Annotated in this window: 50 protein-coding genes and 1 tRNA gene (2 of these 51 only partly in view); 29 read left to right on the top strand and 22 right to left on the bottom strand. The window is 53.2% G+C overall.

Annotated elements, in window-relative coordinates:
* The 5 genes from murC to QET93_RS12600 all read left to right on the top strand — a co-directional run.
* Positions 1 to 1,807 carry the 3' portion of a UDP-N-acetylmuramate--L-alanine ligase gene (gene murC, locus QET93_RS12620; protein ID WP_280132466.1) on the top strand. Its footprint begins 497 nt before the window's first position, so the window shows 1,807 of its 2,304 coding nt (coding positions 498-2,304); the start codon falls outside the window, past its left edge; the stop codon is at positions 1,805 to 1,807.
* A gap of 18 nt (positions 1,808 to 1,825) precedes the next feature.
* Entirely contained in the window at positions 1,826 to 2,758 is a 933-nt protein-coding gene (locus tag QET93_RS12615) for a D-alanine--D-alanine ligase (protein WP_280127435.1), read from the top strand.
* 36 nt (positions 2,759 to 2,794) lie between these two features.
* A complete protein-coding gene (locus QET93_RS12610; RefSeq protein WP_280127434.1) occupies positions 2,795 to 3,718 on the top strand; it encodes an FtsQ-type POTRA domain-containing protein in 924 nt (307 codons plus the stop codon).
* A 62-nt stretch (positions 3,719 to 3,780) separates the two neighbouring features.
* Entirely contained in the window at positions 3,781 to 4,743 is a 963-nt protein-coding gene (fmt, locus tag QET93_RS12605; RefSeq protein ID WP_280132465.1) for a methionyl-tRNA formyltransferase, read from the top strand.
* A 10-nt stretch (positions 4,744 to 4,753) separates the two neighbouring features.
* Positions 4,754 to 6,760: a UvrD-helicase domain-containing protein gene (locus QET93_RS12600; protein WP_280127432.1), complete on the top strand. Its 2,007-nt coding sequence runs from the start codon at positions 4,754 to 4,756 to the stop codon at positions 6,758 to 6,760.
* 33 nt (positions 6,761 to 6,793) lie between these two features.
* On the opposite strand, the gene QET93_RS12595 is transcribed toward QET93_RS12600, so the two are convergent.
* The 4 genes from QET93_RS12595 to QET93_RS12580 all read right to left on the bottom strand — a co-directional run bounded on the left by QET93_RS12595 (position 6,794) and on the right by QET93_RS12580 (position 12,243).
* On the bottom strand, positions 6,794 to 7,639 hold the full coding sequence (locus QET93_RS12595; protein WP_280127431.1) for an endonuclease/exonuclease/phosphatase family protein: 846 nt from the start codon (positions 7,637 to 7,639) through the stop codon (positions 6,794 to 6,796).
* A gap of 215 nt (positions 7,640 to 7,854) precedes the next feature.
* On the bottom strand, positions 7,855 to 8,160 hold the full coding sequence (locus tag QET93_RS12590; RefSeq protein ID WP_322190011.1) for a YbaB/EbfC family nucleoid-associated protein: 306 nt from the start codon (positions 8,158 to 8,160) through the stop codon (positions 7,855 to 7,857).
* A 62-nt stretch (positions 8,161 to 8,222) separates the two neighbouring features.
* Positions 8,223 to 10,304 carry a DNA polymerase III subunit gamma/tau gene (gene dnaX, locus QET93_RS12585; RefSeq protein WP_280132463.1) on the bottom strand — a complete coding sequence of 694 codons (2,082 nt, stop codon included), beginning with the start codon at positions 10,302 to 10,304 and terminating at the stop codon, positions 8,223 to 8,225.
* A 205-nt stretch (positions 10,305 to 10,509) separates the two neighbouring features.
* Positions 10,510 to 12,243 carry an ABC transporter ATP-binding protein gene (locus tag QET93_RS12580; protein ID WP_280127514.1) on the bottom strand — a complete coding sequence of 578 codons (1,734 nt, stop codon included), beginning with the start codon at positions 12,241 to 12,243 and terminating at the stop codon, positions 10,510 to 10,512.
* A gap of 135 nt (positions 12,244 to 12,378) precedes the next feature.
* On the opposite strand from QET93_RS12580, the gene QET93_RS12575 reads away from it, so the two are divergent.
* The 3 genes from QET93_RS12575 (at position 12,379) to QET93_RS12565 (ending at position 14,624) form a co-directional block, all read left to right on the top strand.
* The gene (locus QET93_RS12575) at positions 12,379 to 13,152 is read left to right on the top strand and encodes a hypothetical protein (RefSeq protein ID WP_280127428.1); all 774 of its coding nucleotides are present in this window, start codon (positions 12,379 to 12,381) and stop codon (positions 13,150 to 13,152) included.
* A 35-nt stretch (positions 13,153 to 13,187) separates the two neighbouring features.
* Positions 13,188 to 13,970, top strand: a complete 783-nt coding sequence (locus QET93_RS12570; protein WP_280127427.1) for a hypothetical protein — start codon at positions 13,188 to 13,190, stop codon at positions 13,968 to 13,970.
* 435 nt (positions 13,971 to 14,405) lie between these two features.
* Positions 14,406 to 14,624: a hypothetical protein gene (locus tag QET93_RS12565; RefSeq protein WP_280127426.1), complete on the top strand. Its 219-nt coding sequence runs from the start codon at positions 14,406 to 14,408 to the stop codon at positions 14,622 to 14,624.
* 95 nt (positions 14,625 to 14,719) lie between these two features.
* On the opposite strand, the gene QET93_RS12560 is transcribed toward QET93_RS12565, so the two are convergent.
* Positions 14,720 to 16,939 (bottom strand): alpha-N-acetylglucosaminidase, encoded by a 2,220-nt coding sequence (locus tag QET93_RS12560; protein ID WP_280132461.1) that lies wholly within the window; start codon positions 16,937 to 16,939, stop codon positions 14,720 to 14,722.
* 208 nt (positions 16,940 to 17,147) lie between these two features.
* Between QET93_RS12560 and QET93_RS12555 the strand changes: the two genes are divergently transcribed.
* Together QET93_RS12555 and QET93_RS12550 are read left to right on the top strand one after the other, a co-directional pair.
* Positions 17,148 to 17,238: transfer RNA gene (locus QET93_RS12555), tRNA-Ser, on the top strand.
* Between the two features lie 125 nt (positions 17,239 to 17,363).
* Positions 17,364 to 17,615: a hypothetical protein gene (locus QET93_RS12550; protein ID WP_280132460.1), complete on the top strand. Its 252-nt coding sequence runs from the start codon at positions 17,364 to 17,366 to the stop codon at positions 17,613 to 17,615.
* A 99-nt stretch (positions 17,616 to 17,714) separates the two neighbouring features.
* Here QET93_RS12550 and radC read toward each other — a convergent pair whose 3' ends face one another.
* From radC to infA, 3 genes are all read right to left on the bottom strand, one after another.
* Entirely contained in the window at positions 17,715 to 18,434 is a 720-nt protein-coding gene (gene radC, locus QET93_RS12545) for a DNA repair protein RadC (RefSeq protein ID WP_280127423.1), read from the bottom strand.
* On the bottom strand, positions 18,431 to 19,930 hold the full coding sequence (locus tag QET93_RS12540) for an NAD(P)H-hydrate dehydratase (RefSeq protein WP_280132459.1): 1,500 nt from the start codon (positions 19,928 to 19,930) through the stop codon (positions 18,431 to 18,433). Before QET93_RS12540 ends, radC begins: the two co-directional genes overlap by 4 nt.
* Positions 19,931 to 20,034: 104 nt before the next feature.
* Complete coding sequence (gene infA / locus QET93_RS12535; RefSeq protein ID WP_280127513.1) at positions 20,035 to 20,235, bottom strand: translation initiation factor IF-1; 201 nt, start codon at positions 20,233 to 20,235, stop codon at positions 20,035 to 20,037.
* Between the two features lie 620 nt (positions 20,236 to 20,855).
* On the opposite strand from infA, the gene rplM reads away from it, so the two are divergent.
* Both rplM and rpsI read left to right on the top strand, forming a co-directional pair.
* Positions 20,856 to 21,287: a 50S ribosomal protein L13 gene (rplM, locus tag QET93_RS12530; RefSeq protein ID WP_280127421.1), complete on the top strand. Its 432-nt coding sequence runs from the start codon at positions 20,856 to 20,858 to the stop codon at positions 21,285 to 21,287.
* Positions 21,288 to 21,295: 8 nt separating this feature from the next.
* Positions 21,296 to 21,691, top strand: coding sequence for a 30S ribosomal protein S9 (rpsI, locus tag QET93_RS12525; protein ID WP_280127420.1), 396 nt, complete (start codon positions 21,296 to 21,298; stop codon positions 21,689 to 21,691).
* 126 nt (positions 21,692 to 21,817) lie between these two features.
* On the opposite strand, the gene QET93_RS12520 is transcribed toward rpsI, so the two are convergent.
* Both QET93_RS12520 and QET93_RS12515 read right to left on the bottom strand, forming a co-directional pair.
* Positions 21,818 to 22,255 carry a 23S rRNA (pseudouridine(1915)-N(3))-methyltransferase RlmH gene (locus tag QET93_RS12520; RefSeq protein WP_280127419.1) on the bottom strand — a complete coding sequence of 146 codons (438 nt, stop codon included), beginning with the start codon at positions 22,253 to 22,255 and terminating at the stop codon, positions 21,818 to 21,820.
* Positions 22,256 to 22,268: 13 nt separating this feature from the next.
* Positions 22,269 to 23,819: an excinuclease ABC subunit UvrC gene (locus QET93_RS12515; RefSeq protein WP_345783076.1), complete on the bottom strand. Its 1,551-nt coding sequence runs from the start codon at positions 23,817 to 23,819 to the stop codon at positions 22,269 to 22,271.
* Between the two features lie 123 nt (positions 23,820 to 23,942).
* Between QET93_RS12515 and QET93_RS12510 the strand changes: the two genes are divergently transcribed.
* The 6 genes from QET93_RS12510 to ispF are packed head-to-tail and all read left to right on the top strand — an operon-like array spanning position 23,943 to position 30,912.
* Complete coding sequence (locus QET93_RS12510) at positions 23,943 to 24,740, top strand: MotA/TolQ/ExbB proton channel family protein (protein WP_280127417.1); 798 nt, start codon at positions 23,943 to 23,945, stop codon at positions 24,738 to 24,740.
* A 37-nt stretch (positions 24,741 to 24,777) separates the two neighbouring features.
* Positions 24,778 to 25,230, top strand: a complete 453-nt coding sequence (locus QET93_RS12505; RefSeq protein ID WP_280127416.1) for a biopolymer transporter ExbD — start codon at positions 24,778 to 24,780, stop codon at positions 25,228 to 25,230.
* A complete protein-coding gene (locus QET93_RS12500) occupies positions 25,227 to 27,680 on the top strand; it encodes a tetratricopeptide repeat protein (protein ID WP_280132458.1) in 2,454 nt (817 codons plus the stop codon). The genes QET93_RS12505 and QET93_RS12500 overlap by 4 nt, the downstream gene beginning before the upstream one ends.
* A 28-nt stretch (positions 27,681 to 27,708) precedes the next feature.
* Positions 27,709 to 29,583, top strand: coding sequence for a transglycosylase domain-containing protein (locus QET93_RS12495; RefSeq protein WP_280127414.1), 1,875 nt, complete (start codon positions 27,709 to 27,711; stop codon positions 29,581 to 29,583).
* A gap of 21 nt (positions 29,584 to 29,604) precedes the next feature.
* Entirely contained in the window at positions 29,605 to 30,372 is a 768-nt protein-coding gene (locus QET93_RS12490) for an inositol monophosphatase family protein (RefSeq protein ID WP_280127413.1), read from the top strand.
* A 21-nt stretch (positions 30,373 to 30,393) separates the two neighbouring features.
* Positions 30,394 to 30,912: a 2-C-methyl-D-erythritol 2,4-cyclodiphosphate synthase gene (gene ispF, locus QET93_RS12485; RefSeq protein ID WP_280127412.1), complete on the top strand. Its 519-nt coding sequence runs from the start codon at positions 30,394 to 30,396 to the stop codon at positions 30,910 to 30,912.
* Between the two features lie 83 nt (positions 30,913 to 30,995).
* Here ispF and QET93_RS12480 read toward each other — a convergent pair whose 3' ends face one another.
* The 9 genes from QET93_RS12480 to QET93_RS12440 form a co-directional block, all read right to left on the bottom strand.
* Positions 30,996 to 32,369 carry a DEAD/DEAH box helicase gene (locus QET93_RS12480; protein WP_280132457.1) on the bottom strand — a complete coding sequence of 458 codons (1,374 nt, stop codon included), beginning with the start codon at positions 32,367 to 32,369 and terminating at the stop codon, positions 30,996 to 30,998.
* A gap of 105 nt (positions 32,370 to 32,474) precedes the next feature.
* A complete protein-coding gene (locus QET93_RS12475) occupies positions 32,475 to 32,987 on the bottom strand; it encodes a hypothetical protein (protein WP_280127410.1) in 513 nt (170 codons plus the stop codon).
* Positions 32,988 to 33,026: 39 nt separating this feature from the next.
* Positions 33,027 to 33,518 carry a transcriptional regulator NrdR gene (nrdR, locus tag QET93_RS12470; RefSeq protein WP_280127409.1) on the bottom strand — a complete coding sequence of 164 codons (492 nt, stop codon included), beginning with the start codon at positions 33,516 to 33,518 and terminating at the stop codon, positions 33,027 to 33,029.
* A 312-nt stretch (positions 33,519 to 33,830) separates the two neighbouring features.
* The gene (gene tpiA, locus QET93_RS12465) at positions 33,831 to 34,595 is read right to left on the bottom strand and encodes a triose-phosphate isomerase (protein WP_280127408.1); all 765 of its coding nucleotides are present in this window, start codon (positions 34,593 to 34,595) and stop codon (positions 33,831 to 33,833) included.
* A gap of 46 nt (positions 34,596 to 34,641) precedes the next feature.
* The gene (rsmB, locus tag QET93_RS12460) at positions 34,642 to 35,877 is read right to left on the bottom strand and encodes a 16S rRNA (cytosine(967)-C(5))-methyltransferase RsmB (protein WP_280132456.1); all 1,236 of its coding nucleotides are present in this window, start codon (positions 35,875 to 35,877) and stop codon (positions 34,642 to 34,644) included.
* A 101-nt stretch (positions 35,878 to 35,978) separates the two neighbouring features.
* On the bottom strand, positions 35,979 to 37,547 hold the full coding sequence (locus QET93_RS12455) for a sulfatase-like hydrolase/transferase (RefSeq protein ID WP_280132455.1): 1,569 nt from the start codon (positions 37,545 to 37,547) through the stop codon (positions 35,979 to 35,981).
* A gap of 132 nt (positions 37,548 to 37,679) precedes the next feature.
* Positions 37,680 to 38,972 (bottom strand): argininosuccinate synthase, encoded by a 1,293-nt coding sequence (locus tag QET93_RS12450; RefSeq protein WP_280127405.1) that lies wholly within the window; start codon positions 38,970 to 38,972, stop codon positions 37,680 to 37,682.
* A 141-nt stretch (positions 38,973 to 39,113) separates the two neighbouring features.
* Positions 39,114 to 45,353, bottom strand: coding sequence for an alpha-2-macroglobulin family protein (locus QET93_RS12445; RefSeq protein ID WP_280132454.1), 6,240 nt, complete (start codon positions 45,351 to 45,353; stop codon positions 39,114 to 39,116).
* 113 nt (positions 45,354 to 45,466) lie between these two features.
* Entirely contained in the window at positions 45,467 to 45,640 is a 174-nt protein-coding gene (locus QET93_RS12440) for a hypothetical protein (RefSeq protein WP_280132453.1), read from the bottom strand.
* A gap of 215 nt (positions 45,641 to 45,855) precedes the next feature.
* Here QET93_RS12440 and rpsN point away from each other — a divergent pair, with 215 nt between their 5' ends.
* The 5 genes from rpsN (at position 45,856) to QET93_RS12415 (ending at position 49,037) form a co-directional block, all read left to right on the top strand.
* Positions 45,856 to 46,125, top strand: a complete 270-nt coding sequence (gene rpsN / locus QET93_RS12435) for a 30S ribosomal protein S14 (protein ID WP_280127402.1) — start codon at positions 45,856 to 45,858, stop codon at positions 46,123 to 46,125.
* Between the two features lie 84 nt (positions 46,126 to 46,209).
* Positions 46,210 to 46,470 (top strand): zinc ribbon domain-containing protein, encoded by a 261-nt coding sequence (locus tag QET93_RS12430; RefSeq protein WP_280127401.1) that lies wholly within the window; start codon positions 46,210 to 46,212, stop codon positions 46,468 to 46,470.
* A gap of 78 nt (positions 46,471 to 46,548) precedes the next feature.
* Positions 46,549 to 47,961 carry a hemolysin family protein gene (locus QET93_RS12425; protein ID WP_280132452.1) on the top strand — a complete coding sequence of 471 codons (1,413 nt, stop codon included), beginning with the start codon at positions 46,549 to 46,551 and terminating at the stop codon, positions 47,959 to 47,961.
* A gap of 40 nt (positions 47,962 to 48,001) precedes the next feature.
* On the top strand, positions 48,002 to 48,643 hold the full coding sequence (locus QET93_RS12420; RefSeq protein ID WP_280132451.1) for a ribonuclease HII: 642 nt from the start codon (positions 48,002 to 48,004) through the stop codon (positions 48,641 to 48,643).
* 16 nt (positions 48,644 to 48,659) lie between these two features.
* Complete coding sequence (locus QET93_RS12415) at positions 48,660 to 49,037, top strand: YraN family protein (protein ID WP_280132450.1); 378 nt, start codon at positions 48,660 to 48,662, stop codon at positions 49,035 to 49,037.
* A 90-nt stretch (positions 49,038 to 49,127) separates the two neighbouring features.
* Here QET93_RS12415 and QET93_RS12410 read toward each other — a convergent pair whose 3' ends face one another.
* The 3 genes from QET93_RS12410 to QET93_RS12400 are packed head-to-tail and all read right to left on the bottom strand — an operon-like array spanning position 49,128 to position 52,389.
* Complete coding sequence (locus QET93_RS12410; RefSeq protein WP_280132449.1) at positions 49,128 to 50,543, bottom strand: sulfatase-like hydrolase/transferase; 1,416 nt, start codon at positions 50,541 to 50,543, stop codon at positions 49,128 to 49,130.
* A gap of 58 nt (positions 50,544 to 50,601) precedes the next feature.
* Entirely contained in the window at positions 50,602 to 51,411 is an 810-nt protein-coding gene (locus tag QET93_RS12405; RefSeq protein ID WP_280132448.1) for an indole-3-glycerol-phosphate synthase, read from the bottom strand.
* 12 nt (positions 51,412 to 51,423) lie between these two features.
* Complete coding sequence (locus QET93_RS12400; protein ID WP_280132447.1) at positions 51,424 to 52,389, bottom strand: uracil-DNA glycosylase; 966 nt, start codon at positions 52,387 to 52,389, stop codon at positions 51,424 to 51,426.
* A gap of 234 nt (positions 52,390 to 52,623) precedes the next feature.
* On the opposite strand from QET93_RS12400, the gene QET93_RS12395 reads away from it, so the two are divergent.
* The 6 genes from QET93_RS12395 to QET93_RS12370 form a co-directional block, all read left to right on the top strand.
* Positions 52,624 to 53,295: a 3D domain-containing protein gene (locus tag QET93_RS12395; RefSeq protein ID WP_280127394.1), complete on the top strand. Its 672-nt coding sequence runs from the start codon at positions 52,624 to 52,626 to the stop codon at positions 53,293 to 53,295.
* An 83-nt stretch (positions 53,296 to 53,378) separates the two neighbouring features.
* Positions 53,379 to 54,002: an endonuclease III gene (gene nth, locus QET93_RS12390; RefSeq protein WP_280127393.1), complete on the top strand. Its 624-nt coding sequence runs from the start codon at positions 53,379 to 53,381 to the stop codon at positions 54,000 to 54,002.
* Between the two features lie 106 nt (positions 54,003 to 54,108).
* Positions 54,109 to 54,909, top strand: coding sequence for a MotA/TolQ/ExbB proton channel family protein (locus tag QET93_RS12385; RefSeq protein WP_280132446.1), 801 nt, complete (start codon positions 54,109 to 54,111; stop codon positions 54,907 to 54,909).
* 83 nt (positions 54,910 to 54,992) lie between these two features.
* Complete coding sequence (locus QET93_RS12380; RefSeq protein ID WP_280127391.1) at positions 54,993 to 55,463, top strand: biopolymer transporter ExbD; 471 nt, start codon at positions 54,993 to 54,995, stop codon at positions 55,461 to 55,463.
* 49 nt (positions 55,464 to 55,512) lie between these two features.
* A complete protein-coding gene (locus tag QET93_RS12375; RefSeq protein WP_280127390.1) occupies positions 55,513 to 55,983 on the top strand; it encodes a biopolymer transporter ExbD in 471 nt (156 codons plus the stop codon).
* Between the two features lie 275 nt (positions 55,984 to 56,258).
* A protein-coding gene (locus QET93_RS12370) for a tetratricopeptide repeat protein (protein ID WP_280132445.1) crosses the window boundary here: on the top strand, positions 56,259 to 57,671 show its 5' portion. It continues 1,710 nt past the right edge of the window; only the first 1,413 of its 3,123 coding nucleotides appear in the window; its start codon is at positions 56,259 to 56,261; its stop codon lies beyond the right edge, outside the window.

Below are 57,671 nucleotides of genomic sequence, written 5' to 3'. Positions count from 1 at the left end.
ATACCTTGTCGCTGAAGGAGATGAAAGCGACGGAACTCTCGTCAATTACATTCCCGAACATTCTATCGTTTTGAATGTGGAAGCCGAGCACCTCGACTTTTACCGCGATTTGGATCACATTAAGAGCGTGTTTGATCGCTTGTGCCGACAAACGAGGGGATGTATTTTTTATTGTGCCGCAGATGCCGGCGCCCGCAGCGTATGTTCCAAGTATCCGAATGCGATCGGATATGGATGGTCGGATGCGGATTACATTGCGACCGATGTCCATGAAATGCGCGGACATACGGCCTTTACCGTCGAGTTCCGGGGTGAGGTAATCGGTCGTGTTGAGTTGGGCATTCCAGGAAGACATAATGTCCTCAATGCTTTGGCCGCGATTGCATTTGCACGTGAGGCCGGTGTGGATTTTGATTCGATCACGCGCGGTCTTGCCTCATTTGCAGGGGCTAAGAGAAGGTTTGAGACCAAGTATCTGTCCCCTTCCTACCGCATTGTGGACGATTACGGTCATCATCCCACGGAGATTGCCGCGACTTTGCAGACAGCCCGCTCTCTGAATCCCAAGCGTCTTGTCGTGTTGTTCCAGCCTCATCGTTATTCGCGTACGAAGATGCTTCATGATGATTTCGGGAAGGTGCTGCAGAATGCCGACCAAGTATTCGTAGCCGATGTCTACCCCGCGAGCGAACTTCCGATCGAAGGTATTAGCGGTCAGACGATCGTGGACGCTATCCACCGTAACGGGCCGACAGGTACGGAGTTCCTTCCAGATCTGGCGACGGCTCACCATGCCGTGGGCAACTTCCTCCGGCCCGGGGACCTTCTGATTACTTTGGGGGCCGGCAATGTCCATGAATGCGGTACGAGAATTGCTGCGGACCTGGCCATTCTGGAAGATATGTTACGTTTTGGAGGCCCGGATATCCATGGTTGTCTGTATGAGCCTATGCGTCGTCATACTACGATGGGAGTTGGCGGATGCGCCCAGTATTGGATGGAACCGGAGAGTGTGACTGCTATGCGCGAAGTCGTTAACTATTGCCGTGAACGGAGTATCCCTGTTCGCATGCTGGGGCGCGGCTCCAATGTCATTGTGCGCGAAGGAGGAATCCGTGGTGCCGTCATTCATCCCTTCGGGGGGGAATTCGATGCTATTGCTCTGAACCCGGACAAGACGATTACCGCCGGTGTCGGTGTGCGTTTGAAAAAGCTGGCGACCGTAGCCATCCAGGCCGGTATTTCCGGATTTGAGTGGATGGATGGCATTCCAGGTAGTGTCGGGGGTAGTCTTCGCATGAACGCTGGAGCTATGGGGGCCGACATGTGGAGCAGATTCGTGTCTGCCATCTGCCTGGATGACGACGGAGAAATCCGGGAGCACAGAAAGGAAGACATGGTGGCCGAGTACAGAATGATTCCCGAGTTTGTGACGAGCCTTGTTCTGCAAGCGACCTTCCGGGGAACGACAGGTCCGGATACGGAGGCCATGCAAAAGATGGTTGAAAAAAACCGTGAAAAGAGGAAAATCTCACAGCCTCTCGGTGCTAGCGCAGGGTGTGTGTTCAAGAACCCGGAGGGAATCCCGGCCGGTCGTCTGATTGAAGAACTCGGCCTCAAGGGGGCCTGCGTAGGTGATGCCTGCGTATCTGATGTCCATGCCAACTTTATCGTCAACCGGGGGCATGCCCTGGCGACTGATGTGACGGAACTGATTGATCTGATTCGTGCGAAAGCCAAAGAGGAACGTGGAATCGAATTGAAAAGCGAAGCCCAGGTCATCGGCGATAGAGAACCACAATTTTAGCGTATAAATACTACGGTTATGAATCTTTCGAAAGATACAAGAATTGCTGTCCTGATTGGCGGTCCGGGAGCTGAACGGGAAGTTTCCCTCGTTTCCGGACGGGCTGTGGCGGGTGCTTTGCGGGATGGCGGGTTTACGCACGTGACGGAAGTGGATGTCCGGACGCCGGACTTTGTCCTGCCCGAAGGGACGGAGCTGGCTTACAACGTGATCCACGGGACTTTCGGCGAAGACGGTTCGTTGCAAAGAACATTGGAAGCCAGAGGAATGCCTTACACGGGAGCGGGTGTCAGAACTAGTGAGATTGCCTTCGACAAGGTGAAATCCAAGGAGGTTTTCATGGAAGCGGGAGTTCCGACCCCCGCTTGTGAGATTCTGGATTGTTCCGATGGGCTTGTGTTGCCTACTCTTCCATTACCCCTGGTGATCAAGCCGGCTTGCGAAGGATCCAGCGTAGGTGTTCATATTGTCCATAAGCAGGAGGATTTGCTGCCGGCGATGGAAGAAGTCGTTCAGCATGGTACGGCCATCCTCGTGGAAGAATTTATCCAGGGCAAGGAACTGACGGTAGGTATCCTGGACGGCGTGGCTCTGCCTGTCGTCCACATCTGTCCGCGTTCCGGGTTTTATGATCTGAAGAACAAGTATCCGTGGATGAATATGGGAGGCGGTACGGATTACATTTGTCCGGCCGATATTTCCAAGGAGGCTACGCTTGCCGTACAGGAGGCCGCCCTGGCCGCATACAAAGCGGTAGGAGTGGAAGTTTATGGCAGGGTCGATGTGATGTTGCGCGATTCAGACCAGAAGCCTTTTGTGCTGGAAATCAACACGATTCCGGGGATGACTTCCTCCAGCCTTCTGCCTAAGGCCGCTGGTGAGATCGGATTGTCCTATGAGGCTCTTTGTGAGCGTATCGCAGAAATTTCACTGGCGACAAGCCGGGGGTGACCCGATCCGTTGCCTTATACCATCCTACTTTGATCCATGGCCCGCAAATCCACAACTTGTATCCAACCGGGAAGCAAGCGCGAGGAAATGCGGGCTTTGGAAAAGGAGTTGATTAAAAAAGGCTTTCGTCCGCGTTTTTGGAAGCGTTTTGGCCGTCGGCTCGTTTCCGTGCTGACGCTTCTGGTGATTTTCTTTGCCTTGGCATGGAGTATCAGGTTCCTGTGGTCCAATTATATCTCCAGGTATGATGGACTTTCCTTTAAGGAACTGGAACTCAAAACAAATGGGGTTATTCTTGAGGATCAAGTACTGCAGCTGATGGGGCTGCAGGGCAAGGAGGTGTTGCTATCGTTGGATGTGGATGCCTTGGAACAGAAACTGATGGCTTTTCCTGCCATCAGAAAGGCGACCGTCCGCCGGGAACTCCCGTCTACATTGTGTGTGGAGATCGATGCCCGGGTGCCTATTGCCTGGCTTGACTGCCCCAAGCTGGGCATCCGTTCCCATGATGTTGAACACGGTATGTTTGTGGATGCCGATGGTGTGGTGTTTCCTTGCCATAAGGAAATTCACAAAGACTATATGGATTGCCCGATACTGTCCGTGCCGACGCCGGACGAAGGTGAGATTTCTCCGGGAGAAAAGGTGGAAATTCTGGACCGTGCCGTGGATTTGATCGTGTTGATCCGTCGTGAAAAGTCCGAATTCATCTCCAAGCTCAGTAGAATCAGCATTCGTAACGAATGGTCTTATCTGGTTGAGTTCGAAGATGGATGTGAAGCGGTTTTCGGGGTGTATGATACGGAACGACAGGTGGAAAATTTCCTGATGATCCAGCAAAATGCCCGGAAGACGCACCGTAAGATAAGAAAAATCAACTTGATTCAGGAACGGAATGTTCCGGTCGAATACGACAGAAACTACGAGAATATCCCGATTGCCGAGCCGGTGACCGAGTAAAAATGACTGTCTTTGCGACTTAGCCGTTGACCAATGTTGGGTCACACGGCAATCTCACCCTCATGCGCATCGTATTCATGGGAACTGGCAATATCGCATTGCCTTCATTCCGCCGGTTATTGAACAAGTCCAATGTCGTTGGTCTCGTGACGCAGCCGGATCGTCCTGTCGGACGGCATCAGGTCATGACTCCGCCTGCACTCAAAGTGATGGCCGAGGATGCGGATGTTCCTGTCTTGCAACCAGAATCGCTTCGAAAGCCGGAGGCTGTCCAAGCGCTGGCGGAGTTGAAGCCGGACCTTATCGTTGTGATGGCTTATGGGCAGATTCTCTCCGAGGAAGTGATCTCCATGCCCCCTCTGGGCTGCATCAATGCCCATGCCTCGATCTTGCCGCGGCACCGTGGCGCGTCCTGTATCGCCGCCGCCATTAAGGAAGGAGACTCCTCCACGGGGGTGACGATTATGCATATGGTTCGCAAACTGGACGCCGGGGATATCATCAAGTCCGTGTCTCTTCCTCTGATGGGCAAGGAAACCTGCGGGATGATGCATGATGTTCTCGCGAATCTGGCCCCCGATGTGCTGATGGACGTGATCCATTCCATCGAATCCGGAACGGCTACGCGAACGCGCCAGAACGAATATCTGGCGACGTATGCTCCCAAGTTGCAGAGATCTGACGGATTGATTGACTGGAATCTGTCGGCCGTGGAAATTGAACGCGCCATGCGTGCATATGATCCCTGGCCGGGTACGTACACCTTGTTCAGGGATCGCAAGGGCAGGATCAAGACATTGAAACTTTTCCCCTGTGCAAAAGTCAAAAAGGAAAACCGTGGCGTGCCAGGTGAGATCCTCTCGATTGGAGAGCATGGTCTCCTCGTTGCTTGTGCGGAAGGGGCACTTTTGGTGCCTGCCGTCCAGCCGGATGGCGGCAAGCGTATGTCGGTGGCGCAATTTGCTGCAGGTCGCCCCCTTGATCCGGGAATGATTTTTAATCCTGTTGAAGACCGAAACGGATAATTGAAATACCATGGCATCGTCATTTTCTCTCGACAGCTTGAACCGGGCGCAAAGACAGGCCGTCGTTACGTTAAATGGCCCGGTGCTTATTCTTGCCGGAGCCGGTACCGGCAAGACGCGTACGGTGACGTGCCGTATCTCTCATATGGTGGAACATGGTATTCCGGGACGCAATATCCTGGCTGTTACGTTTACAAACAAGGCTGCCAATGAAATGCGTGAACGCATTGGTCAGATGGTCGCGCGCAAAGCCGCCCGAGCCATGATGATCAGCACGTTCCACTCCCTGTGTACGCGTATCCTGCGCGAGGATATCGGGAAACTGGGCTATAAGGAAAATTTTACGATTTATGCCGGTAGCGATCAGGTGGGGCTGTTGCGCCAGTTGATCGTGAGGCATGGCGGGAGAAAAGAAAAGGTGGAGCCCAAGGATGTACTGGCAGCCATGAGCTCAGTGAAGAATGCCGGTCTCAATATCGATTCTATCAAGGATGATTTGCTGGCGACGATTGCATCTTCGTACCAGCGGGAACTGATTGCCCAGAATGCGGTGGACTTTGACGACCTGTTGATTATGGCGGAGAAGATCCTGCGGGAATATCCCGATGTCCGTGAAGCCTGGAGGAGCAGGTTCCGCTACATTACGGTGGACGAATTCCAGGATACCAACAGCCTGCAAATGAGCCTTCTCAAGCAGCTTGTCGGACCGGAACATAACGTTTGCGTCGTGGGGGACGACGACCAATCCATCTACGGGTGGCGCGGTGCGCAGATCAGTAATATTCTGGATTTCGAACGTTTCTTCCCCAATCCTACCGTGATCAAGCTGGAGGAGAATTACCGTTGTACGGCGCCGATTCTTAATGCTGCAAATGCTTTGATCAAGCATAACCTCGGGCGCCGTGAGAAAACCTTGTACGCCCACAAGGGCAATGGTGAACCTGTCAGGCTCATTTCCATGCCGGGGGATGCGGAAGAAGCGGAATTTATTGTCACGGATCTCGAAACGATACGCCGTCGCGAGAACAGGAACTGGGAGGATTTTGCCATCCTTTTCAGGGCCAATACACAGAGCCGTATTATCGAGCAAACCCTTCGAGAACATAAAATCCCGTATAGAATGGTGGGCACCCAAAGCTTCTTCGACCGCAAAGAGGTGAAGGATTTGATTGCCTATCTGGGGTTGATGGACAATCCTAAGGCGGATTTGCACCTCCTGCGCGTTCTCAATACTCCGCCACGCGGCATCAGTGAAACGACGGCACATCTTGCAATCGACTGGAGCCGGGAACACGAACAGAGCGTCTGGGAAGCCTTGAATGATGAAGAACTGTTGTCGCAGTTTTCGACTCGCGTGCGTAACAGCGTCCAGGAATTCTGTCGTCTGGTTGATAAATATGCAACCTTGTTTGCCGCTAGCGAACAGGACTTTGGCGATCTTCTTGCGGAATTGATTGAGGAGACCGGCTATGAAGGTTATGTTTGCCGCAGTTGCAAGACGGAGAACGAGGAGCAGAAACGTCTCATAGGGATCGGGGACGTCAAGGCCGACCTCAGACGCTACTGGGAGCCCGGTAAAAACCTGACCGACTATCTGGCCAAGGTCTCTCTTGATCAGGACGATGATGATGACGATGTAGAAAACAAGGCCGGTGTATGCCTGATTACCATGCATGCCTCCAAGGGTCTCGAATTTCCGATTGTTTACCTTGTTGGTCTCGAAGAAGGGATTCTGCCTCACAAACGTTCTCTTGAAGACGGAAATTGCGATGAAGAGAGACGCCTTCTTTACGTCGGTATTACGCGTGCCCAGGAACGCCTGATGATGACTTTTTGTTCGACTCGCCTCCGGTATGGAGATCGCATGCCGTGTCGTCGTTCATCATTTATCGGAGAAATCCCGGAAGATCTCTACATTTACGAAACCTGGGAGGAGATCATGGAGCAAGAGATAACTCCCGAGGAAGAGTCCGACTTTATTTCCTCTCTCCGGAGCATGATTATCGACGAAGACTGAACGGTTGGTGACGGAAACCGCGTGTTATCCTTGTCAATGTTTGGAGATATCGGAAACAACGGCTTTGTGGATGGCTCCAGGGATGGTGACCGTGTCTGAATGGATAGGCAGCAGAGGGGACGTCGTGAAAATCCTGTTTTGGCGCAGGATGGGAAATTGTGCCGGAGTCGTTGCTCCGAACCCCGTTCCCGTTTCCCGGTAAACATCCAAAAAATTGCTGCCGATGGATTTGAATGTGGAAGATGAAGGGGCCGCATTGAAGTTTCCAGCCATAATGATGGGCATGTTGCCGACTTTGTTTCCCTGGTCTTTCAACGCATTTAAGATGTTGTCGATTTCAAGCCGGTGGAAAGAACGGAGTTTGGAATAGTATTTCCAGTGTTCGGGAAGAAGGAAGTTCATCTTCGTCTGACGATGGGCCAGGCTGATATTGACTAGACGGATAGGAAGGTTGGAATGGCGGGGAATCCAGTCAACCATCAGACTTTCCGTATCGGGGATAGGCGCTACTTGGGAGAGTTCCCCGTTGGAACAAATAATGGCGCATGTGCCGATTTGGCGGGCACGGGCGGAGTTGCCGAACAGGGTCAGGGCCATTTCGACTGTTTGATTCGGGTCTCTGGCCCCTTGGAGGAAAATGACATCGGCATTGAGCTTGGCCAGGGCGGCTGTGGGTATGTTTTTCATGCCTCGGCAATCAATGGTGACGATGCGCCACGATTGGAGGCCGGGGTGAGATGGCAGTTTGTACTGGTTCATTCCCGTTCTGGCGATGGAGGGAAGGGAATCCAGAGTGGTGATGCCGTACAATGTCCAGAGGAGGAAAACGACCAACCCGATTTTCGAACGGAAGAAGATCCAGGCGAGGACTGCGGGCATGCCCAGGACTGAGGCCCATATCCACTGGGGAATAGTGGATATGATTGCTGTTATGTCGGATCCTTTGTAAAAGGAAAAAGAGATAAGAAACAGCCCGCACAGAGAAAAAAAGGCCATAAGCCTGCCGCACTGGAGCCCCAGATTGCGGTAGGCTGAATTACTGTGCTTCTTGCGGGGTATGGAGGAGAGAGCTGGCACAGTAGGGAAACTGGTGCTTACATGCCGAAGCCGGGAGGCAATTCCATGCCGCCAGTCAGCTTTTTCATTTCCGATGCGGCCTTTTCCTTACCTTTGCTGATGGCGTTCTGGATGGTTGCAAGCAGAAGTTCTTGAAGGAATTCAGCATCGTTGGGATCCAGAATGGAAGGATCGATTGTGAGAGAGGTAATTGTGCCGTCGCAGGTGGCCGTTACTTTGATTTTACCGGCGGCTCCTTCCGATTCAACAGTTTCGGTGGCGAGCTTTTCTTGAGCGGCGGCAAGCCCGGCCTGCATTTCCTGGGCTTGTTTCATCAATTTCATGATATTCATGGTGGTCTGTTAGGATATGTATTGAGGAGGGAGAAAATGGTGGGCACACCATTTCAGGAGATGATACGTGCTTTGAAGATGGCCAGGGCTTTTTCAATAAAGGGATCTTTGTAGTAGTCCTCGGCCTGCTTTTCTTCGTCGACTGGCTTGGGTGCTTCAACGGGAGGTTCCGGAGCCGGGGGAAGCGGCTTGGGTTTGGGTTTTTGTTCCGGTTCGGGGATGGGTTCCGGTTCGGGAGGTTCCGGGACGAGGGAACTCATTTCAACGCGGAGAGTGATGGGACAGTGCAGCAATTCGGTCAGGATTGTTTCTGCCTGTTCTTTCAGGCTGGGGTGCTGCAGGGTGTCCCTTGCCTGGCTGTCGGTAGGGTGTACGCCGACGGTGTAGAAGCCGCTTTGGCGACTGAGGAAAGCCGAATACTGGATGAATCCCGCCTTGAGGGGAGAAGTGGAGGAAAGGCGGACAATGGTCTCTTTCCAGGCAGCTTCGTCCTCGTTCCGATCAGAGGTGTCTTCAATTTCCGGTTGAGTAGTCTCCTCTTTGGCGGGGAGAGGTTCCGGTTCTCCCGTGAACAGGTTGTTCATGAAGCATTCCGTCCCGGTATCTTCCTGCAAAAATTCTTCAGGCTCGTCCATCGAATCTGTTTCAGGAGGACGGACGGGGTCTGAGGACAAGGCCGAGAGAGGTTCGGGTATGGACGATGACTTCGGCATGGGTTCTGCCGATTCTTCTGGCTGAGAGTCGGGAGTGTTATCGGTTTCCCTTTCGGAAAGATTGGACTCGGGAGCGGAAATCTCCTGTTCCGGAATGGAAGGAGTCTGTTCTTCCGGAGTAGGTTTGACCGGGGATAGCTGGCTATCTATCGCTTGGGGAGTCTGGGGTATCCGGGAATCTTCATCCCGGTTCTCCGGAACAATCGGGGCGGGCTGAGACTGGGCGGGAGCCGGAATCTGGGTAGCGGAAAAGGAGGGGGGGGAGGATACTTCGATCGGAGTGTGGGGAATCGGCGCTCCTTCAATGGCTTTGATGATATCGCTGATGCTGGCTTCGGCCATGGCATGGACTGCCTTGATGAGACCCATTTCCAGATGCAAGCGTTTCTGAGTGGACCACCTCATCTTATCTTCCGTGTCAGAGAGGACCTCGACGAGACGAAGAATTTTGTCCGTCCTGGTTTTTACGACGATGGCGGAGATGCGCTCCTGAAGTTCCGGAGGAATAGAGGCGATGGAGGCGGAAGTATCGACCTTGCTGACAAGTACTTCGCGGACGGTAGAGATGATTTCCGAGAGGAGCTGTCCCATATCCCTGCCGGCTTCCGCCTGTTCCTGAACGAGGCGGAGCAGGGCAGGCAGGTTCTTTTCCAAAATCAAAGCCAGGCCCGTAGCGACGGTTTCGCGGGACGTGATCCCGAAAATGTTCAAAACTTGGGCTTCCTCAATGGAATTACCGCAGAATGAGACGAGCTGGTCGAGCATGGACTGGGCGTCGCGCATCCCCCCGTCGGCTACTTTCGCAATGGCGAATGCAGCTTCGCGAGAGAGTTTGACGTGCTCCAGGTCACAGATATGCAGGAGGTGTTCGGCGATAATTTCCGCCGGGATGGGACGTAGGTCGAAACGCTGACAACGGGACAGAATTGTTGGGAGAATTTTGTGCGGTTCGGTTGTTGCAAAGATAAATTTGACGTGGGGAGGAGGTTCTTCCAACGTTTTCAGCAGAGCATTGAAAGATTCTTTGGTGAGCATGTGGACTTCATCGATGTACACAATGCGGAATGTGCCGCGCGAAGGAGCAAAGCGTACATTGTCGCGCAAGTCGCGGATATGGTCGATCCCGCGATTGGATGCTCCGTCAATCTCCAATACATCCAGGCTGCGCCCTTCGGCTATTTCCCGGCAAATATCCTCGTTGGGATCAAAATCAACGCGGGGACCGCCGGTACAATTGAGCGCTTTGGCGAAGATGCGTGCAGTGGATGTTTTCCCCGTTCCGCGAGGGCCGACGAACAGGTAGGCATGCGCCAGGCGGTTCTGCTCAATGGCGTTGCGCAGGGTACGGACAACATGATCCTGACCCAAAACGTCGTCGAAGGTCAGGGGACGGTATTTTCTGGCAAAGACCTGATAGCTCACGGTGAGCAAGGTTAATGAAAAGCCCGGGAAGAGGAAAGCAAATTACAAATTATTTGGGTCTGCGAAGATATTTCGGATGCGTTGGTTTTTCTTCATGGGTTACTATTGCAGGCAATAGGAATGATTGAAACGGCGTTACGATCGTAAATCAGGCAGTTGAACCGGGCGAGTGTGTCGGCGGGGCTATCTGTCAGAAGATGCGTAATCATGTGTTGTGTTCGGAAAGGAATGACTTCCGCGACAGGGAGGCATATGTACCGTCGAGGGCAATAAGTTCGTCATGGGTTCCTTGTTCGACAATTTCACCCTGTTCCAGAACGCAGATGATGTCTGCATGGCGTATCGTGGAAAGTCTGTGGGCGATGACAAAGGAGGTTCTGCCTTTCATGAGGGTGTCCAGTGCCTGCTGGATTTGCTTTTCCGTATGGGTGTCGACGCTGGCTGTAGCCTCGTCCAGCAGAAGGATCGGGGGATTTTTCAGGAGCGCCCGGGCGATGGAAATACGTTGCTTTTCGCCGCCTGAAAGTTTGATTCCGCGTTCACCGACATTGGTATCCAATCCTTCGGGCAGAGCCTGGACGAATTCGTCTGCATGGGCGGCTGCAAGCGCTTGAAAAATCTCATCGTCGGTGGCATTCCGTTTTCCCAAGAGCATGTTTTCGCGTACCGTACCGTTGAAGAGGAAAGATTCCTGCGTGACGTATCCCAGGGCGGTGCGGAGGCTGGCTTTGGATAAAAGGGAGAGGGGTTGCCCGTCCAGATAGATCTCTCCGTCCGTGCATTCGTAAAAACGGGTGAGCAGGGAAAGCAGGGTTGATTTACCGGCTCCGGTAGCTCCGACCAGGGCCACCATTTGTCCCGGCCTGATGGAAAGATTGATATGGTGTAAAGTAGGGACTCCCGGCACATAATTGAAGGAAACGTTGTCGAAAAGAATTTCGCCGCGAACAGGCATTTGAAGATGGTTCCCTTCATTCGAGTTTTCCTCTTCCTTTTCATCCAGAATTTCAAAGACGCGGATGGCGGCTGCCCTGCCTCCGAGAAGGATGTGGTTAAGCTGGTGGAGCCTGGCAAGGGGTTCGTAGAGGAATCCCATCATCAGGAAGAATTGCAGCCATTCTCCCATGTCCAGATTTCCCTTCATGACAGCTTGTCCTCCGAAGGCAAGAACGGCGACGAAACCGAGGGAACTGATGAAACTCATACCCGGGTTGAACACGGCCCAGCAACGCATGATTCGTAGCGTGGCGGATTTGAGGACTGAAGAAAACTGGCGGAAGATACGGTGTTCTTCCTCTTCTGCGGCGTAGGCTTTTACCTGGCGTATTCCCGCTATATTATCGTGCAGCAGGGCATTGAGATTGCCTGTAGCTTCGCGTTCGGCACGGAATCTGCCGTGGCTGTCGCGGGAGTAGAACAGAGAACCGGCCAGAAGCAGAGGAAGAGGGAGCGTAGCCCAGACGGCAACCGACGGATTGATGTAAAACAGAGCCGCCGCCATGGCGATTACCTGAATGGATGCTACAAGCCCTTGTTCCACCCCGTCAATCAGGACTCGCTCCATCGAGGTGACGTCTTCCATGATGCGCGACATGATGTCCCCCGTCCTGCGGGAATCGAACCAGGAAAGAGGAAGCCTCTGTATTTTTCCGTGCAGATCGCTCCTGAGATCAAAGATGACTTTTTGCTCAAATGTATTGTTGAGAAGGATGCGGCACATGTTGCATGCGTCACGGATCAGGAAGCCTCCGAGTGCCAGACCGGACCAAAACCAGAGTTCGTCCCACTTTTTTCCAGGTACGATCGTGTTGGTGATGTAACGTGTCACTTCCGGGAAAATGACGAGAGCCAAAGTCATCATGATGGCGCAAAATAGCTGTAAACTCGCTAAAATAGGGTATTTGCGCAGATAGGAGAATACTCTGAGAAGGGGATGCATCACACTTTTTTTGTTACTGCCGAAAGGGACGGGAGGAAAGAAAAAATCGTTCCCCTGTATTTTGGTGTTGAAATCGTCCAATCAACATGACAGTTTGTAAGGAGTTTACGAAACCTATATACGCTCTTTCATCCTATGTGGACCAAAATCTCAATCGCAGCCGTTGTCGTTATGCTTGCTGGTGGCTTTTTCGCCTACAAGAATAATGAGGCCCTTAACGCAGAAATTCAGGCACGTGATACTGCCAAAGCAACCCTTGCTCAGACCAATGAGCTTCTTGCAGACGAAGAAGCTAAATTGGCTGATGCAACGCAGAAGAGGAATTCTTATGAAGCCGACTGCAAGGCTCTCCAGCAAAAACTGGACGAACTGATCGCTTCCAATGACGCCATGACCAAGGCCATGGGGCCCAAGGAAGAAGAACTCAAAAACATGACTGCCCAGCTTGACTCGATCAAGGCCAAGAGCAAGGATATGGCTAACGTTGCCGAGACAATGCGTGAGATTGACCGCATGAAGGAAGACAACGCTAAATTGAAGGCTCAGGTCGATGCTGCCTCTGCCAAACGTGATGCTCTCGTTGCCAGGATTGGTCAGATAGACAGCGGCATTGCCGCTCTTAACAAATTGGAGTCTGACCAGCGCGCTCATGTTTCTCCGGCTTCTTTGAAGACTTCTATCCGCAACGTCTATGATACATGGGGCTTTGTCGTACTGGATTCCGGTGCCAATGCCGGTATCGTTCTTGGTTCTCGTCTGGCAGTGCTTCGCGATGGTAACAAGATTGCCGAACTCTCCGTTAGCAATGTAGAAACCGGTAAGTCCTCTGCAGATATCATTCCCTCTTCTCTCACTGAAGGCATTCAGATTCGCCCCGGTGATCAGGTAGTGGCCGTTCGTCCCCAGTAATTTTTCCTAATACTATTTACCTTTATCATACTTCCATGAAACCCGCTCTCTTAATACTCTTGCTCCTTGTTGGAGGCGCCGGTACCTACTTCTCTCTGAATCAAAAGGCTGAACTCACGGCTACGATTGAGAATAAATTGGAACTTGTTAATGAAAACAAGACACAGTCCGCATTGCATATCCAAAGGGAAGGCCAGCGTGAAGCTGCTGAAAAAGAAAGAGATCAGTGGCTGAAGAGCCGCAGTGAAAGACAGGCTGAGGTCGCCAAACAGCAGGACATTGCCAACGAATTGACAACAAAGCAGGAAGCCATTGCCAAGGAATTGACCGAGAAAAAAGCTCTCTACAAGCAGGTAGAAGATGAGCTTGCCTCTTACGGTGTGAAAGATCCGCAGGAAGTGGTTACCATGATGGAAGAAGCCAAAAAGAAGACTGAAGAACTCAATGGCGCTCTTGAGGAAATGAACACCCTCATCGAAGCTTCCGGCAAGAAGGCTGCCCAAAAGGAACTCCAGCTTGCCAATCTGCAGAAATCTCAGGAACTTTACAAGGCCAAGTTTGCTACGAATTCCAAGGAGTACATGGTGACGGCGGTCGATCCCCAGTGGGGCTTTGTTGTTCTCAATGCGGGCGAAAGCAGCACGCTTGAACCCAACACGATCCTTCTGGTAACGCGGAATGGTAAAAACATTGCCAAACTGAAAGTTACTTCCAAGGAAAGAAGCCAGACTGTGGCTGACATCGTTCCCGGTACCTTGGCCAAAGGCAACCGTGTGGAAGAAGGAGATCGCGTGTTCCTTCTTGCCCCACAGAGCTGATATCTTTCTGCAAGGTTTTCGTAAATATTTTCTCCGGCCCGGCATTCGCAAAGAATGCCGGGTTTTTTGTTGGAAGCACGAGAGAGGAGGGCGAGATCCTCCTTGCAATATGCCGGGAGCGAATCATAATTGTTAATTATGAAGAATCTGATGATGTTGTTGAGCGTTGGGCTTGTCGGCATGGCCTTTTCATCGTGTACAGGTCAGGACAATCCTTTGGATAGAGATCGCGTTCCCCAACCTCCTTCCGGAACGACGGAGAGGATGAAACCGATTAATCAAATTCAGGATTTTGAACAAAAGGCTGCTTTTGGTCCCTTGGTTTCTCCTCGTCGTTAAACTTTCCGGAGTTCTGTTTGACTTACCGTCCCCAGGTTCATGGATTTGTCTTGCCGTCATGGGAAGGCGGTGGTAGGGAATATCAACAATTAAGTTATGACCCAAGCAATCAAACATCTAATGACGGCCCTGTGCCTGGGATTCCTTGCTGCGACGTTTTCCTCATGCACATATATTATGAACGATGCCGGAGAAAAAGGAGAACGCATTCCTCAGCCTCCTCCCGGTACGACCTCCAGGCAGAAACCTTGGAATGAATCTCAGCGATTTGAAGCGGAAGCTACTCTTGGCCCGCTAGCGAAACCTCGCCGTTGATACGCAAAAACTGCGTTGAATTTTGAAAGCCGTACCTCTTTTCCAGATGGAAAGGGTACGGCTTTTGCGTAAATGGAGTAAAAAACAGGAATAACTCAGTTTTGGACCGGATAATACTTATTCAGAATATCCGTAGCTATTTGCACGGAGTCCCCTTGCGGTACCGTCGGGTATCCGTTGCCGTTTCGTTCGACCCATTGTCCTTCATGCTGGATACACCATTTGGTGAAGGCCCTGGAATCAAATGATTTGTCCGTTCCGATCGTGGAACGGAGTCGGCTGATGAATTCTTCCCAGCGGGGGAGATAATAATCCTTGAGCAATCCTTGCCATTCACGCTTCGCATAGTCGGTGAGTCCGGCTCCCGGAGCTCCCCATGTCGTGAGAATTTGGCGAGCATTCTTTTCGTAATAATCTTTTTCTTCCGGAGTGTTGCCCCAGGTTCTCGCCTTATCGATCCACGCTCCGGTCAGGAATTCATGACGCGTGCCGACCAGTCGATCAAGGTCTCGGATCAGATTGAGCATTTTGTCGGCCTGACGGTCAAATTCGACCTTGTCTCCCCGTTTGAAAGCGCTCAGTAAAGCCGGTTGCGTATTGTCCGTTTCATAGGCAATAATCTGGCGTAACAGGTTGACGACATCATAGCGGAAGGCATCACTGTTCTTGCTTTCCTGTGTAGCCTGGAGCATGGAACGGAGAGCGTGAACCATGCTGCGCATCATCTCCTTGTTCCGGACTTGAGGGAGTTCCCCGAGAGCCGTATCCGGCAGTTGAGCAAAGCTTTTCTGATCGAAAACGGGCCGACGGGTGCAGACGGAACTTCTGTCCCGGTATGAGACGGGATAACGATTGAAGACCTCATTGATCAGGATATTCCATCCCTTGACGACAGCCGGATCATTACTGCCGGCTCTGCGGCGGGCATAGGCATCGTACCACACCTTCATGTCCGGAGCGGCATCGGCGTGCCAGGGGGCTTCCAGAGTGTATTCGAAGCCGACCGGATAGGCGGCGATCCCTTCCAGAGTAGACCCGACGCCCGTGCAGTTGGGCACTTTCATGGCAGAGGCAATGCTTCCGGCAATTTTTTGCAGTGGAGCATATTGATAAGTATTACCCCCGAAGTTGGCCAGGAAGTTCCAAATGAAGGGAGCGTTCTTGAAGCGATCCGTCTTACGGTAGAGTTCCCGTTCTTCACCCATGTATTCCAGAAGAACCATTTTACCTGAAGGAAGGGAGGAGAGCATACCGTCCAGAGGTGTTTTGCCGTCCTTGTTTTTCTCCTGCCACCGGGGCATGAAATCGAATGTCCATCCCATTTGGTACCAGACGGCTTGTGGATCGGCCTCTTGCATACCCTTGCTGATACTTTGTGCGACACCTGCAATATAATCCGCCTCCCAGCTTGGCGGAGTGATTTCATTGAAAGGATCGGCGGCATAGAGGTGGTCTGTACCGTACATAGCCGTTTGTTCGTTCAGGAAACGTTTCTGAATATCGTTGAAGAGGGGATCCGTAGCATCAAGGAACCAGGTATTGTATTTTTTGAAACCACCCCAAGGGTGGATAGAAGTAATTTTTGCATCGGGACGTATTGTTTTCAGGGCTTCCGGGACATGGCCGGCAAACCCGGCCAGAATGGGTTTCATGCCCAGAGCACGGGCTTCTCGCAGAATTTGTTCCTGGATTTTTTGCTGTCCCTCAATATAGGCCATGGGTAGCGGACCGCCCCACTTATCGATATTGGCCATTCGATGCCATGGCAGGTGGGCGGGAGCCGTAAAGAAGGAAAGAATCTGCTTTTCCGTCAACCCGTACGATTTCCAGACGCGTAGCCAGGTCGCTTCCTGTCCTCCGTGAATCAGAGGGCGATTTACTCCGTTCATCGCCATCCAGTCCAAAAAACGCTGCCAGCCGGCAGCATCCGTGTAAGGGAAAGTATAGCCGTAGGTACAATAATTCAGGAAAAAACGCTCTTTGGCTTTGCAGACGTGGCGTGTTTTTTCGTGAGGCAAAGGCAGAGGCCCCTTGACTTCCAGGGGCTTAATGGCCTGCCAATCATAACTGGTCATGGCATTGTAGCGTAGGTACCAGTTGAAGGCCATTGCCAGACTGATCCCGTTATTGCCGCGGAGGACAATTTTGTTGTTGCGGACATCGACTTCAAAGGCATCCATGCCTCCTTCATCGGGAATCAGTTCGCAAATGAACGATGTCGCATGTTGAGGTAAAACGCGTTGAATAAGTGCTTGCGCTGCCGTCAGGGGCGTTTTTTCCGGCATGGTGATTGCAGAGGCGGGTGCCTGTTCCATAGTATGCCCCAATGGAGAGACACAGAGAAAGGCTGGAATCATAAGCGAAGAAAAGAGAATAGATTTCACGGTATACGAATACGTTGTTTTTCATGGAAATATTTCAAAATCATGCAGAAATCCGGACATGATCTTACGATTCGTCCATTCCCTGTGAATAGGTGCTTTACACGTGCCGAACTTTATAGTAGGTAACTTGCCGTTACGCGGAGAGATGGCTGAGTTGGTTTAAGGCACTCGACTCGAAATCGAACGTGCGGGAGACCGTACCGAGGGTTCGAATCCCTCTCTCTCCGCCAAAATACTTGAGAAACCCCTTGCAAATGCTAGATACTGCAAGGGGTTTTTCTGTAATGCCAAGGAGTAACTTTTCCCTTCTTGATTCGTTACGCTATGACATAAACCCCATTTGCTCATACATACTATGAACAACAATACAGACAACAAAAACGAATTAACGGCAGGTATCCTTGAAGGAATTGTGGGAGGAGTCGAGATGCCATCGGAAGTGTCTGCCTATTATACGACAGGGGGACGTATCCAATTTACCGGTCCGAATCAGTTCAATTTTGTCATTGCAGCAGATAAATACGATGCCTTCATTGCCAAATATCCGAGCAAGGTTACTTTCATGAATGACAAGGATCATCTTGTCCCCTTGCTGGTTGGAAAGTGATCAAATCCGCTAGCGATCCGGGCCGGGTGAAAGACCGGCCCTTTTTGTTGCTGGTAGATAGAGTTTTTTTTGTTTTGTAACCGAGGCGGCAATGAATTTTCAATGCCGGGAAGTATGCTTGCCGAGCATGCCGCTGGCTTTGTAACTATAATAATTGCGGGGCATTAGCGAAGTGGGGGTTCCCATGATGATGTGGTCGTAGAATTGAATACCGAGCAGTTGGGCGGCATCGGCGATACGGGTTGTTGTCTGGTCGTCGGCTCTGCTGGGAGCCGGATTGCCGCTTGGGTGGTTGTGGGCGAGAATGAATGCGTGGGCCTGATGAACAATGGCGGGGCGGAGGATGTCACGCGGGTGTGCGATGGATTCGTTGAGGGAGCCGAGGGAGATGGTACATTTCCGGATGATACACGAGCGGGTGTCGAGCAGGAGGACGAAAACCCCTTCCTGATCCAGGCGGCGGGTATCTTTGATGAGGTAGTCATAGACTGCATCGGGGCTGGAGAGGGGGATGCGGCTGGAAGCTTCCTGGATGGCCCGAGCTCCCAGCTCGAAGGCGGCGGCCAGGGTGGCTGCCTTGGCTGAACCGATGCCTTTGATTAGCCCGCTGATGTCTGAAGCTTCCATGCGTGCGAGGGCATCGAGCGATCCCGCTTGGCGGATGAGCTCTGCCGAGACATCGAGAACGTTGCATCCGGCCGTGCCGGTCCGCAAAAGAATGGCGATGAGTTCGGATGCGGAGAGGGATTCTCTTCCATGGCGGACAAGTTTTTCCCGAGGTAGGAATTCGTCGGGGAGGTCTTGAAGTTTAGGACTCATGGCAGGGAGGCTTCGGAGATGGAACGGATGGCAAGGGGCAGGGCGCGGAGGGTGTCGCCCGCACAAAGGGTTTGCTCGGTTTGCCGCCTGGTTGCCAGGAGGATTTCCGAAGCGCATCCGCAGAGGTAGGTGGAGAGCAGGGCGGATTGGACGGGTGCCAGGCCCTGTGCGCACCACCCGGCGCAGACTCCTGCCAGGACATCGCCCTGTCCGGCTGTTGCCATGGCCGGTCCGCCTGACGAGTTGTAGAAAACGGGGGCTCCGGATGCAGTGACAATGGAGCGGGCTCCTTTATAAATAAGGGCTGCTTCGTGACGTCGGGTGAATTCCCGGACAATTTCTTCCCGGGTGAGGCAGGAGGTGTCTGTATGAAGCAGGCGTTTCATTTCACCGGGATGCGGGGTTGCCAGGACATTGGGGCCGAGCGTCCAGTTTTCCCGTGCGGCACAGTTGAGGCCATCGGCATCCAGAACGATGGTTCCTTGGAATTCTCGGATGAAGCCGTGGATGATCCGGGCGTTTTTTTCGGAAATGGTTCCCAATCCGGGGCCGATGAGAAGTGTTTGGTAATGATCCGGTTCGCATTGATCGAAACCGGAGACTGGCTTGATCATGATTTCCGGAGGAAGTGCCGGGGCGAGAATCGGGTAAAGTTCTTCCGTGACGAAGAGGGTTACGAGTCCGGCTCCTGCCCGCAGAGCTGCTTCGGAACACAGTCTGGCGGCACCCGGCATGCTGTACGATCCGGCGATGACGGCAACATGTCCTGCCTGGTTTTTAAAGAGTTCGTAGGGACGGTGGATCGGGAATCGGCGTAGCAGATAGGAGTCAATCAGGATACGTTCGCTGCAGGAGTCCGGGAGTTCCAGCCCGTCCATGGGGATGGAAACGAGACGCCCGGCGTACGATGTGGCACTGTCGGCGAGGAGTCCCTGTTTAACTCCTCCGATGACTGATGTGTGGTCTGCGACAACGGCGTCATCCGAGACTTCCCCGGTGTCGCCATCGATTCCCGTGGGAAGGTCGATAGCCCAGGTGTGGAAGGCGTTGGAGGATTGTCTCATGCGGTTGATGGTACGGCAGCAGGCGGCAATTTCAGGCCGTAAGTCTCCTTTGGCTCCCAGTCCTAGAAGGCCGTCCAGCAGGAGGATATGGGGGAATTCCCGGCCGGAGGGATGGGTTTCCTTCTTCCACAAAGGACGGGATAGGCGCGAAAGCTGGAGCCGTGCGAGTTCTCCCCATTCTTCGGTGGGGTAGGGATGGGCGATATCGGCTTCCCATCCGCATTGTTGCAGAATGTTCAATACGGCGATGGCATCGCCTCCGTTATTGCCTTTTCCGGTGAAGGCGATGCATAGGCCGGGTTGGGGATAGAAACGGATGATGGCTTCGGCGATGTTTCGTGCGGCCTGGTTCATGAGATCCAGCGCGGGTGTGCCTGACGCGATCAATTGTTGTTCGGCGACCTGCATTTCTTGGCAACTACATACTTTCATCGTTTCCGATCATGCAGAAAAGTCTGGGAAAATCTACAAAAAAACGCCCGCAGTGTGATGCGGACGTTTCGGAAAGATCAGGGAAATAGGCAAGGAGAAGGGAATTAACCGATTCGGAACGTAATACGGGCTTTCGTCGTGTCATAGGGAGACATTTCCATGCGGACTTTATCTCCGACGACGAGACGGATAAAACGCTTGCGCATTTTGCCGGAGATGTGGGCGAGGACTTCGTGGCCACTTGGCAATTTGACGCGGAACATAGTGCCTGCCAGTACGGAACTGATGACGCCTTCGAGTTCGATTTGTTCTTCGGCATCGTTTTCATCCTTGGGCTCAGACTTTTTCCAATTGTTCTGATTGTGTCTGCCTCCGGATCTTGAACCTCCTCTTCTTTTAGGATGTCCCGGGCCGGATCTACCGCCGCCTGCTGTCGATCTGCCAGCAGGTACTCCTGTTCCTGGCTTTGCAGCGCCAGTGCCTGGTTTTGCTGCTCCCGGACGGGAACCGGGGGTTCCTTGGCGCGGTCCGGATGTACCGGCAGGTCGCGATCCGGGAGCTCCCTGACGCGGTCCGGAAGTGTTGCCGGGCTTTCCTGCAGGACGGTTGCCGTTCCCTGAGGGCCGGCCGGGTGATGAATTACTGGGAATAATAATGATCTCCTTGTTGAGTTACTATTGTGTGCGAAATCGCGCACGCGACTTAGTATAGATGATAAATTCCGATAGACAAGCATCTTGTGCCGAAGAAGGATTTTTCTTACCCGTTTGCTCGTTCTCTCGAGAATGGAGTGGGGCGGGAAATGAGAGAAAAAACAGGATAAGATGAAAATTCGATTGACATAAGTCCCGAATAACATTAGGTAACTTCACCCCTGATTGGAAGAAACGGCAAGAAGCCGAAAACGAGAACGAATAACGAAACCATGAAGACCTTCTCAGCCAAACCGCAAGAAGTAGAGCGCAAGTGGTATGTAATTGACGCTGCCGGCAAAGTGCTTGGTCGCGTAGCCGTGGAAGCGGCTAACATCCTGCGTGGCAAAAACAAAACGATTTTCACCCCGAACGTTGACTGTGGCGATTACGTCATCGTCATCAATGCCGATAAGGTTGTCCTGACCGGCAATAAGGAAAACGCCAAGATTTATACCCGTTTCTCGGGTTATGTTGGCGGGCAGAAAGTAGAGACGCCGAAAAAGATTCGCGCCCGTCGCCCGGAACTTCTTTTGGAGCTTGCTATCACTGGCATGGTGCCCCATACCCGTTTGGGGCGTGCCCAGGCTTCTAAACTGAAGGTTTATGCCGGTGCCGAACATCCGCATGAAGCCCAGCAGCCCATCGTTTACAACATCGACTAATTGCTATCATGAGTCAGACTACCCCCTACAATGCTACGGGCCGCCGTAAAACCGCCATCGCTCATGCCTGGCTGACGGAAGGTTCCGGTCGTATTATGATCAATGGCCGTACATTTGAAGAATATCTTCCGACTGTACAGCTTCAGAATTCTACTCTTCAGCCTTTCCAGGTGACCAACACAATGAATAAGTTCGATGTGAAGGTTGTGACCAAAGGCGGCGGTATTCATGGTCAGGTTGGAGCGATCCGCCTCGCTATTTCCCGCTCTCTGGTGCAGGTTGATGAAACGTTGCGTGCCCAGCTCCGTGAATACGGTCTGTTGACCCGCGATTCCCGTATGAAGGAACGCAAGAAGGCTGGTCGTCCCGGCGCTCGTAAGCGTTATCAGTTCTCCAAGCGCTAAAGCTTGGTCTCCAAGAAGGAGTTCTTCTTCCAAGGCAAGAGCGTTCCGTGCAACACGGAACGCTCTTTTTGGTTTACGGTTTTATGCTCTTGAAAGAGAAATCTGGAGAAGGATGATGGACTGTATTTATCTGTGATAGGGCATACCGGCGAGGATGGTGTAAACCCGGTAGAGTTGCTCCATGAGGACGACGAGGGCGAGTTCGTGTTGAAGGGTTAATTTACTGAGGGCCAGAATGTGATCGCAGCGGGAACGAAGTGCCTGGGTATGTCCGTCGGATGCCCCGATGAGGAAGGCTACTTTCTTGATCGAATGGAGCTGCCACTGTTGTGTGTGCATGACGAATTGGGCGGTGGACCAGAGTTCTCCGCGCTCGTCCATGGCGATGCGCAGGCATCCTTCGCTGGCTGCAAGCAGGCGGGCGGAGACGTCTTCCGAGCTGCCGTCTTTAACGATTTTCAGCTCCGTTCTGCCGAAGGGGCGCAGACGTTCCGTATAGAGGCGGACTCCTTCCTTTGCGTAGGCCAGGGCGGGTTTACCGGCTGTAATGATAAGATATTGCATGTGAGGGAGATTTTTAATTGCTACGGAGCCAGGTGAGGAGTGATGCCGCCCAGTTTTTGGAGATACCTTTGATGGAGGCGATCTCTTCGGCATCAGCTTTTTTGAGTTTGGCAACGGTGCCGAAGTGTTCCAGTAGCATTTGTTTGCGGTGAGGTGTCATTCCGGGACAGTCGTCGAGGATACTTTCACGCATACGTTTGCGAAGGAGGAGTTCGTTGTATTTGTTGGCAAAGCGGTGGGATTCGTCGCGGATCCGCTGCATGAGTTTCAGTGCGCCCCGGTCATGGGAGATGGTGAGGGGTTCGCTTTGGTGGGGGAAGAAAATTTCTTCCCGCTGTTTGGCTAGGCCGACGACGGGCATGTCTTGAAGGCCGATTCTTTCCAGCTCCCGGAGAGCGTTGGACAACTGTCCTTTGCCTCCGTCGACGACGACGAGGTCCGGTACTTTGATGGGAGCTTTGCCTTCCGCACCAAGTTGCTTGAGCCACGCGTAGAGGGACATTCCATCGGGACATTGATGGATAGCCTGGCTCTCTCCGAGAATACGGGAATAACGCCGGCGGATAACTTCCGACATGGAGGCAAAGTCGTTCTGTCCTTCTACGCTTTTGATCCGGTAGCGGCGGTAGGCCTGGTTATCCGGGCGGCCATGGGTGAATCTCACCATGGAGGCGACGATGTGGTTGGACGAGACGTTGGAGATGTCAAAGCACTCCATAATTTCCGGAGGGTGGTCCATACCGAGCAAGCGACCGAGTTCTTCCATGTCTTCTCGGGGCTTGACGGTGCCGGGAAGGTCGGGAGAACCTTTCATGAATCTCCGGGCCGGTTCCAGTGTTTTGACGAGATTGTCACGGATGTCGCGCAAAGTGGCCGCATCTTCAAAGCGCAGCTGGTCTGAGGCTTCCATCATTTCCTGCTCAAGTTCGTCAAGGATGGCCTTGCGTCCGGTACCTTCGAGAAGGCTGGCGGCAGTTTGGAATCGTTCGGCATAGTCTTCCTTGGTGATGCGGCCGATGCATGGCGCGGAACAGTTGCGGATAATGTCGGCGTGGCAATGGCGGAATTCGTTTTCGCCGGGGTTGCGGGCCTTGCAGATGCGGAGTCCGAATTTGCGGTTAAGCCATTCGATGGTTTCGGACAAGGCGTTTGCATGGGCGAAGGGGCCGAAATAGCGGGCTCCGTCGTCGCGACGGAGACGGGTAAGCTGGAATCTGGGAAAATTTTCTCCTTTGGGAACGCGGATCAGCGGATATCGTTTGTCATCCTTCATTTGGATGTTGTAGCGGGGACGGTAGTCTTTGATCAACTTGCTTTCCAGAAGGAGGGCTTCTTGTTCGTTGCGCGTCTCGTAGTAATCGAAGGAAGCGATGGCATGGATGAGTGCCCTGGTCTTGTGGTTGGAAAGGGTTGCCGACGATGGGGAGAAGTAGTTGGCGAGTCTCCTTTTGAGGTCGCGGGCCTTGCCGACGTAGATAATTCCTCCCATGGAGTCTTTCATGATGTACACTCCTGGGGAATGCGGAGTCTTCCTCCACAGGTCTTTTGGCGAACTTTCCGGCATGATTACGGAAGCAATGTGTCACAATCGGCAAGAAAAGGGAACATTGCATCGTAACTTACCATAATATTTCATGGGCGATCCTTGCCTCTGCGCATGAAATAGGTATAATCACACACAACCAATATGAATTTTTCCCTGCTAGCTCAAACCGGGACCTCGCTCACCGATTTCGTTGCCGGTGACAAATCCTATACCATCATTGAACTTTTCAATATGGGCGGATTCATCATGTGGCCCATTCTCATTCTTTCAATTATTGCCGTTCTTGTCGTTGTTCTTGTCGTCGTGACAACGAGCTCTCGTGCTGTCCTGCCGGGCGGCATGGTGGAAAAGACGGAATCCCTCATCCGCAAGCGTGACATCAGGGGCTTGAGTGTCCTGTGTGCCTCGCGCGACTCCTGCTTTTCCAGAATTATGCTGGCTACGGCGGAATTCATAGAACGCAATCCCGATGCGTCCATTGACGAAATCCGTGAAGTAGCTTCTGCAGAGGGTGGTCGCCAGGCCGGGATGCTGACTCGTCAGATTTCCTGGCTTTCCGACATCGGCGCCCTGGCTCCGATGCTGGGGCTTCTCGGTACGGTTGTCGGGATGATGAGGACGTTTTTTGAGATTTCCAATGGCAACTTTGAAGGAGTCAAGCAAATGGAAATGGCCGGAGGTGTGGCTGAAGCTCTGATTACGACGGCCGGCGGTTTGATGCTGGGCATTCCAGCATTGGTTGCCTACGTGTATTTCCGTAGTCGTGTCAACAAGCGCATCGGTGATATGGAAGCTGCCGTGACGCACGATTTGACGGTTATTTCTATTCAGAATCAGCGTCGCAGATTGTACAATGATACGGGCCGTGGCATTGTGGAACAGGATCTCCCCAATATGGAAGTCGACGCGGCTTCTTTGAGAGATGTACGCGGTTTGTAATAAATGAATTAACGAACAAGGAAGATACTGCCTGCCCATGAAATTCCGCTACACCATGCCGGCTCCTGTCGGGTTCCAGCTGGCTCCCATGCTGGATATTGTATTCCTGCTGTTGATTTTCTTCGTGGTGACGCAGACGATTTCCCTGACGGAGCAGGATCTCAAGGTGAAAGTGCCTTCCGCCGAGCATGCGGAGAAGAAAGATTCCCGGGCAATCAATGAGATTATCCTCAATGTCCACAAAGATGGTCGTGTGACGATCAATCGCCAGGTCTACACGCTCGAACAACTTTATCCTAAACTGGTGACGATCGCCAAACTGGCGGAAAACCAGCCCGTACGCATTCGTGGCGATGCCGAAGCACCTTACCAGCATATTGTTGACGTGATGGATACCTGTCTGAAGGCCGGTATCTGGAATATGTCTTTCTCAACCAGAAAACCCGGATCCTACACGGGTCCCGAACAGTCCAAATCCTCAGGATCATGAAGTTCTCCCTACTGTCCAAAACTATTTTTGCTTCCTGTTCCGCCGCGTTTGCCGCGCCTTTTCTCCTTGCTCAGGAAGAAATTCCTGCCGCGCTGCCCGTCGAAGATGAAAATGCTACCTTGAAGGTTGATGAAAAGGCGGATCTCCTCAAACTCGGCGACATCCTGTATGCCCAGGCCCAAACTCCGGAAATGCGGAGAAATCCCGAAGAATACAAACGGAGCATGTTGCTGGCGGCTGAGCGCTACTCGGAATTTGTCCGCCGTTTCCCCGACGCTCAAGAAGCTCCTCTTGCCATGTACCGTTTGGCCAATTGCCTGATGGAGGCGGACCGCCGTGCGGACGCGTACCAGACGTTCGCATCCATTCTGCAGCGGTATCAGGGTACGATTGCCGCTGCTGCGGCCTATCGTCTGGCAACGGAAGCCTACAAGGGGGCCGACTGGGCTAATGCCCAGCGTTTCTACGAAGCCGTGATCAAGAATGCCGATCGCCCGGAATTGAAGGTGGATGCCATGTACCGCCTGGGGCGCGTGTATCAGGAACTAGGTAAAAAAGCCGAGGCTGAAGCCCAATTCCGCGCGGTGAGCGACGATACCCAGGCCAGACCGGAATTTCGCCAGTCCTCAGCCATGGCTCTTGCCGGGCTTTTGAGCGAAGAGGGAAAATATACGGAGGCTTATGACCTCTACAAGAATCTTTTGAAGATGGAAGGCCTTGATTCCAAGGTTCGAGGTACTGTCCTTGTCCAGGCGGCGACTCTCGCTTCCAAATTGAACAAGAGCAACGAAGCCAAGGCGTATTACAACACGATCCTCCGGACCCCCGAATTGGCCGGACAGGCGAATTCCGCGTTAGTCGGGATCCTGACCGGCCTGTACAAGGCCGGCAAGTACAAGGATATTACCGACATGCACGAGCAGGGAACGCACGACTTCGAGGATAAAGCCCAGGAGGCGAAGCGCAAGATGCTGGTCGGTTTGGCCTATTTCCAGCAGAAGGACTATGACCGAGCCCGGATTCTTTTTGCCGGAGCGGAACACGTTTATCCGAATACGGAGCTGGCGATGGAGGCAGGATATCGAAAACTGCTCTGTATCAATGAACTTGATCAAGCTTCCCTTCCTCCTGCCGCCCAGTCGTTCCTTTCGGCCTATGCGTCCGCATTTCCTACGAGCGTGTGGCCGGAAATGGTGCGCCTGATGGTGGCGGAAAATCTATTCGACAAGAACCCGGGAGAAGCCGCCAAGTACTACGCAGCTATCCACACGGAAAAGCTTCCCGTCAAGATGCATGCCGACATCTTTTACAAGAGTGCCTGGGCGCTTGGGATGGCCGGTAGTCGTGCCGATGCCGTAAAACTTTGCAATCAGTTTATTGCGGATAATCCGAAGGACCCCCGTATTCCGACAGCGATTGCCTTTCGCGGTGACATGCAGATGTTGTTGAACAACGAGGCTCAGGCCTTGGATGACTTTGAAGAAGTGATCAAAAGATGGCCCCGGCATGAAGCTGCCGCCGCTTCCTGGCAGAAGGCTGCTCAGATTTACATGCGTCGCCAGGACATGACCAAGATGATCGACCATTATGAAGGGTTGCTCAAGAATTTTCCGAAAGCCATGCCGGCGGCTCTTGCCGAGGCTCGTTTTATGGTAGGACGAGGATATTTCGACAAGAAGGATTACGACAAGGCCATTCCCAATCTTGAGGAAGCCCGGACGCTGAATCCTGAAAAATACGGGGAGCAGGTTGGAGTCCTTCTTGTTCTGACGTATTATCAGCTTCAAAATGCAACCCAGCTTCGAGCTTCCCTGGAGGCTCTCAGCGACAAATATCCCAAATCCCTCCTTTCCATCCCGGAGGCTATTCCCGCCTGGCTGGGTTTGCAGGCATACAGTAGCAAGGACTACCGTATTGCCGACAAGTACCTGACGATTGCGACTCGCAACGACGAATTCAAGGATGCCAAGCGTGTGATCTGGAAAAACCTGGCTAAAGCACGTCTTGCCCTGAAACGCTATGACCGTGCCCTGGTTGCCGTCGACATGTATCTTGCCGAGGAGACCATGCCTTATCGTAAGGCGGATGCCTTGTTGGACAAGGCGTCCATCCTGCTGGGCATGACCAAGTACGATGAAGCCCGTAAAGTAGCGGAAGATGCTCTAACCCTTGGTGTGGAAGGCCCTCTGATGGCGTCCCTCAAAATTGTTTTGGGCGATATTTGTTACGCGGAAAAGAAGTTTGATGAAGCTGCCAAGTACTATGGGACGACGGCAGAGTTGTTCGTTTCCGACAAGGAGCTGAAGCCCCAGGCTCTCTACAAAGCCGCCGCCGCTTTGGAAAAAGCCGGTCGGTCTCAGGAAGCCGGTCAGTTCAGGAGTACGCTGGATAAGGAATTCCCGGGCTGGAAACCCAATGAAAACCAGGAATTGCCTGGTCAGGCCCGCTAGCTCCGGGCGTATCGTGCAATGATCCGCCATGTTTGAGGAAGGGAACAGGAAAAAGCGATGGTACGACTGGCTGGGTTTCTTCCCGGCTCGCGTAGTTCGTTTACTGTTGTTTCTCGGTCTCATCCCGCTGGGTATTGCGATCATTCTGGGAGTTTATGCCTATCGTGCCAACAGCTTCGATCTTGACGAAATTACGACCCGGCTCGAAAATTGCCTCGCCTATGATAGTCAGGGGAAACTGATTGGTCCGCTTTCCACGGAAGCGCGTGTCAATGTGTCCCGGGAGGATTTGCCTGAATGTCTCGTCCATGCTTTCATTGCACGTGAAGATGAGGATTTTTTTGATCATGGCGGCATTGTCTATACGTCCATGATTCGCTCCATGTTGCGCAATCTGACGTCCATGTCCTATGCCCAGGGTGGCTCTACTATTACCATGCAGCTTGCACGGAACTGCTATGAGTTGAAAGATAAGACCATTGACCGCAAGATTCTGGAAATGGCCTTGTCTCGCCGGATTGAATCCAGGTTTGACAAGGATACGATCCTGACATCCTATTTGAACAGGATCTATTTCGGTCAGCGTTGTTATGGCGTGGCCCAGGCGGCGAGAACTTATTTCGGCAAAAAGGTATCCGATCTTAATCTCGCCGAGTGTGCAACCTTGGCCGGCCTGGTGCGCGGTCCCTCAATTTTCAACCCAGTTACGGACAAAGCGGCTTCTATTCGGGAGCGCAACGATACGCTGGATCGCATGGAAGCCTGCGGTTTTATTTCTCCCGAGGAATGCGAAGAAGCCAAAGGAGCTCCGATGGAATTACGCAAGACCGGAGACGATTTCATGATGTCCTATCCCGCCATGTGGATTGCCGGAGAGATGGAACATCTTCAGGAGGAAAGGGAGGAAGAGACATCCAGCCTCATCGTCTTGACTTCTTTGGATCTCGAAGAACAACGCGAACTGGAACGTTCCTGTGAAAACGAATTGAGGGAACTGGAGGCAAGTCCCGTCTGGAAGGATCTCCCCAAGCGGGTAGATGCCAAGGCCGAAGGATGTATTCAGGTAGCGGCTATGTGTGTGGAGTCTTCAACGGGGCATATTCTGGCCGTCGTTGGCGGCCGCTGCCCCCTCGACGGTGTGGACCGCTGGCATGCGAAGAGAAAGGCGGGTTTCCTGTTCGTTCCTCTCGTGAATCTCGGAGCTGCGGACCGGGGAAGGAATATTATACGGAATGCGCCTGTAGCTACCGGTCGCGCCGTCGGTTATCGCAGAACCAAGGAAATTGCCGAGATGGCGGGGATCCGGGCGGAGATGCCGGATAGCGACGATTTATATAGCGGTCAGTTCGACATGATGATGGCAGATGCCGTTCGGTCCTTGATGGTTATTCAACAAAAGGGTCGTAATGTGCCATTGAACGCTATTATGAAGGTAGCGACCGGCAGGAAGGCCCTCGTTTTTTCTTCGGATCAGAATCACGAAGACGAAGGTCGGGAGATTCTCCCTCGCGAGGCCGCCCGTATCGTTTCGGGATTGCCTCCTTTTTCCCTGAATATACGGACGAAGCTGCTTTCCCTGCAAGGCCGGTTACCTGATGGAGGAGGTTTTTTTTCCGCCCGCATGGGAGGGAGGCGTTCGGTGTTTGTCTGGGTCGGGTTTGATCGCGACGGTGCGGTTTATGAATCAAAGAAGGGTGTTGCCTCCTCTATGTCTTCTCTCTCTTCCCGTTTGTCGATGAAACTTTATACGGCGATGATGGATCGCTATAAGCAGGCGGAAGCCAGGAAAAAGGGACAGATGCAAAAGGAACAGGAAGTTACGGATAACCGGGATATCCCGCCTGCCGACTCTTCCTCTCATTCAGATGGAGAGGCAAATGCGTCTTCCGGTCAACAGTCTTAATTCTCAATTACTCTAACTACTATGATTACATATTCTCCGGAGATGGCTGTTGCCATTCAGGCAGCAAAATCGGCAGGTGCTTTCCTCAAAGAACATTTTGACGATACCAAGAAGGTGGATGAAGAGAGTCAGAATGACATCAAGATCGAGCTGGACAAACTCTCTCAGAATTTGATTACGGGAATCATCCTCGGTGCTTTTCCCGAACACTCCGTTTTGGGAGAAGAAGGCCGTGCGGGGAATAGCGGTTCCGATTGTGAGTGGATCGTGGATCCCATCGACGGGACGGTGAACTATTATTACGGTATTCCGTGGTTTTGCGTTTCCATTGCTTTGCGCCGTCGGGGTGAAATTGTCCTGGGTGTTATTTACGACCCCATGATGGATGAATGCTGGCATGCGGAAAAGGGCGGACCCGCCTGTAAGAACGGGAAAGTTATTTCCTGTAGTTCCCGGACAAAGATGGCGGAAGCCGTTGTCTTTGTTGGACACGGTAAAACGGACGGTTCGAAGGAAAAGGGCATCGAACGCTTTGCGAAAGTCGCCTGGAAGGTACGCAAGGTACGCAACAACGGTTCCGCTGCCCTCGCTATGGCGTACATTGCTTGCGGGCGTTTTGATGCTTATGTGGAAAGCGTCATCTCCATCTGGGACATTGCGGCAGGCAAGATTCTTGTGGAAGCAGCGGGCGGTACGGTGATCCTGGATCCGAAACCGGAAAATCCGGAGCAATTCGCCATCATTGCCTGGAACGGCCATATTCCTATTGTAGAATCCCTCGAAGAATAATTTAAACCAATACCATTCATTATGAGTAGCGCGCAGACCATGCTTCATCTGTCGGGAATCGGTTATGATATCCACCGTTTCGCCGAACAACCCCGTCCCCTGATGCTGGGAGGCGTTCATATCCCGGAAGGGAAGGGACTGGATGGACATTCCGATGCGGATGTGCTTTGCCATGCCATCGCCGATGCCATTCTTGGTGCCGCCGGATTGCCCGACATCGGTTTCTGGTTTCCTCCCGGGGATCCCTCCTGCAAGGATATCTGCTCTTTGGAGATTGTTTCCAAAGCGGTAGACGAAGTTCGCAGACAGGGAGGTCGCATCGTCAACGTGGATTCCTCTATCATTGCCGAGGCTCCGAAAATTGCTCCGTATCTGGAAGCGATGAAACAGCAGCTTGCCTCTGTCCTCGTCTTGCCGACGGTTCGTGTCGGCATCAAGGCGACGACGAACGAACGACTCGGTTGCATTGGCCGTGGAGAAGGTATAGCGGCGTTCGCAGTGGCCTCCATTATGCTCCCGGAAGTACGGGATCTTGATTGATTTTCCTTCTTTACCCGAATGTGAACAGCCGGCAGGGTAGGAAACCTTGCCGGCTGCATTTGTTTTGTTTCAAAAGGGTGTGATCAACCGCGTCTACGGGAGAAGTCGCGTCTCCTGCTACGAGATTTTGAGGCAGGGACGGAAGGCTCTTTTACAAGAGGCCTGGGTTCCGGCCCGCTGTTTTTATGCAGGGGCAGTCTTTTGCCGATTAGCTTCTGAATGTCCCGGCAGTAGGGAACTTCATCCGGTGAGCAAAAAGACAGAGCCTGTCCTTCTGCTCCGGCTCTTGCTGTGCGGCCGATGCGGTGGATGTATACTTCCGGTTCATTCGGCAGATCGTGGTTGATGACGAGGTTGATTCCCTTGACATCGATGCCGCGTGAGGCGAGATCGGTGGCGATCAGGATGGGAGTGTCTCCCGTTTTGAATGCTTTCAGCATGCGTTCGCGCGCTCCCTGGGTTTTGTCTCCATGGATGGCGGAGGAGGGAAACTCGTTTTTCGTCAGGAATTTGGCCAGACGGTCGGCGCCATGCTTGGTACGTGTAAAGATCAGGACTCGGTCGTCGTTCTGATGGGTTTCCTGAAGGAGAGTCAGAATATAGTTCTTTTTGTCGGCCTGGGTATCGACATGGTAGATGCTTTGCTCAATCTTGTCGGCCGTCATCGTGGGAGGGGTGACGGCTACCGTTTCGGGATTCCGGAGCATTTGTTCGGTCAGCATGCGGATTTTTGGCGGCATGGTAGCAGAGAAAAGCTGGGTGTGCCGTTGCGGCGGCAACTTGGCGGCAATCTTTTTGATGGCCGGGGCAAACCCCATGTCCAGCATGCGGTCGGCTTCGTCGAGAACGAGGACTTCGACCTCCGACAGGTTGACATTGCCGCGCTCCATGTGGTCCATCAGGCGTCCGGGGGTGGCGACCAGAATGTCGAGTCCGCGGGACAGAGCCTTTGTTTGCGGGCTATAGCCGACGCCGCCGAACATGACTGAGGATGTGATGGAAAGACCGCGGGAATAGGAGATGATGTTATCGTAGATCTGCTGGGCAAGCTCGCGGGTCGGGCTCAGGATGAGCGAGCGGATTTTGCCTTTGCGCAACGGTACACGTTGCATTGAGAAGCGTTGGATCAGGGGCAGGGCGAAAGCAGCCGTTTTGCCGGTGCCTGTCTGAGCGAGACCGATGATGTCCCTGCTTTCCAGCAGGAGCGGGATGCAGGCCGCCTGGATGGGGGTGGGTGTCTTATAGCCGAGCCCGGTCAGGGCGGCGAGGATGGGAGCGCGCAAACCGAGCTCCTCGAATGATGTAATAGATGCCATGTAGATGGTGGATATGATGAGCGGCGTTTGCGACAAGCAATGCTCAACGATGGCGCGAATGCGCCGAAAAGCAAACCAGGTTTTTCTCTGTGGAATAAACCAGATGAAGTGAACGCCCGTACCCGGATTGTGAAGAGGCATCGCAAGCGATAGCCGTTTTCTCGGTTAAAACCGGGTACGGTGGAAAATAAACCACACGGGCAGAGACCTGTCACTGTAAATATACGATTTCCGTGACAGCGGTCCTTACTCCCGATAACGGGAAAGGATAAAGTGGATTTCTTCGAGCAGGGCTTCGGAGCGCTTGTTCCAGTGGCGGCTTCCCTGGATTTCCAGCACACATTCTCGTTCTCCGGTGAAGCGGTAGTGGGTGAGGCCCTTGCTGCGCAGGGTGGAGAGTTCGCGGTTCAAATCGTTGGCGAAAAAAAGGAGCAGAGGGTTGCGCCGTGCAATCTCGTCGATGTTGACGCTTACGGGGGGGGACATCTCCGGCAGGTGTGCAGCCAGCTTTTCCATACCTACCTCTTGCAGCATGGAACGGATTCTTTTGTAGAGCATGTCGATGGGCATCACTTCCCAGGGGCAGCTTTCCTCCAGATACGTTAGGACGGCGGCGACAAGATCGTCACGGAAGGGAAGTTCCATTTCCAATTCGTCAGCCGCTGCATCGAGGGCATCGGCCAGCCATCCGAAGTTGTAGTCGGAAATGAGGCAGTCTCCAATACGGAGGATAGGACGTTTGCTTTTAAAGCAGATCATGGAAGAAGGGAGGGTAGGGAGTCCGGGGTTGTTGCCGTATTACAGGATAGGGAGCTTGCGCTGGAGGGGATCATTGGTGCTGTGATGCTGCATCTGGCTGATTTCCTGAATGAATTCCTCTACATTCTGGAACTGACGGTATACAGACACATAGCGGATGTAGGCCACCGGATCGATAGCGTAGAGTTTTTCGATGACCTTCTTCCCAATCTCGTTCGAGGGTACTTCGCGTAGGTGGTCGCGATGAAGCTCGGAAACGATCTCATCGGCTGCGCGGTCGAGCTGGTCCATGCTGACCGGCCGTTTTTCGCACGCTTTTACCATGCCCCGGAGGATTTTCTCGCGGTTCAAGGCTTCTCGCAGGTTGTCGCGCTTCACGACTCGAAGTTCGGTTCGTTCAATCTGTTCGTAGGTCGTATAACGGTAATCGCACTTCAGGCAGACACGACGGCGACGGATGGTCGTGCCGTCCTTCGACATTCGCGAGTCGATTACCTTGTCTTCAAGATATCCGCATTGTACGCATCGCATGACGATACTATATGTACAACATAGGGTATTGTCTAATCATTTTATATAGCAAATATTGTACACAAAGGTAAATATTCAAGTTATCCAAAGTGAATAACCCGCCTTCGATTGTGAAGAAGTTCCGGGAGGATATTCATAGCAGAAGAAGGGAATCCTTGCTTTGCAAGGCAAGAGGCCACGATGGCATTGTGAATATCTTTTTCCGGTACGACATGCAGGATATTGGAGGAACATGCGGTCTCCTGAAACGAAAAAGCCCGGGCGGGGATGAACCGTCCGGGCTTTGGATAAATGGTGTGAGCCTGAGTGGGCTTATTTGTCGAATTCGACGAGAGCCGTGAAGGAATCGGGCTTCAGGGCGGCCCCGCCAACGAGAGCTCCGTCGATGTCGGGCTGGGCCATGAGTTCCTTGACGTTGTCAGGCTTGACGGAACCGCCGTACTGGATACGGACCTTGTCGGCCGTGACGGGGCAATAGATGTCGGCGAGGACTTTGCGGATGAAAGCATGGGCTTCCTGGGCTTCCTTGGAGGTAGCGGTGAGGCCGGTGCCGATAGCCCAGACGGGTTCGTAGGCAATGACGATGTTGGCTGCCTGTTCGGCAGGGATGTCTTTCAGACCGCCGGTGAGCTGTGTGGTAAGGACTTCTTCGAGTCTGTTGCCGAGGCGTTCGTCCTTGGTCTCACCGATGCAGAAGATGGGAGTGAAGCCATCGGCGATGGCCTTCTTGATCTTGGAGTTGATGATGGCATCGGTTTCACCGTAGTACTGGCGACGTTCGCTGTGGCCGAGAATGATGTAGGAAACGCCAAGTTCCTTGAGCATCGTGGTGGAGATTTCACCGGTGAATGCGCCGTTGTCCTTATCGGAAACGTTCTGGGCGGAGACTCCGACGACCGGATTGCCCTTGAGCTCGGCAACGACGGTGGGAATAGTGACGAAGGGAGGGGCGATCACAACGTCGCAGGAGAGCTGCTTGCCGTCGATGTTCTTGAGGAATTTATCGATGAAGGCGGTGGCTTCAGCCGGGCCGACGTTCATTTTCCAGTTGGCTGCAATGATGGGTTTGCGGGACATGGTTGATATTGAGTTGGGGGTGATTGTTGCCGAAATCGGCGGAAGGTCAAGCACGGATGAGCAGGGCTGCATAGGCCCCGTCAGACATTTCGCGGAAAGGTAGGGCGAGTTGTTCCTTTTGGAAGGTGAAGTCGGGATGGACGGCCAGGAATCGGTCGATGACGTCCCGGTCTTCTTCTCGATCGATGGAACAGGTGGAGTACACAAGGCGTCCTCCGGCTTTGACGGAGGCGGCCGCTTGCTCCAGAATGAGGAACTGGATGTCGGCAAGACGGGATATTTCCTTGGGTGTGAGTCTCCAACGGACATCGACTCTTCTCTGGATGACCCCGGTATTGGAACAGGGGACATCAAGAAGGACAGCGTCGAAGTAACCCTTCCAGCAGGGAGGACAGGGCTGTGTCCAGTCGGCCTGGGCGGTTTCCACGAGATCGGAACCTTGGCGTCGAAGGTTATCGAAGAGGACAGGCAGGCGGTGCGCATGCATGTCGGTGGCTGTGAGAAGGGCTTGCCCGTGAGTGGCGGCAATGATAGCTGCGGATTTGCCGCCGGGGGCTGCGCAGGCGTCCAGGATACGTTCCCCGGGTTTGGGATCCAGAAGCTCTACGGCATAGCGCGTGGAAGGGTCGGCGACATAGAGGGCTCCGGAACGGATGTCGTCCAGGGGCAGAGGACCGTTGACGGAATACCAGCCGGGAATGTTGTCAAGCGGGACGAGGGAACGGGGATCGTCCGCCAGTTCGATCAAGGGGTTGCGGCGGACATAGAAAGAGGGCGGCTGGTTATTAAGTTCCAGCATGGCAATCGTATCTCTCTCTCCGAAGGCCTCAATCCAGCGGGAGACGAGCCATTTGGGGGTAGAAAAACGGATGTCGAGGGGGAGGGTGTTCCGTTCGGCCAGGAGTTCTTCTTCGCGACGGAGGGCGTTGCGGAGAATGGCGTTGACGAGACCGCGCGTTTTTTCGGGAGCGATATTGACAGTTTCGAAGACGGCTGCGTGTTTGGCGAGGCGCATGAGAAAGATTTGACAAAGGCCGATTTCCAGGATGATGCGCGTTTGCTGATCGAGTCTGCCTTGTCTGAGATTCCCCAGAACATAGTCGAGCCATGTTTTGTTGCGCAGAACGCCGAAGACGACGGCCTGCATGAGGTTGCGGTCGCTTGTAGCCAGTCTGGCTTTGTCGGCCGTCTGATCGATGATTGTCTCCGCAAAGGCATTACCTGCTTCCCATTTCTGGAGGCATTGCAGGGCGACTTGACGGGGTGTAGGGTTCTTTTCCACTGGCGCGAGGGTATCACAGGGACCGGGAATGTACAAAGCAGAATCCGGAGCAGATAGGGAAGAATCAAGGAAGTAGCGGGAAATTCCGGTGGCAGCGCAATTCAGGATTTATCCTGACGCGGGCTGCCGACTTCACGTTTGTACAGATCTTGCATATGCCGGAGCTTGTCCGGTTGTTCCGTGGCAAGATTACGACGTTCTCCCGGATCTTTGGTGAGGTTGAAGAGAAGCCAGTCGTTGCCTTTTCTGGTCAGTTTCCAGCCATCTCTGGTGATAACGCTGTGGTCGATGACGACATGCTGGTGTTCTTTCTTGATCGGTTTGCCCTGCAGGACAGGGGCATAGGAGACGGAATCCTTGCCTGCCGGCATCGGAATGCCGGCAAGTTCCGCGAATGTCGCCATGTGGTCGTAGTTAGCAATCATACTACGGCAGACTTTACCCTGGGGGATAGTACCGGGACAGGAGACAATGAGAGGAATCCGGATGCCTCCTTCGTGATTGGTCCACTTGAGCCCGGCCAAATCGACCATTTTCCCGTTCGGTCCGATGGTTCCCCTGTTGGCTCGGAAAACGTCAAGTACTTCTCCCGTGGCATCAAGAATACCGCCATGATAGTTCAGTCCTCGCCCTCGTCCCTTATCGGTTCGGTAGTAGATTTCGTGACCGTTGTCGGCAGCGAAGATGAAGATGGTATGATCCGCGATACCGAGTTGCTTGGCTTTGTTGACGAGGGCTCCTACCTGGTTGTCGAGCTTGGCGACCATGGATGCGTATTCTTCGGCAGCAGCGGCGCATTCGCGATTGTTGCCGGAGGCACTTGCATAGGCATCCTGGATGGCGGTGTTGTCGCGGTAGATGTTTTCATGGGGCGGGATGTCGACAGGGCCATGGGGGAGGTTGGTGGAAAAAAACAGGAAGATGGGTTTTCTCCGGTTTGCCTCCATGAAGTTGAGAGCCTCTTTCAGCATGACGTCGGGAGCGTAGGTTTCTTTACCTTTTCGGTTTCCGCGGCGTTTAGCCGTGGCTCCTTCGGCATATTGTTCTGGAGTAACTCCGGCATCGATGCGCGTGTTGCCGGGTAGGGGGAGGATACCTCCGTCTTTCCAGAGAAAAGTCGGGTAGAAACCATGGGCGCGTTCATGATCCATGTAGCCGGTGTAATGGTCCCATCCATGGCGTTTGAGTTCGCCGGGCCAAGTGGTAAACCCCCAGTCGAGCTTGCCGAACTGCCCGGTGACGTAGCCGGCTTTCTTCAGGAGTTGAGGCAGGAAAACTTCATTGGGCGAGGGCTTAATGGTAGAAGCGGACTCCGCTTTTTGAGAAAATTCCTCCGGCGACCACTTGTTTTGTTCCATGGCTGTGACAAGTCCGCCCCGGGTTTGCGTGTAGGAATTGGCATGGCTGTCGTGGACGCCCATCAACAGGCTGGCCCGCGCCGGACAACAGTACTGGCTGCTGTACACGCGCGTAAAAGTGATGCCCTGGTCTGCGAGACGATCAATGTTTGGAGTCTTGACGATTTGCTGACCGTAGCACCCGAGCATTCCCATGCCAAGGTCATCTGCATAGATGAAGACAATGTTGGGTTGCCGCGGTGAAGCGCTATGGGATTGAAGGCTGCCTGCGACCAGGAGCAGAAAGAGGAAAAGGAGAATGGGGAGTCTCATCACTATGTATACGTAACAGGAAGGGGATGTCTTTCACAGACTGAAATCTGTCAATCTTGCCAGGAAAACAAAACCGCCCGGGATGGAGTCCCGGACGGTTGGATGCAAAAAGTGCTGTGGATATGAAAAACCTTAGTTGCCGTAAGGCTTGTTAGCTCGACTGAACTGCTTAAGACGAAGTCCGTTAAGAGAGATGAATCCCGTAGCGTCATCTTGGTTGTACAGTTCTTCGTGACCGCCTTCCATTGTGGCGATGTCTTCGGAGTAAAGTGTGTTGGCGGATCGGCGTCCGGCGAACATGACGTTGCCCTTGTAGAGCTTGAGACGGACTTCACCGTTAACGGTTTCCTGAGTCTTGGTGACAAGAGCCTGAATAGCTTCGCGTTCCGGGGAGAACCAGAAGCCGTTGTACACGGCGGAGGCGTAGTCCGGGATCAGGGAGTCGCGCACTTTCTGGGCTTCGCGGTCCATGGTCAGGGTTTCAATATCGCGGTGTGCGGCGAGGATGATTGTACCTCCGGGGGTTTCGTAGATACCGCGGCTTTTCATGCCGACAAAGCGGTTTTCGACGATGTCGACGCGACCGATGCCGTTCCGTCCCCCCAATTCGTTCAGAACATACATGACGCCGAGCGGGGAAAGGAGGGTGTAACCGTCGCGTTCGCCCAGGGGCTTCACATTGTGCTTGGCAAGGATTTCAGCCATGCCTTCGCACTGGATGCCGACGATATTTCCCTTTTCAAAGAGGCACTGGATGTACTCGGGCTTGTCGGGTGCGTCTTCCGGAGCGACGGAGAGGACGTACATGTTTTTGTCCACTTCCGTGGTGCCGTCGTACCAGGTGTCTTCAAGCATGCCGGCTTCAAAGGAAATATGAAGCAGGTTGCGGTCCATGGAGTAGGGCTTCTTGAGGGACTGGCGGATCGGGATGTTGTGCTCTTCGGCGTAGGCGATCATTTCCGTACGCCCGGGGAACTGCTTGCGGAATTCAGCGTCGCGCCACGGAGCGATGACCTTGATGTTGGGTGCCAGTGCATTGGCTGCAAGTTCAAAGCGAACCTGGTCATTGCCCTTGCCGGTGGCACCGTGTGCAATGGCATCGGCACCTTCCTTGATGGCGATGTCGAGCATGTTGCGCGTGATGCAGGGGCGGGCGATCGAGGTACCAAGCAGGTAACGGCCTTCGTAGAGGGCGTTGGCCTGGAACATCGGGAAGATGTAGTTCTTGGCGAAGTCTTCCTTCAGGTCGTCGATGTAGCACTTGGAAGCGCCGGTCTTGAGGGCCTTTTCTTCGAGGCCGTCGAGTTCTTCTTCCTGACCTACGTCTGCGCAATAGGCGATGATTTCGGCGTTATATTTTTCCTTGAGCCACTTCAGCAAAACGGAAGTGTCAAGACCACCAGAGTAAGCAACGACGATTTTCATAATTGATCGGAAATAGTCCTTGGGGACTCTGCATCATTTTCATGGCCGGGGAAAGCCCAAACTGCACAAAACTGAACGTTTTTCGCAGAATGACATTCTTCCCCGTCCCGCCGCGAGGCATTTGTTCTTCGGGAGGCGGACTTATTCATGGGATGATTCGTCGATTTTCAGCGATGATTCCCGGGCATTGCCGCGGAGTTCCGGGGCGTACATGGCCTCGACGACGGTAGGCATATTGCGGAAGAAACCGAGGCGTTCGGCGCGGAGTCTGTACGTGATGGTGTGTTCGCCTTTCGGGATCCAGTTAAAGTAGAACCGCGATTCTTCGTCCCGTGGCTCCTGATAGTAGGAAACGTGATCGCCGAAGCCGTATCCGCTGAGGGGGAGGGTGGACTCGCAGCCGGCGGGGCGCGGGTCGGTGGTACAGATATATTCGCAGTCGTGCCGGGCGGTGAAGACGAGTTCGACCTCGATTTCCGTGCCGCTGTCTACGGTGTCGCCGTCCGCCAGAGGGACGAGCAATTCATCCCTGACGCCCTTGGTGATTCGCTTGCCTTGCAGGGGCGTGTCGGCTGTTATTTGGCTGGCAGGGACGACGCGGTAGCAGTTGCGCTTGACGGTGAGGTTCAACCCGGCGGCGGGAAGGGGATCTTGTGTGGTATATGCGTTGAACAGGCCGTTGATGTACAGGCGGCCCTTGCCGCCTTTGCGGCGGATGGTCCAGGAGAGAGGCGATTGTTGACTGGCTGCATCCGAGGGGAAAATGGCATCGCCTTCCAGAGTGACGGAGCGTGGGGCGGTCAGCAGATTGTCACGAGTCAGGGTAATGGAACCGATGACGCGGTCTCCTGAGAGGACGTCCACTTGCATGGGATCGACTCCTTCCTTCGTTGTGAGGGCGTACTGGCAGAGGGCTTCCAGAGCATTTGCTGTGGAAAGCGTGGATTCCCAATGGCTGGCGTACTGGCGTTTGAGGACGATTCCGCGGGCGATGGGTGCAGCTGTGTCGCTACCCAGTTCGCAGAGGAGTTGCAGGTACTCTGCCTGGATGGAAGTATCGTTGCCATGCCAGAACCACCAGCAGGAGGATTCACCGGGGTTCTTGAGCCGTGCCGTGCCGAGCATGGCATCTGTAACAACCTGTTTTTGGAGGGCGGAGGCCAGTTTCTTGACTTCGTCGGAGCCCTTGTCGTTCTCCTTCAGAAGCAATCTGGCGGCCATGATTTGGCTGTACTGTCCGGTTTTTTGGGCATCGCGGGCGATGAGCTTCATCATGCGGTCGTTGCTGATGCCTCCGGGATGAACGGTGTTGGCCGTGCTGAGCGCACGCCGGATCAGGATGTCCTCTTCATTGATGGTGCCCCGGGATTTGTTATTCTTCCAGGGGAGAATGGAGGAGGAGAGACGAGCGACGCGCTGGTCCTCGATTGAACCAAGGAATCCGGCTGCTTTTTCCAGACTTCTTTCCGGAACGGCGTTTTGCATGAGCGAGGAAGCGATGGACAAACCACGGTACACGATGGCGGAAATGACAGGATCGCTTTCATCGGCTTGCCCGAACCAGCTCCATCCACCGTCGTAGCCCTGCATGGCAACGAGGCGGTCGATGTGGGTCTTCACGAACTTGTTGGTTTTTTTCTTGTCGAAAAGGAGCGGACAATTGGCTTCCTTCGATCTGTCAGGGATGGCGATGTTCAGTTCCTTAAGTGTGTGGCGGACGAGGAGGGTTCCTAGGAACCGGTTGAGCGTTTGTTCGGCGCAATCGTGGGGGAAATCCTGCAGATAGGGAAGGGAATCGATGGCTGGCAGGATGACCGAAGGCGAAACGGTGAGCGTCAGGCGGGCGTCATCCCGGCGAGTGGCTTCCGGAACATTGAGTTTGACGGTGGCCTCATTGCTTCCTGCGGCAAGAGCCCCGCTGAATACGTGAGTCTGGCGCATGCCGTGCGGCAGGACGGGCAGGGACATTTGCATGGCATCGTTGCCTGCTCCACTGCGTACTTCGGTCGTGTATTGCGCTGTGCCGGCCTGTGTTGCACGCACCTTCCAATCGACGCGAGCCGAACCTTGGGCGGGGACTTCGACGATGGCGTTGTCTTCAGCTTCCAGTGGAGCAGGGCAGGATGGAGACGGTTTCAACGTCACGTGTGCCTGGACGGCTTTGTCCGTCCGGTTGCGGATGATGGTGCTGAGCGTGGCCGTATCCCCCGCAGTGAGGAAACGGGGCATCTGGAGCGAGGCGAGGATGTCCTTCGTGCTGATGATGGTGGCGGAGGCTTCTCCGAAAGAGAGATCGGGGGAGATGATCCATGCGCGAACCTGCCATGTGGTGAGGTTGTCTGCCATGGTGACGGGGATGGTGACTGTGCCGTCGCTTGCCAGAGGCAGGATGCCGCGCCAGAGGATATTGTCGGTGAAGTTGCTGCGGATGGGGATGTCATTCGTATTGCCGGGCTCATTCTTGTCGGATGGGATATAGCATACAATTTCTTCGCTATCCCCGGTGATAACGGGACAGGGAGCGTAGGAAATATCGGATTCCATACTCTTTGCCTTGAAGCGGCAGGAACGCTCCATCAGGGAGGATTCGAGGACGACATCGAGTGACGATTTGACGAAGTCCGACAGATCGGAGTGCGCACGGGATTTTCTTGATTTCCAATGGTATACGAGGCTGCTTGGTGGGTTTTCGCTGGCATTGAAGCCGGGTGTTTGGGTGGTATTGGAACGACTCCAAAGCATCCGCTCCAGTACTTCGGGGGGACCGGAAAAGTATTCCAAAGCCTGGTCGTAAACAGCCAATGTGACGAGTGTCCCGGCGGGTGGTGGATTACCTGCTGCATCTCTGACTGCGATTTTGATGCCGGTTTCTTCGCCGGGTTTGAGCGTTTGTTTGTCGGCGGAAGCTTCAGCCTGGAGGCGTTTGTCGTCCGGCGGCACAAGGATGTGTACCTTTGTCTGCTGAAGTTTCCCCTGGTAAACGGTGAAGGCTTCGACGGCGGTGTTGGGCATGTCTTCTGGGCGAAGGTTGATGGAGGATTCTCCGACATGCCCTCTGGTTGTGACCATGGAGTAGGATTCCTTGGTCCATCCAGCATGCGGAAAGAGCCAGACGTAGCCTGTCGGGGCAGGGGTTTCAATCAGGAAACGGGCTTTGGTGCCGGTGGCGGATTGCTTGTCGTGAGCCAGAAGATTCAGTTGATCCGGGGCAGGATGGCTTCCCTTTCTGCCATTTCGGGAAGGAAGGTCGAGATGTGCTTCCGATGTTTCGCCATCGGGGCTCGTGAGTGTGACGGTGAAACGGAGGATTCCGCGTGTATCCAGGGCATCCGCCGGGAAAACGATAGTGGCTTTCCCCTCGTCATCCGTTGTGATGTCGGACTGCAGAAGGGGGGATTTGGTGGAAATCGTCAGCATTTCGTCGTCTTCTTTACCCTCATTGTTGCGTTTGAGAGGGTGGACGGTGCATGTGCCGGAAACATTGGCGGCAACCTTGCCGTCGCCCTGTTTAGCTGTGAGCTTGATGCTTACGGCTTCTCCCTTGCCGATGTATTGGGATGAGGGAACAAGGCTTAGGGCGAAGAGCGATCTGGAGGCGCTCAGGGTGCGGTTTTCCTGGACTTCTCGCAGGGAGGCATCCGTCACCTTGGCGGTGATGTCGTAATTGACCTTGTTGTACTTGGCAACTTTGTTCTCCTTGAGGGCGGAGAGTAGGACGCGAGCTTCTCCTTTTTCATCAAGAGTGATGGATTTTTCAATAGAGCCGATACGGCTATCCTTCCAGTAACGTGAGCTGTTAGGGAGCAGGTAGTCCCAAACCCAGCGTTCGGCGGGAGCTTTTTCCCCGGATGTGATATCAATTTCAAGTTGGACTTTGGCATTCGAAACGGGGCCGCCACTGTAGTATTCCGCCCGGATGATGCAGGCTGCCTCTTTTCCGAGGCGGAGTGAGGGTGTTTCCGGAACGATGCTTACCTTGAACTCCGGTTTTTTGTACTCTTCAACGCGGAAACATGCGGTGATTTCCTTGCTTGCTTTCTGAACGCCACCCTTACCGGAGGATGAGGCATTTCTGGGAACAAGGGAGACCGTGTAATTCCCCAAATCCGCATCGTCGGGCAGGGGGATATCCAGTTCGATGGCGTTTGTAGCATCCGTGGTGACTTCCTTTTTGTTCCAGCCGTCCAGCGTATTGCGCGGGCCGCGAACCGTGACAAGGTAGGATGTGCCTGCCCCGGATGTCAGGGATGGATTGATGAAGGACGGTCGGATGGGACGGGCAATGAGCTGTGCCCTCTGTCCGGTCTTGTAGATGGGTTGGGAAGCGAGCAGGACGAGTTGCTGGCGCGGTGGGGTGTTCGGATTGTGGAAATCGAAGGAAGAAAAATAGTCTCTGTTCGGCACAATGGCACCGTTCAATTCTGCCAGGCAGAAATACTTGTTCAACTCCAGTTTTTTGCCTTCCCGGGTCACTGTGGGCAATTGTTGAATCCAGAGTCCTTTGTCATCCGTTTGCGCCGTGAAGGGGAGGGTGATTTTTTCGGATGAATCCTCGACGTTGTATAAAAGATCTCCCCTCAATTGGACACCGGGGATGGGCTTTCCGGTGGCTTCATCCACGGTGAACCAGATCATTTTGTTGCCGGAACGCTGGCGGCTGATGAGTTTGAGGGAGCCTTTATTGACGAATTGCAGGTATTGTTGGCCATTGGGGACGCTGGATGTGACAATGTAGGTGCCGTCCGGGATATTCAGCGGGATGGTGCAAACTTGTTCTTCGCGACTGAGCTTGACGGGGATTGTCTGCTTCAGGATGGTTTTGCCGATGAATTGACGGAAGCGCTTGTCCTTTTCGTTATCCTTTCGGGTAAGGAAGCGCTGGATGCCGGGGAGCCACGACTCATAAAACAAATTTTTGAGAACGGCGTCCTCCCGGGTGATGTCAGCCAGCCCTTTCAAATCGATGGGTTGGACGGTGAGGGTGACTTCTTCCGTGTTTCGTACGCGAAGGGCTACTTCCCCATTACTGTGGTCGTGTGTAACAAATGTTGCGTAGGGCATGTCCAGTTCCGCGCAGATGGTGCGGAAGTATTCCGCGCTCATTTCAGCGGGATCTCCTTCCATGTTGTCCTTGAATTTTCCCCTCTGTTCCTTGGAGAAGATGAGCCCACGGCGGGCAAGTTCGACGGCAGAGTCAAAGTCCAGGCGCGAGATGTAGTCGGCGCACAGGAGGGACATTGCTTCCATGGCTATCAAGGGGGAATCCTTTTGTTCGCACAGGGAGAGGAGGATAGGACGGTACTGGCATTCCGGTGGCAGGGAGATGCGCCTCCAGTCATCTTTTTCCACTCCTCCTGATGGTGAGAACAGGGTTGCCGCAATGTTGGATGGGGTAGGAGGAAGGAGCTTTTTGGTTGTCTCCATCGGCATGTTCGTTGGCAAGGCATACCACTTCATCAGGCATCTGGCGCGGAACAGGGCGATTTCGTTTCCCTTGCCCGGTACCTTGGCGGCTTCCTGCAGGAGGAATGCGACACGTTCCATGTCATTGCGAGCTCCGGTCCAGGTTTTGGGAGCCGAAAACATGGAGGGTGAAGTTCGGACTTCCTCGGATTCATCCTGATCTTTTGATTCGAGAGACTTTCTGCTGAGTTCCCTGGCATCGGGAGCGGAGTCGAAGGGCGTTTTGACAAACTTGCGGTTGAGCCGTTCACCGGAATCCATGTTGATGCGGTCGAGGAGTACGTCGATCAGCGTTTTGTACACCACGAACTGTTCCTCTGGAGGCATTTTCCCGTTGAAGGCGAGGATGGTCAGTTGGTGGAGACGGTGCAGGGCTTCCAGTTGGTAGTATTTTTTCCAACCAGAATCGGGTTCAGGAATCCCGGCAAATTGGATCATGGCGTCTTTGTGGATGAGAGTGCTTCCGGCATGTTCATATTGCCACTTTGCCAGAGCCGTTCGGAAGTGAATGTTTTTGTCGTGCTGCGGGAACCATGATCGGACGAGCATGCCGAATGTGATATCCTCAACGATTATCTCGGGAACCTCCCCTCCGTAGCTTTCCCCGCCTTCCAGGGTCAGTGCCTGGTTGGGGAGCTCGTTTTTCGGTGCGGCATTCTGACCGGGGCAGAGGAATGAGGCGTCCATGCCTTCCGGGAAGTAGTTGATGATTTCGAAAAGATTCAGAAGATCTTCCCCACTCTGGGCATCATCGACGGTTGCCAACAGTTGGACGTAAACGCGCGCGGCTTCATCATGCCGCCTGTCGCATTGCAACTCTATGGCAGTCTGGCGCAGGGAATCGGGTGATTGGTGGGTGCAGGATGCCAGAAACAATGCCAACAGGGCAACGAGTGGGAGGAGGTAGCGGTGGAACATGGCAGATCCTTGAAAAAGATGAATGATGGGGCAGACGAGTTGCAGGGACTTTGACGATATACCGTCACGGGAGGTAAACTTTTTTTAGTAAAATCGATTATTTTACACGGTTTTTACAATGCGGGGCACGATGTGGCAGTGGGCGGTGAGTTTCCATGGCAGGGCGTCTTCGAGAATGAAGCTTGCGCCTCCGTTTCCTTGTCGTTCTCGGAAGTGTCGGGGTAGACCGCCCGAGCGGCAATAGACCATACGGTAAGAAGGATGATGGAAGCTGGAAATCCTTTCATAATGGGGGATTTGGAGTAATAGGGTTGCCGCCCAGTGAATCGGGAATACAGTGAACAATAATATGCAAAAATTGTTCCAAAACTCAAGTCGGAAAAACGGAAATAAGCCCCCTTGCGACGCCCGGTTCAAGTCCGTGAAAAACAAAAAATTATCGTGTTGAGGAAAAAATCGCTTGCAATTGGGACCGAATCTGCCTATCTAAGCCCCCCGAACTATGGCTAAGAAGAGCTGGATTGAAAGAAATAAGAAGAAGGAAGAGACCGTCAAGCGTTACGCCGAGCTGCGTGCGCAGTTGAAGGCCGAGAAGGATTATGTTGGTTTGACCATGTTGCCCCGCAACGCCAGTCCGACCCGACTTGTCAACCGTTGTCTCGTTTCCGGTCGTCGTCGTGCATTTATCCGTCGTTTTAAATTGTCCCGTATCGCGTTCCGCGAGCTGGCCAACGCCGGTATGATTCCCGGTGTGACCAAGTCTTCTTGGTAAGACGCTGACAATTTCAGCCTTACTTGGTACGAAAAAAATATTTTCATGGCGCGGGGCGGGTGTATACTAGCCTCGCGTCTTATTATGCCTATTTACGAATATATTTCCGAGCACGCCGAAGATCCGGACATGTCCTGTCCGGTATGTCGTCGCGGTTTCGAACTGAGACGGCCTGTGGATCGTGCCCCGCTTGAACAGTGCCCGATGTGCAAGCATCCGGTGCGTAAGGTGATCAGCAGGGTCAATGTCCCCAGCATCACCAAACCCCTGTCCGTTTCCGATGCGAAGGCGGCAGGATTTACTGTTTTGGAAAAACGGGACAAAGGTGTTTATGAAAAGCTGTGACGGAGGTCGGAGTTATCCCGGTTTCCTGTCCCTGCTTGATGGCACCATGGCGTTTTCTCCAATTCAAGAACACAACACATGACAGATATAGACCCTCTGAGTATTCTTGCGTCCATTGGGGACGCTGAAATTCCGGATACGTTTCCGGGGTTGGGTGAAATTCTGCTGGTTCTCGCCGGCATTGCATTCTTCCTGTTGCTGAATGCTTTCTTTGTGGCAAGCGAATTTTCCATTGTCAAAGTACGGGAAAGCCAGTTGCAATCGGATGACTCGGAGGCAAAGCAGATACGCCACAAGCTGTCGACCGCGCTGAGTGTCGTCCGGCATCTGGATTCCTACCTTTCCGCGACGCAGGTTGGCATTACGCTGGCATCTCTTGCCTTAGGTTTCCTGGGCGAACCTCTTGTGGTGAAATTGTTGGCGCCGACGTTGAAAATGACGGGGTGGATGAGCGATACGATGATCCGCATGATTTCAATGGCGGTAGCGTATGCACTGTTTACTTTTGCCCATGTCGTACTTGGGGAACTTGTGCCCAAGTCGGTGGCGATTCGTTATACGTACCAAACGGCTCTGTTTACGGCACCGATTCTTCATGGTTTTTACATCGCATTCAAATTCGTGGTGTCTGCATTCAATGGCACGGCCAATTTTATTCTCAAGCATTTCCTGAACATCAATCCCGATGAGATCAGACACACCGTTCACAGTTCCGATGAACTGGCTTTGCTGGTGGCGGAGAGCGAACGCTCTCAGGAAGTGACTCCTACGGAGGCGGAGATATCGAAAAACGCATTGGAATTGAATGAGATGTGCGCCAAGGACATTTTGACTCCGCGGAGTGAAGTCGATGTGCTTGATCTGGAAGAGAGCTATGAGGCGAATTGGGAAATTGCCCGGACATCCCGCCATACGCGTTTCCCTCTGGTGCATGGGAATCATCTGGACGATGTCAAAGGATGGGTGCATGTGAAGGATCTCTTGAAACAGGTGGGGCAGGCCAATCCGGATTTGATGAGCATCCGCCGCGAATTGAAGGTTGTGCCGGATACGATGCCTCTGGATACGCTGCTGACCTTTTTCCTCCGGGAGAGGACCCACTTTGCTCTTGTGGTCGATGAGTTTGGCGATTCCCTGGGACTTGTGTTTCTTGACGATGTGCTGGAACAAATTGTCGGGGAGGATATTCAGGATGAATTCGATCAGGACGATATGCGTGAATTTGTCCAGACCGGCCCGGATGACTATGTGGTCAGCGGTGCCGTGACGCTGTTTGATCTGGCGGATTATTTACCCGATTTGGATCTTGAGTGTCCCGGTGTGACGACGTTCGGCGGCTATATTACCCACGAACAAGGACATATCCCCGAGGAAGGGGAGGAAGTGCAGATTGGCCGCTATCTTGCTCGGGTTACGGGGACGGACGGACGGCGTGTGACGCAGGTAAGGCTGAAGAAGGTTTGCAAAGAGAACGAAGACGGCGATATCTGAAGCCTTGCATTCAAGTCTTGAACCGGGTTCAATCCCGTTCATGGAAAAACGTGCCCACACTTATCCGACTCTTCGGCCCGAACATGAAGCCCGGGTCGAAGGTTATGCTTGTATTGCCGGCGTGGATGAGGCGGGGCGGGGTCCCCTGGCTGGTCCCGTTGTGGCAGGAGCTGTGATTTTACCTCCGGGATGTGCGGTGCCTGCCGGATTGGACGATTCCAAGAAACTGACGCCGGTTCGAAGGGAGCGTCTGTTTGCCGAATTGTTGGAGAGCTCCGGAGTTGTGCATGGGGTCGGTTTGGCGACTGTCGAGGAAATTGACCGGATCAATATTCTAAAGGCGACCCATCTGGCTATGGCCCGTGCCGTAGAAGCATTGGGCGTAGCGGTGGATTTTTGTCTGATTGATGGATTGCCCGTGCCGGGGTTCCCTTATTTGCACCGTGCTATCGTCAAAGGCGACTCAATTAGTTTGTCGATTGCTGCAGCAAGTATTCTTGCCAAGGTGACGAGGGACCATATGATGGAGGAAGCGGACAGGGAATACCCCTTGTACGGATTTGCCAAACACAAAGGATATGGGACGAAACAGCATTTGGAAGCGTTGCGCAGGCATGGGCCTTGCCCGTTGCATCGCCGCTCGTTTGGGCCGGTTGCACAATTGGAACTGCCGTTTGTCTGATTCCTCCGGGCAAACCATGTCTTCATCTTCCATCGGATTGTACGGCGAGATGGTGGCGGAATCCCGCTTGCGTGCCGGAAAATGTTCTATTCTCCGGAAGAACTGGAAGATCGGTTCCGCCGGTGAGTTGGATGTTGTCTGCCGGGATGGAGACACGTTGGTATTTGTGGAGGTCAAAACGCGAACCTCCCATTCTGTGTGGGAAGCTATGCGCTCCGTTGATAAAAAAAAGCGGGAGTTGATCCGTTCCGGAGCGCATGCCTGGCTCCGGCTGCTCAATGACCGCGACGTGCCATACAGGTACGATGTGATGGAGATTTATTTATGCGAAGGGGAAAAGCCGGAGATCCATTGGATCCGGGCCGCGTTTGGAGATTGCGACAGCAATGTCTGAGACTACCTGCTATTCGTATTTGAACGAACGGACCCGGGAAAGGAAGTCCTTGCCCGGGCCGGAAATGATGAGGGAGATGGGGAATACCGTTTACGGGGCCTCGTCTTTGAGAGAAGCGTTGAATTCCTTGATCTTCTTTTTCATGAACTCAACGATTTCAGGGTGTTTGTCGGCAACATTGGTTGTTTCGGCAATGTCCGTGGAGAGGTCGTAGAGCAGGGGCTTGTCCATAGTTGCTTTGACAGGCGGGGAATTGTGGTCGGTGATTTTCTTTTGTCCCCAGAGTTGAGAGAATGTATCAATGTGGAGTTTCCAGTTTTTCCAGTGGACGGCCATGGCTTTGTTGGTTCCCTTACCGGTTTGGATTAGGACGTAATCGTCGTCTTCGATTGTTTTTCCTCCGAATTTGGGATTCAGGATGTGAGCTATACTGTGTCCGTCCGCATGGCCGTGGGGTTTGAACTCCTGTTTGGTCAGCGTGCAGAGGGTGGGATGAATATCCAGAACGCTGGCAATGGAATCATTCGTTTGTCCGGGTGAGATGACGCCCGTCCAGCGGAAGATTCCCGGGACGCGGACACCGCCTTCGAAGTTGGAGCCTTTGCCGTCGCGGAATGGCAGGGCGGTGCCTCCCTGATCCCCTTTGATGAGCCAGGGACCGTTGTCGGAGGAAAAAATGACCAGAGTGTTTCTGCCGATACCGGCTTTGTCGATCGTTCCGAGCAGTTGTCCCATGCAATGATCAATTTCCTCGATGACATCGTCATAGATTCTTCCGGAAGAAGATTTGCCGCGGAAGTCCTTACCGGGATGCAGAGGGTAGTGCGGCATGGATGTGGCAAGGTAGAGAAAGAACGGGCGGTTTTTGTTCTTTTTGACGAAGTCGCATGCCAGGTTGAAGTAGTACTGGGTGAGTTTGTCTTGTTCGACGGGGTTTTCCAGAACCTTGGCCGAAGGATATGCCTTGGAGTCTCCCGGTTGCTGGATAAGTGGGGTCGGCGTCATGTCATTGGAGTAGGGGATGCCGATGTAGGTGTCGAACCCGTGAGCGCATGGCAGGGACTTGGTATCCATACCGTTGGCCTTGTTCGTAACGCCCAGATGCCATTTGCCAATCATTCCCGTGACGTAGCCTGCCTGTTTCATGGTTTCGGGCACGGTTTGTTCTTCGGGTTTGATGTATTCGGCATCCTGGGGAGTGATGACCCAGCGTTTGAAGCCTGAGCGCGCCGGACTTTTACCCGTCATCAATGCATAGCGGCTGGCCGTGCAGGCGGGGGAACCGCTGTAAAAATGGCTCATGAAGAGACCCTCGTCCTTCATCTTGTTCAGATGGGGTGTTTTGACGTTCTTGTTGCCGGTAAATTCGAAATCGCCGTACCCGGAATCGTCCAGATAGACAATGACAACATTTGGCTTGTCCAAAGGTGCTCGCCCCATGGCCGGCATGGCGGGAATAGCAGCTCCGAGTATGCAGAGAGGCAATAATTTTTGAAGAAAAGACATAGGAAAGATCAATTAATTCCCAAGTCTTTTGATCTGATTATTCAGCCATGTCAAGCCGTTAGTTCCCGTCTGTACTTTCAGCACTGGAAAGACGTACGTTGCGGATGGCGGCGATGAGATCCTGAGGAATGTTTTGACGCATCAGGGTTTCTCCAATGATGACTCCATTGCAACCGGCTTCCAGGAGACGCCTGGCATCTTCGACGGTGCCGATGCCTCCGGTAGCCAGGACGACCGTCGAGGAGGGAAACTCGTCAATCAGGAATTCGGTGAGGTCGGGATCGGTTTCCCATGTGTGGAGATTCCGATGATTGATGCAGATCAGGTCGGCGTTCAGGTCCAGGGCTTGTTCTACATCTTCCAAGGAGTGGACTTCCACCATGGCGTCCAGGCCGAGTCCGGTCGCCAGGGAATATAAGTCGCGGAGATCGGTTTGTCCGAGTGCTCCGGCTACGAGGTTGACGGCATCCGCTCCACTGACGATCGCCTGGCAGATTTCCGCCGGATGTGTCCAGATTCCGCGGGCCAGTACCGGAACCGGGCTGATGCGGGAAATAGTGGAGAGGTCGACTAGGCTGCCGTCGAACAACGTACTTTCCGTTACGATGGAAATACCCTGTATACCTCCTTCAAACATTCTTCCTGCCACTGTCTGGATTGGTTCGCTCCCGGTGCCGGCATCGGACTTTGGAAGAGTACGGGCAAGCTGTGCGACGACGGAAAGCCTGTCTTCTCCAAGGTCGACAGCTGTTTTGAATCCAGCGTACTCATTGCGCAGGATAGCGGCGGCACGGAGCTTCCCTTCCAGAGGAAGCAGTTTTTTAAGACGAATTTTGTGATGTTCCAGAAGAGTGTCGAGATAATCCATGACTGGAGGAAATCAGTGTTGTTTGGGACGGAAATATTCTCTCTGCTTGTCGGAGATGGGCATTCCCAGCAGTTCCATGACGGCCAGCATGTCCTCCCACACTTTGCGACGTTCCGAGAGTTCTTCGTTTCTGAGCAGGTAACTGGGATGGTAGGTAACCCGGACAGGAACGCCGCGGAAGTCATGGAAACGCCCACGGAGGGTGGAAAGCGGAGAAGTTGTTCCGAGTAGGCCTTTGGCTGCCGTTGCGCCGAGGGCGACGATGACTTTGGGGCGGATCAATTCGATTTCTTTGGCAATGATCGGAAGGCAGTAGGCGATTTCCCGCTCGTTGGGGGCTCTGTTATTGGTGGTCTGGTGAGGCAGGGATGGTCTGAATTTGACGATATTGCTGATATAAATGGAATCACGGGACCGCCCCATGGCTTTTAGGATAGCATTGAGTTTTTCTCCGGCCGGTCCGACAAAAGGTTCCCGAAGACGTTCTTCCTGAAATCCGGGAGCTTCTCCGATCAACATGAGATCCGTGTGAGGATTGCCCGTGGCGAAGACCATGGTTTCCCTGAGTGTTCCCAGTATTCTCGCTGGTTGCCATCGTTCGGCAATTAATCTGAGCGCGGTCAGATTTTCTTCCAGAGAATTACCTGCCAATTCGGGGATAGTTAAGTTCGGTTGATTATTTTCCTCAGGCATTTCTTGCGGTGTTTCCGTAAGAAGAGCTCGCAGAGATGAAATGGTGTTCCGGGATGTATCGGATAATTCGTCGTTTGCTTCGTTTGATGAAGGGGGGGGATCCGGAATTGGCCTGGGGGGAAGCTTGGCCGGAGTTGGAGAGATCGAAGCTTTCGCCGCACGCGCGGAAATGACCCATTTCCTTAAGACGGAACGGGCTTCGTCGTCGATCGGGATTTGGACGATCCCCCTGTTTTCAAGGGATTTCAGATAGCTGACGACAAGATCTGGAAAAGTAGAGGCCATGGAAGCAAACGCATTCTACGAATACAAAAAGGAGATTGCAACTTTATCGGTAAAAAATAACTATTGAAAGAATTTTGGACATTGAATCGTATCAGTAGGAGAAAAAAAGATTGCCGAGTGGAGCTCGATGACGTAGAAGTAGCGCAATGTTGCCGGCGGAGACCGGCTGCAAACCTATATGATCCCCCCCGGATGTCGGTTGCTAATGCGATGCTTCGGGAAACATTCGATCTCATGAGTCTGATAGAAAAAATTCTCTTCTGCGTGACAGCGTGTGCTACCTGTCTTCTTACAAGTTGTTCTTCCACGTCTGGGGTGGGGCTGTTCAGTTCCAGTGATTCCGGTATGATGTTTGCCAAGTCCGGGAACGTGGATAAGGGGTTTGTGGAACCTCTTGCTCCCAGCCCTTCGGCCAAGCCTTCTTCCAAGTACCCCAAGATGGGGGCTGATCGTCACAAGATGCCCTACTACCATCCGAACCAGAGAACTCGCGTGGTACGGACGACTGCTTATACGCATTCCGAACGCGATCACGTAGCCTATGGCCCGCGTAATGCCGTCGGGACGTCCTTGAAATATACGTCGAGTGTGCGTAGCGCTGCTGCCGACTGGTCCGTCTATCCTCTTGGCACAAAGTTCCGAGTCAAAGGACAGCCTTATCTGTACGTTGTCGATGATTACGGCAGTGCTCTCGTCGGAACCGGTACGATTGATATTTACCAGCCTAGCAAGTCTTTGATGAAAAAGTGGGGTCGCCGCTATGTCGAGATCACCGTTGTACAGTGGGGCAGCCCCGAATCCAGCATGGAAGTACTGGCCAAGCGCAGGGGATACCGTCATTGCAGAAGCATGTATGCGGCCTTGCAGCAAAGGAATGCCCGGGGATTGTACGCGAAGGCCGAGTAACGGAGTGACGGACGGTGTTCCGTTGCCGGTACGATGCACAATTTTAACGGGAGAAGGAGATCTTCTCCCGTTTTTCATTTCCCATGAACAAGAAAGACCGCGCCCGCATTGTTGAAGAAGAACTGGAACTATCGGTTCCCGACCCTCAAATCCCACTGAAGCACAGGGATCCTTATACGCTTCTGGTGGCCGTCTTGTTATCCGCCCAATGCACGGATGCCAGGGTCAATCTTGTAACCCCCGAATTGTTTGCCCTGGCCGGCAATCCGTATGATATGGCGCGTCAGTCTCCTGAAACCGTACGGGAAATCATACGTTCGTGCGGTCTCTCCGATCGTAAGGCCAATTCGATTGTCGAGCTGAGTAAGATTCTGGTCGAACAATACGGAGGAAATGTCCCCGACAGTTTCGAGGCTTTGGAAAGCCTGCCGGGAGTAGGACATAAAACGGCCTCGGTGGTGATGGAGCAAGCGTTTCACATTCCGGCTTTTCCTGTGGATACCCACATTTTTCGTCTTGCTCGCCGATGGGGATTGAGCAAGGGCGGCACAGTGGAAAAAGTCGAAAGCGATCTCAAAAAGCTCTATCCGAAGGAGAAATGGGGTAGATTGCATCTGCAGATGGTGCTGTATGGCAGAAGTTTTTGTCCGGCCCGCGGATGCCGTCCCCCCTGTCCTGTGTGCCGGCGGCTGGAATTGAATGGATAATCTTTTCTTGGAAAAATCTACCCCCTTGTGAATTCGAAGCTTGCCAGACGGGGGGAAGAAAGGCTAAATACTTACCTATCTTTCGAATTAACAAGATTCCAATACTATGAAGCACCTCTTTACGATGGGTTATCGTGTTGCCGCCTTCACCTCTGTGGCTCTCGCGTCTTTCTCAATGTCAGCTTTTGCTCAGGATGCCGCCGAAGAGGCTGCTACGGGCGGAGTTGTGGAGAAGAACATGCTCGACAAGTGGATTGTCGACGGGGGCTGGACCATGATTCCGATCATTCTCATGCTGGCGGCCATTCTTTTCCTGGCCGTTTATAACATTATCGCTCTTCGCAAGGACAAGTTCTGTCCTGAAGATTTGAAGACGACCCTGCTTCAGTTGATGGCCGAATGCCGAGTGCGTTCCGCGATCGAAGTAGCTGCCGGCAGTCCCACCTATCTGGGTCGCCTGGTTGCCTATGCTCTGCCTAATGTGGACGCTACTCGTCCGGAAGATCTGGGACGTGACGCCGTAGAAGACGCTATCGCCGACTTTACCGCCAATGAGAGTCGTTCCCTTTTCAAGTGGATCAACATGCTTTCTCTTTGTGCCCAGATTTCCCCAATGCTCGGTTTGTTCGGTACGGTGCAGGGCATGGTTGAAGCTTTCGGCGTGCTGGCTGCAACCGGTCAGGCAGACCCCACCCAGTTGGCCGGTTCCATTTCCGTGGCTCTGTTGACGACCTTCTGGGGCTTGATCAACGCTATTATTGCGACGCCCTTCTTCTTCTTCCAGAAGAACATCGCCAACAGTAATGTTGCCGAATGCGTCGGTACCGTTCAGGAAATGGTCAACACCTCCATCAACGTGGTTAATGCTGAAGCTCAGCTGGCCCGTATCCCGGAAGGTTTGGCCTAAGCCAGCAAGGGCTCGTTTTCGAGGGGCAGCTCTGTTTGTAAGAGAGCAGAGCTGCAAGAACTCTAAAATTCTAGAAGATTTATATGAGTAAACTGAAAGGAATGATGCAGCCTCCCGAAGAGGATGGCCAGATGGACATGTCTCCCATGATTGACATGGTGTTCCTTCTTCTCATTTTCTTCGTCGTAAACGCTACCGCCATTACCGTCAAACGTGACAAGGCCGTTTCCGTGCCGGTTGCATCCAATTCCGGCGAGTTGAAATCCGCCAATGGTTGTATCGTCATTAACGTTTACGGTGAAAGCCGCCCGGATGGCATGTCAAGCGACATTCTTTGGGGCGACGATTCCGGCAAGGCTCTTCCGACTGAAGGAGATGTTCGCGAATATATTCACGGGAAAGCGGAATTGTTCAAAAAGGACAATTATCCGTTGAAGATTTATCTTCGCGGCGACAAGGTCTCTTTGTTCAAGAATGCCCGGACGATTATCCGCGTAGCAGGTACGGAAGGTATTTCCGACATTGTGTTCGGTGTATTGCCGACCCATAATTGAGATAATGTTTTCCAGGCAGACTTACCACTAACCAGTTTAAATACACAAGATGGCCAGACACAAAAAGATGGAGCCAGCCGAGGATGAAGATCCCAAGATGGATATTTCGTCCCTGATCGACTGTTGCTTCCTTCTGTTGATTTACTTCATCGTTGCTACGTCGATTGTTCAGGAACGCAAACTCGATATGAGCATGCCGGGCAACACGAACTCTGTATCGACAACACCGAATGCTGTTGAACCGGGCTTGGTGCGCGTTGACAACAACGGCGTGATCTACTGGGGCAAGCAGGACTCCCAGGTGATTGTTGATTCCGATCCGGATAACCATGAGTTGCCGACTCTTGTCGATTCCCTGACGAACCTCAAGCAAGCGGCCGAAGCTGTCGGCTCCAAGCCTGTTGTCCAGTTGTTTGTTGAAAATGGCGGCAAGCACCAACGCGTGATTGACGTCCTGAACGCTCTTTCCAAAGCCGGTATCAAGTCCGTCGCTTTGACGAACGTGCCGGAAGATAAATAAGAGACCGTTTCCAACAATAAAATCCAACAAGGCTGGCGGCCCGGGCCTCGGATGAAAGTATGTATGCGAGTGCGTGCTGGATACCGTGCCGGGGCCGCCTCCCCATTTAAGCGGGTGTTGCGAGGAACCCGCAGTTTGTCAACTCGCTCCGGACTGACAATTCGGAAAAGAATTTTTTCAGGATCCACGGATGGCAGGTTGTGGCATCGTATTTCCCAGATGGCGCTTGACCTCCTTCCTTCTCCTGCCTCATACTAATAGTGACTTAAAAAACCATGAAGAGATCGAAATACATTTCAACGCTTTCAGCGCTTACCCTTGCTTTGATGGGGATGACGCTGACGGAGTCTGCAATGGCACAGGGCGGCGGCCCTCCCACATATCAGAAAGATGCCATTGAAGCTATGAAAAAGGGACAATGGCAGGCCGCTCTTGTACCTATTGACAAGTGCCTGGAAACGTATGGTCCTCGTGCCAAATCGCTCGGATTCGGGGACGAATTCGGCTGGTTCTACTTCCAGAAGGGCATTTGCCTGATGAAAATGAAGGAATATGACAAGGCTATCCAGGCTTTTACGGATTGCTATACCAAGTTTCCCGGGGACAAAAACGAATTCCTTCGCGTTTCCCTGTACAGAATGGGTGAATGTCAGTTTTTGGCTAAAAAGTATGACGAAGCCATTGTAACTCTGGAAAAATTCCTGAAGGAACGCCGCAATACCGGGATGGATGCCAGGGTAAACGCCGGTCAGATATTCAGCATTATGGCCCAGTGCTATTTTCTGGGATCCAAGCCTTCATTCGAGAAGGGGATTGACGCGGTATCCAAATGCGTTGTCAATCGTTACAGGGGACAGGGGATTTCCGACGATTATCTCGTCAACGCGTTCCTGACCATGGTTCGTGCCGGGATCGATCAAGAGAATCCCCAGCCTGTAGTTGATTTCCTGAATGAGTATCCTTCCATTATTAATATGGGAGCAGCTCGTGTTGCTCCCTATGGACCCGAGTTGTTGAAACTCGCTTCCAGTGCCGCCGTCCGCATGGGGGATGCCCAGGATGCAGGGAAGGCCGATCTGGCTTTGGCCTATGCTCGCCTTGCCTTGGATTTGTACGGATTTGTCCCGAACATGGGCGACGTGAAGGCGGATGTAGCCGCTATTTCCAAGAGGATCGAACCGTTCAAGGAACGTGGAGGCATAGCCGATACGGCCACGATATATAGCCAGAAGACGCTTGATGCGGTTACCAAGACGTACGACAAGCTGGCCGATCAGAAGGTTGTCTTGGACGGTTATGCCTTGATGGGGCTTGCTTCCTCGTATTTGAACTATGGTTCGGTGCGTGCCGCCAATGCCATTTACAAGATTCTTGAAGAACAGTATCCCATGCTTAAAGAGCGTGAGACTAATCTTTACCAGTTGGCTATGACCACCTGGACGCTTGGCGATGTCAAGAGAGCTTCCGAGCTGGTGGAACAGCATATCAAGGAATTCCCTAATTCCAAGTATGCTAAAGTACTCAATACAATGTCCCTTGAAAAACTCCTCAAGGAAGGCAAATACGACGAATGTATCCAACAGGCTGTCAAGGTCAAGGAACTTAATGCCGATGATCCGACGGGTAAATTCTATATTCTTGCCAGTTATTGCGAACCTGTGGCCTACTTCCAGTTGAAGAAGTATAAG

The sequence above is a fragment of the Akkermansia sp. N21116 genome, from assembly GCF_029854705.2.
Lineage (GTDB): Bacteria > Verrucomicrobiota > Verrucomicrobiia > Verrucomicrobiales > Akkermansiaceae > Akkermansia.
This window is presented reverse-complemented; position numbering and strand designations above follow the sequence as displayed.

Excerpts from the sequence above, each read along its gene's own strand:
- QET93_RS12615 (WP_280127435.1), top strand. The coding sequence starts at position 1,826 with ATGAATCTTTCGAAAGATACAAGAATTGCTGTCCTGATTGGCGGTCCG.
- QET93_RS12610 (WP_280127434.1), top strand. The coding sequence starts at position 2,795 with ATGGCCCGCAAATCCACAACTTGTATCCAACCGGGAAGCAAGCGCGAG.
- fmt (WP_280132465.1), top strand. The coding sequence starts at position 3,781 with ATGCGCATCGTATTCATGGGAACTGGCAATATCGCATTGCCTTCATTC.
- QET93_RS12600 (WP_280127432.1), top strand. The coding sequence starts at position 4,754 with ATGGCATCGTCATTTTCTCTCGACAGCTTGAACCGGGCGCAAAGACAG.
- QET93_RS12595 (WP_280127431.1), bottom strand. The coding sequence starts at position 7,639 with ATGCCCGCAGTCCTCGCCTGGATCTTCTTCCGTTCGAAAATCGGGTTG.
- QET93_RS12590 (WP_322190011.1), bottom strand. The coding sequence starts at position 8,160 with ATGAAATTGATGAAACAAGCCCAGGAAATGCAGGCCGGGCTTGCCGCC.
- QET93_RS12580 (WP_280127514.1), bottom strand. The coding sequence starts at position 12,243 with ATGCATCCCCTTCTCAGAGTATTCTCCTATCTGCGCAAATACCCTATT.
- QET93_RS12575 (WP_280127428.1), top strand. The coding sequence starts at position 12,379 with ATGTGGACCAAAATCTCAATCGCAGCCGTTGTCGTTATGCTTGCTGGT.
- QET93_RS12570 (WP_280127427.1), top strand. The coding sequence starts at position 13,188 with ATGAAACCCGCTCTCTTAATACTCTTGCTCCTTGTTGGAGGCGCCGGT.
- QET93_RS12565 (WP_280127426.1), top strand. The coding sequence starts at position 14,406 with ATGACCCAAGCAATCAAACATCTAATGACGGCCCTGTGCCTGGGATTC.
- QET93_RS12560 (WP_280132461.1), bottom strand. The coding sequence starts at position 16,939 with ATGGAACAGGCACCCGCCTCTGCAATCACCATGCCGGAAAAAACGCCC.
- QET93_RS12550 (WP_280132460.1), top strand. The coding sequence starts at position 17,364 with ATGAACAACAATACAGACAACAAAAACGAATTAACGGCAGGTATCCTT.
- radC (WP_280127423.1), bottom strand. The coding sequence starts at position 18,434 with ATGAGTCCTAAACTTCAAGACCTCCCCGACGAATTCCTACCTCGGGAA.
- QET93_RS12540 (WP_280132459.1), bottom strand. The coding sequence starts at position 19,930 with ATGAAAGTATGTAGTTGCCAAGAAATGCAGGTCGCCGAACAACAATTG.
- rplM (WP_280127421.1), top strand. The coding sequence starts at position 20,856 with ATGAAGACCTTCTCAGCCAAACCGCAAGAAGTAGAGCGCAAGTGGTAT.
- rpsI (WP_280127420.1), top strand. The coding sequence starts at position 21,296 with ATGAGTCAGACTACCCCCTACAATGCTACGGGCCGCCGTAAAACCGCC.
- QET93_RS12520 (WP_280127419.1), bottom strand. The coding sequence starts at position 22,255 with ATGCAATATCTTATCATTACAGCCGGTAAACCCGCCCTGGCCTACGCA.
- QET93_RS12515 (WP_345783076.1), bottom strand. The coding sequence starts at position 23,819 with ATGCCGGAAAGTTCGCCAAAAGACCTGTGGAGGAAGACTCCGCATTCC.
- QET93_RS12510 (WP_280127417.1), top strand. The coding sequence starts at position 23,943 with ATGAATTTTTCCCTGCTAGCTCAAACCGGGACCTCGCTCACCGATTTC.
- QET93_RS12505 (WP_280127416.1), top strand. The coding sequence starts at position 24,778 with ATGAAATTCCGCTACACCATGCCGGCTCCTGTCGGGTTCCAGCTGGCT.
- QET93_RS12500 (WP_280132458.1), top strand. The coding sequence starts at position 25,227 with ATGAAGTTCTCCCTACTGTCCAAAACTATTTTTGCTTCCTGTTCCGCC.
- QET93_RS12495 (WP_280127414.1), top strand. The coding sequence starts at position 27,709 with ATGTTTGAGGAAGGGAACAGGAAAAAGCGATGGTACGACTGGCTGGGT.
- QET93_RS12490 (WP_280127413.1), top strand. The coding sequence starts at position 29,605 with ATGATTACATATTCTCCGGAGATGGCTGTTGCCATTCAGGCAGCAAAA.
- ispF (WP_280127412.1), top strand. The coding sequence starts at position 30,394 with ATGAGTAGCGCGCAGACCATGCTTCATCTGTCGGGAATCGGTTATGAT.
- QET93_RS12480 (WP_280132457.1), bottom strand. The coding sequence starts at position 32,369 with ATGCCTCTTCACAATCCGGGTACGGGCGTTCACTTCATCTGGTTTATT.
- QET93_RS12475 (WP_280127410.1), bottom strand. The coding sequence starts at position 32,987 with ATGATCTGCTTTAAAAGCAAACGTCCTATCCTCCGTATTGGAGACTGC.
- nrdR (WP_280127409.1), bottom strand. The coding sequence starts at position 33,518 with ATGCGATGCGTACAATGCGGATATCTTGAAGACAAGGTAATCGACTCG.
- tpiA (WP_280127408.1), bottom strand. The coding sequence starts at position 34,595 with ATGTCCCGCAAACCCATCATTGCAGCCAACTGGAAAATGAACGTCGGC.
- QET93_RS12455 (WP_280132455.1), bottom strand. The coding sequence starts at position 37,547 with ATGAGACTCCCCATTCTCCTTTTCCTCTTTCTGCTCCTGGTCGCAGGC.
- QET93_RS12450 (WP_280127405.1), bottom strand. The coding sequence starts at position 38,972 with ATGAAAATCGTCGTTGCTTACTCTGGTGGTCTTGACACTTCCGTTTTG.
- QET93_RS12445 (WP_280132454.1), bottom strand. The coding sequence starts at position 45,353 with ATGTTCCACCGCTACCTCCTCCCACTCGTTGCCCTGTTGGCATTGTTT.
- QET93_RS12440 (WP_280132453.1), bottom strand. The coding sequence starts at position 45,640 with ATGAAAGGATTTCCAGCTTCCATCATCCTTCTTACCGTATGGTCTATT.
- rpsN (WP_280127402.1), top strand. The coding sequence starts at position 45,856 with ATGGCTAAGAAGAGCTGGATTGAAAGAAATAAGAAGAAGGAAGAGACC.
- QET93_RS12430 (WP_280127401.1), top strand. The coding sequence starts at position 46,210 with ATGCCTATTTACGAATATATTTCCGAGCACGCCGAAGATCCGGACATG.
- QET93_RS12425 (WP_280132452.1), top strand. The coding sequence starts at position 46,549 with ATGACAGATATAGACCCTCTGAGTATTCTTGCGTCCATTGGGGACGCT.
- QET93_RS12420 (WP_280132451.1), top strand. The coding sequence starts at position 48,002 with ATGGAAAAACGTGCCCACACTTATCCGACTCTTCGGCCCGAACATGAA.
- QET93_RS12415 (WP_280132450.1), top strand. The coding sequence starts at position 48,660 with ATGTCTTCATCTTCCATCGGATTGTACGGCGAGATGGTGGCGGAATCC.
- QET93_RS12410 (WP_280132449.1), bottom strand. The coding sequence starts at position 50,543 with ATGTCTTTTCTTCAAAAATTATTGCCTCTCTGCATACTCGGAGCTGCT.
- QET93_RS12405 (WP_280132448.1), bottom strand. The coding sequence starts at position 51,411 with ATGGATTATCTCGACACTCTTCTGGAACATCACAAAATTCGTCTTAAA.
- QET93_RS12400 (WP_280132447.1), bottom strand. The coding sequence starts at position 52,389 with ATGGCCTCTACTTTTCCAGATCTTGTCGTCAGCTATCTGAAATCCCTT.
- QET93_RS12395 (WP_280127394.1), top strand. The coding sequence starts at position 52,624 with ATGAGTCTGATAGAAAAAATTCTCTTCTGCGTGACAGCGTGTGCTACC.
- nth (WP_280127393.1), top strand. The coding sequence starts at position 53,379 with ATGAACAAGAAAGACCGCGCCCGCATTGTTGAAGAAGAACTGGAACTA.
- QET93_RS12385 (WP_280132446.1), top strand. The coding sequence starts at position 54,109 with ATGAAGCACCTCTTTACGATGGGTTATCGTGTTGCCGCCTTCACCTCT.
- QET93_RS12380 (WP_280127391.1), top strand. The coding sequence starts at position 54,993 with ATGAGTAAACTGAAAGGAATGATGCAGCCTCCCGAAGAGGATGGCCAG.
- QET93_RS12375 (WP_280127390.1), top strand. The coding sequence starts at position 55,513 with ATGGCCAGACACAAAAAGATGGAGCCAGCCGAGGATGAAGATCCCAAG.